At 66.2% G+C, this 55,537-nt stretch carries 47 protein-coding genes, 1 tRNA gene and 4 pseudogenes; 29 read left to right on the top strand and 23 right to left on the bottom strand.

The window, feature by feature from the left end; all coding sequences use genetic code 11:
* A pseudogene (locus ACH107_RS05145) lies at positions 1–266 on the bottom strand (hypothetical protein); the annotation flags it as partial.
* Between the two features lie 143 nt (positions 267–409).
* Entirely contained in the window at positions 410–826 is a 417-nt protein-coding gene (irrA, locus tag ACH107_RS05140; protein WP_412504926.1) for an iron response transcriptional regulator IrrA, read from the bottom strand.
* A gap of 166 nt (positions 827–992) precedes the next feature.
* Here irrA and fabA point away from each other — a divergent pair, with 166 nt between their 5' ends.
* From fabA to ACH107_RS05125, 3 genes are all read left to right on the top strand, one after another.
* Entirely contained in the window at positions 993–1,502 is a 510-nt protein-coding gene (gene fabA / locus ACH107_RS05135; RefSeq protein ID WP_412504925.1) for a bifunctional 3-hydroxydecanoyl-ACP dehydratase/trans-2-decenoyl-ACP isomerase, read from the top strand.
* A 98-nt stretch (positions 1,503–1,600) separates the two neighbouring features.
* A complete protein-coding gene (locus tag ACH107_RS05130) occupies positions 1,601–2,830 on the top strand; it encodes a beta-ketoacyl synthase N-terminal-like domain-containing protein (RefSeq protein ID WP_412504924.1) in 1,230 nt (409 codons plus the stop codon).
* A gap of 167 nt (positions 2,831–2,997) precedes the next feature.
* Positions 2,998–3,783: an enoyl-ACP reductase gene (locus ACH107_RS05125; RefSeq protein ID WP_310690772.1), complete on the top strand. Its 786-nt coding sequence runs from the start codon at positions 2,998–3,000 to the stop codon at positions 3,781–3,783.
* Between the two features lie 83 nt (positions 3,784–3,866).
* Here ACH107_RS05125 and ACH107_RS05120 read toward each other — a convergent pair whose 3' ends face one another.
* Positions 3,867–4,301, bottom strand: a complete 435-nt coding sequence (locus ACH107_RS05120) for a peptidylprolyl isomerase (protein ID WP_310690773.1) — start codon at positions 4,299–4,301, stop codon at positions 3,867–3,869.
* Between the two features lie 177 nt (positions 4,302–4,478).
* Here ACH107_RS05120 and ACH107_RS05115 point away from each other — a divergent pair, with 177 nt between their 5' ends.
* The 10 genes from ACH107_RS05115 to ACH107_RS05070 all read left to right on the top strand — a co-directional run bounded on the left by ACH107_RS05115 (position 4,479) and on the right by ACH107_RS05070 (position 15,612).
* Entirely contained in the window at positions 4,479–5,144 is a 666-nt protein-coding gene (locus ACH107_RS05115; protein ID WP_412504923.1) for a haloacid dehalogenase type II, read from the top strand.
* On the top strand, positions 5,144–5,962 hold the full coding sequence (locus ACH107_RS05110) for an alpha/beta fold hydrolase (RefSeq protein WP_412504922.1): 819 nt from the start codon (positions 5,144–5,146) through the stop codon (positions 5,960–5,962). Before ACH107_RS05115 ends, ACH107_RS05110 begins: the two co-directional genes overlap by 1 nt.
* The gene (locus tag ACH107_RS05105; protein ID WP_412504921.1) at positions 5,959–6,930 is read left to right on the top strand and encodes a threonine/serine dehydratase; all 972 of its coding nucleotides are present in this window, start codon (positions 5,959–5,961) and stop codon (positions 6,928–6,930) included. Before ACH107_RS05110 ends, ACH107_RS05105 begins: the two co-directional genes overlap by 4 nt.
* Positions 6,931–6,985: 55 nt before the next feature.
* Positions 6,986–7,771 (top strand): alpha/beta fold hydrolase, encoded by a 786-nt coding sequence (locus ACH107_RS05100; RefSeq protein ID WP_412504920.1) that lies wholly within the window; start codon positions 6,986–6,988, stop codon positions 7,769–7,771.
* Positions 7,764–8,474: an alpha/beta fold hydrolase gene (locus tag ACH107_RS05095; protein ID WP_412504919.1), complete on the top strand. Its 711-nt coding sequence runs from the start codon at positions 7,764–7,766 to the stop codon at positions 8,472–8,474. The genes ACH107_RS05100 and ACH107_RS05095 overlap by 8 nt, the downstream gene beginning before the upstream one ends.
* A 38-nt stretch (positions 8,475–8,512) precedes the next feature.
* On the top strand, positions 8,513–9,736 hold the full coding sequence (locus tag ACH107_RS05090) for a TCR/Tet family MFS transporter (protein ID WP_412504918.1): 1,224 nt from the start codon (positions 8,513–8,515) through the stop codon (positions 9,734–9,736).
* A 173-nt stretch (positions 9,737–9,909) separates the two neighbouring features.
* Positions 9,910–12,075, top strand: coding sequence for a malate synthase G (locus ACH107_RS05085; RefSeq protein WP_412504917.1), 2,166 nt, complete (start codon positions 9,910–9,912; stop codon positions 12,073–12,075).
* Between the two features lie 164 nt (positions 12,076–12,239).
* Complete coding sequence (locus ACH107_RS05080) at positions 12,240–13,058, top strand: bifunctional allantoicase/(S)-ureidoglycine aminohydrolase (protein WP_412504916.1); 819 nt, start codon at positions 12,240–12,242, stop codon at positions 13,056–13,058.
* An 82-nt stretch (positions 13,059–13,140) separates the two neighbouring features.
* Positions 13,141–14,304: a 3-hydroxy-D-aspartate aldolase BhcC gene (gene bhcC, locus ACH107_RS05075; RefSeq protein WP_412504915.1), complete on the top strand. Its 1,164-nt coding sequence runs from the start codon at positions 13,141–13,143 to the stop codon at positions 14,302–14,304.
* Positions 14,305–14,610: 306 nt separating this feature from the next.
* Complete coding sequence (locus tag ACH107_RS05070; RefSeq protein WP_412504914.1) at positions 14,611–15,612, top strand: type I glyceraldehyde-3-phosphate dehydrogenase; 1,002 nt, start codon at positions 14,611–14,613, stop codon at positions 15,610–15,612.
* A 39-nt stretch (positions 15,613–15,651) separates the two neighbouring features.
* Here ACH107_RS05070 and ACH107_RS05065 read toward each other — a convergent pair whose 3' ends face one another.
* Both ACH107_RS05065 and puuE read right to left on the bottom strand, forming a co-directional pair.
* On the bottom strand, positions 15,652–16,140 hold the full coding sequence (locus tag ACH107_RS05065; protein WP_310690783.1) for an ureidoglycolate lyase: 489 nt from the start codon (positions 16,138–16,140) through the stop codon (positions 15,652–15,654).
* Positions 16,137–17,549, bottom strand: coding sequence for an allantoinase PuuE (gene puuE, locus ACH107_RS05060; protein WP_310690784.1), 1,413 nt, complete (start codon positions 17,547–17,549; stop codon positions 16,137–16,139). Before puuE ends, ACH107_RS05065 begins: the two co-directional genes overlap by 4 nt.
* A 138-nt stretch (positions 17,550–17,687) precedes the next feature.
* On the opposite strand from puuE, the gene uraH reads away from it, so the two are divergent.
* Positions 17,688–18,038 carry a hydroxyisourate hydrolase gene (gene uraH, locus ACH107_RS05055; protein WP_412504928.1) on the top strand — a complete coding sequence of 117 codons (351 nt, stop codon included), beginning with the start codon at positions 17,688–17,690 and terminating at the stop codon, positions 18,036–18,038.
* Positions 18,039–18,125: 87 nt separating this feature from the next.
* Here uraH and ACH107_RS05050 read toward each other — a convergent pair whose 3' ends face one another.
* Complete coding sequence (locus ACH107_RS05050; RefSeq protein ID WP_310690785.1) at positions 18,126–19,034, bottom strand: LysR family transcriptional regulator; 909 nt, start codon at positions 19,032–19,034, stop codon at positions 18,126–18,128.
* A gap of 100 nt (positions 19,035–19,134) precedes the next feature.
* On the opposite strand from ACH107_RS05050, the gene ACH107_RS05045 reads away from it, so the two are divergent.
* Together ACH107_RS05045 and ACH107_RS05040 are read left to right on the top strand one after the other, a co-directional pair.
* Complete coding sequence (locus ACH107_RS05045) at positions 19,135–20,370, top strand: urate hydroxylase PuuD (RefSeq protein ID WP_412504913.1); 1,236 nt, start codon at positions 19,135–19,137, stop codon at positions 20,368–20,370.
* 170 nt (positions 20,371–20,540) lie between these two features.
* Positions 20,541–21,545 (top strand): GlxA family transcriptional regulator, encoded by a 1,005-nt coding sequence (locus ACH107_RS05040; RefSeq protein ID WP_310690787.1) that lies wholly within the window; start codon positions 20,541–20,543, stop codon positions 21,543–21,545.
* A 1-nt stretch (position 21,546) separates the two neighbouring features.
* On the opposite strand, the gene ACH107_RS05035 is transcribed toward ACH107_RS05040, so the two are convergent.
* The 8 genes and pseudogenes from ACH107_RS05035 to ACH107_RS05000 form a co-directional block, all read right to left on the bottom strand.
* A complete protein-coding gene (locus tag ACH107_RS05035) occupies positions 21,547–21,747 on the bottom strand; it encodes a hypothetical protein (RefSeq protein WP_310690788.1) in 201 nt (66 codons plus the stop codon).
* Positions 21,748–21,827: 80 nt separating this feature from the next.
* A complete protein-coding gene (gene phoB, locus ACH107_RS05030; RefSeq protein ID WP_310690789.1) occupies positions 21,828–22,520 on the bottom strand; it encodes a phosphate regulon transcriptional regulator PhoB in 693 nt (230 codons plus the stop codon).
* Positions 22,521–22,524: 4 nt separating this feature from the next.
* Positions 22,525–23,235 carry a phosphate signaling complex protein PhoU gene (gene phoU, locus ACH107_RS05025; protein ID WP_310690790.1) on the bottom strand — a complete coding sequence of 237 codons (711 nt, stop codon included), beginning with the start codon at positions 23,233–23,235 and terminating at the stop codon, positions 22,525–22,527.
* 4 nt (positions 23,236–23,239) lie between these two features.
* Positions 23,240–24,037, bottom strand: coding sequence for a phosphate ABC transporter ATP-binding protein PstB (gene pstB / locus ACH107_RS05020; protein ID WP_310690791.1), 798 nt, complete (start codon positions 24,035–24,037; stop codon positions 23,240–23,242).
* Between the two features lie 14 nt (positions 24,038–24,051).
* Positions 24,052–24,849: pseudogene (gene pstA / locus ACH107_RS05015) on the bottom strand (phosphate ABC transporter permease PstA); the annotation flags it as partial.
* 513 nt (positions 24,850–25,362) lie between these two features.
* Positions 25,363–25,848 (bottom strand): annotated as a pseudogene (locus tag ACH107_RS05010) (DUF3333 domain-containing protein); the annotation flags it as partial.
* 12 nt (positions 25,849–25,860) lie between these two features.
* Positions 25,861–27,237 (bottom strand): phosphate ABC transporter permease subunit PstC, encoded by a 1,377-nt coding sequence (gene pstC / locus ACH107_RS05005; protein WP_412504912.1) that lies wholly within the window; start codon positions 27,235–27,237, stop codon positions 25,861–25,863.
* 102 nt (positions 27,238–27,339) lie between these two features.
* On the bottom strand, positions 27,340–28,326 hold the full coding sequence (locus ACH107_RS05000) for a substrate-binding domain-containing protein (RefSeq protein ID WP_412504911.1): 987 nt from the start codon (positions 28,324–28,326) through the stop codon (positions 27,340–27,342).
* A gap of 20 nt (positions 28,327–28,346) precedes the next feature.
* Here ACH107_RS05000 and ACH107_RS04995 point away from each other — a divergent pair, with 20 nt between their 5' ends.
* Positions 28,347–28,508, top strand: coding sequence for a hypothetical protein (locus ACH107_RS04995; protein WP_412504910.1), 162 nt, complete (start codon positions 28,347–28,349; stop codon positions 28,506–28,508).
* Between the two features lie 138 nt (positions 28,509–28,646).
* Positions 28,647–29,801, top strand: coding sequence for an acetylornithine deacetylase (argE, locus tag ACH107_RS04990; protein WP_412504909.1), 1,155 nt, complete (start codon positions 28,647–28,649; stop codon positions 29,799–29,801).
* A 99-nt stretch (positions 29,802–29,900) separates the two neighbouring features.
* Here the strand turns inward: argE and cueR are convergent, their stop codons facing one another.
* Together cueR and ACH107_RS04980 are read right to left on the bottom strand one after the other, a co-directional pair.
* The gene (gene cueR / locus ACH107_RS04985; RefSeq protein WP_310690795.1) at positions 29,901–30,287 is read right to left on the bottom strand and encodes a Cu(I)-responsive transcriptional regulator; all 387 of its coding nucleotides are present in this window, start codon (positions 30,285–30,287) and stop codon (positions 29,901–29,903) included.
* Positions 30,284–32,719 (bottom strand): heavy metal translocating P-type ATPase, encoded by a 2,436-nt coding sequence (locus ACH107_RS04980; protein ID WP_412504908.1) that lies wholly within the window; start codon positions 32,717–32,719, stop codon positions 30,284–30,286. Before ACH107_RS04980 ends, cueR begins: the two co-directional genes overlap by 4 nt.
* Positions 32,720–32,956: 237 nt before the next feature.
* Between ACH107_RS04980 and ACH107_RS04975 the strand changes: the two genes are divergently transcribed.
* The 8 genes from ACH107_RS04975 (at position 32,957) to ACH107_RS04940 (ending at position 42,973) form a co-directional block, all read left to right on the top strand.
* Positions 32,957–34,348: an aspartate aminotransferase family protein gene (locus ACH107_RS04975; RefSeq protein WP_310702735.1), complete on the top strand. Its 1,392-nt coding sequence runs from the start codon at positions 32,957–32,959 to the stop codon at positions 34,346–34,348.
* Positions 34,349–34,522: 174 nt separating this feature from the next.
* A complete protein-coding gene (locus tag ACH107_RS04970) occupies positions 34,523–35,458 on the top strand; it encodes a phosphate acyltransferase (protein ID WP_412504907.1) in 936 nt (311 codons plus the stop codon).
* Positions 35,458–36,522 (top strand): acetate kinase, encoded by a 1,065-nt coding sequence (locus tag ACH107_RS04965; protein ID WP_310690799.1) that lies wholly within the window; start codon positions 35,458–35,460, stop codon positions 36,520–36,522. The genes ACH107_RS04970 and ACH107_RS04965 overlap by 1 nt, the downstream gene beginning before the upstream one ends.
* Before the next feature lie 103 nt (positions 36,523–36,625).
* Positions 36,626–39,448, top strand: coding sequence for a molybdopterin oxidoreductase family protein (locus tag ACH107_RS04960; protein WP_412504906.1), 2,823 nt, complete (start codon positions 36,626–36,628; stop codon positions 39,446–39,448).
* 82 nt (positions 39,449–39,530) lie between these two features.
* Entirely contained in the window at positions 39,531–40,274 is a 744-nt protein-coding gene (locus ACH107_RS04955; protein ID WP_310690801.1) for a 4Fe-4S dicluster domain-containing protein, read from the top strand.
* Positions 40,274–41,146 (top strand): dimethyl sulfoxide reductase anchor subunit family protein, encoded by an 873-nt coding sequence (locus tag ACH107_RS04950; RefSeq protein ID WP_412504905.1) that lies wholly within the window; start codon positions 40,274–40,276, stop codon positions 41,144–41,146. The genes ACH107_RS04955 and ACH107_RS04950 overlap by 1 nt, the downstream gene beginning before the upstream one ends.
* Before the next feature lie 34 nt (positions 41,147–41,180).
* Complete coding sequence (locus tag ACH107_RS04945) at positions 41,181–42,011, top strand: SMP-30/gluconolactonase/LRE family protein (RefSeq protein ID WP_412504904.1); 831 nt, start codon at positions 41,181–41,183, stop codon at positions 42,009–42,011.
* A gap of 11 nt (positions 42,012–42,022) precedes the next feature.
* A complete protein-coding gene (locus ACH107_RS04940; protein ID WP_412504903.1) occupies positions 42,023–42,973 on the top strand; it encodes an aldose epimerase family protein in 951 nt (316 codons plus the stop codon).
* Here the strand turns inward: ACH107_RS04940 and ACH107_RS04935 are convergent.
* A pseudogene (locus ACH107_RS04935) lies at positions 42,966–45,677 on the bottom strand (hydantoinase B/oxoprolinase family protein); the annotation flags it as partial. The gene ACH107_RS04940 and the pseudogene ACH107_RS04935 sit on opposite strands and share 8 nt — an antisense overlap.
* The gene (locus tag ACH107_RS04930) at positions 45,581–45,850 is read right to left on the bottom strand and encodes a hydantoinase/oxoprolinase N-terminal domain-containing protein (protein WP_412504927.1); all 270 of its coding nucleotides are present in this window, start codon (positions 45,848–45,850) and stop codon (positions 45,581–45,583) included. The pseudogene ACH107_RS04935 and the gene ACH107_RS04930, both read right to left, overlap by 97 nt.
* A 142-nt stretch (positions 45,851–45,992) precedes the next feature.
* On the opposite strand from ACH107_RS04930, the gene ACH107_RS04925 reads away from it, so the two are divergent.
* A tRNA-Met gene (locus tag ACH107_RS04925) sits at positions 45,993–46,069 on the top strand.
* 60 nt (positions 46,070–46,129) lie between these two features.
* Positions 46,130–47,539, top strand: a complete 1,410-nt coding sequence (locus tag ACH107_RS04920; protein ID WP_412504902.1) for an FAD-binding oxidoreductase — start codon at positions 46,130–46,132, stop codon at positions 47,537–47,539.
* Between the two features lie 43 nt (positions 47,540–47,582).
* Here the strand turns inward: ACH107_RS04920 and ACH107_RS04915 are convergent, their stop codons facing one another.
* The 5 genes from ACH107_RS04915 to ACH107_RS04895 form a co-directional block, all read right to left on the bottom strand.
* Entirely contained in the window at positions 47,583–50,354 is a 2,772-nt protein-coding gene (locus tag ACH107_RS04915; RefSeq protein ID WP_412504901.1) for an Ig-like domain-containing protein, read from the bottom strand.
* Between the two features lie 143 nt (positions 50,355–50,497).
* The gene (locus ACH107_RS04910; protein WP_412504900.1) at positions 50,498–51,178 is read right to left on the bottom strand and encodes a hypothetical protein; all 681 of its coding nucleotides are present in this window, start codon (positions 51,176–51,178) and stop codon (positions 50,498–50,500) included.
* Positions 51,175–51,792: a hypothetical protein gene (locus ACH107_RS04905; RefSeq protein WP_310690809.1), complete on the bottom strand. Its 618-nt coding sequence runs from the start codon at positions 51,790–51,792 to the stop codon at positions 51,175–51,177. The genes ACH107_RS04910 and ACH107_RS04905 overlap by 4 nt, the downstream gene beginning before the upstream one ends.
* On the bottom strand, positions 51,789–53,837 hold the full coding sequence (locus ACH107_RS04900; RefSeq protein ID WP_412504899.1) for a WG repeat-containing protein: 2,049 nt from the start codon (positions 53,835–53,837) through the stop codon (positions 51,789–51,791). Before ACH107_RS04900 ends, ACH107_RS04905 begins: the two co-directional genes overlap by 4 nt.
* Positions 53,837–55,153 carry a vWA domain-containing protein gene (locus ACH107_RS04895; protein ID WP_412504898.1) on the bottom strand — a complete coding sequence of 439 codons (1,317 nt, stop codon included), beginning with the start codon at positions 55,151–55,153 and terminating at the stop codon, positions 53,837–53,839. Before ACH107_RS04895 ends, ACH107_RS04900 begins: the two co-directional genes overlap by 1 nt.
* A gap of 100 nt (positions 55,154–55,253) precedes the next feature.
* Here ACH107_RS04895 and ACH107_RS04890 point away from each other — a divergent pair, with 100 nt between their 5' ends.
* Positions 55,254–55,400 carry a hypothetical protein gene (locus ACH107_RS04890; protein ID WP_412504897.1) on the top strand — a complete coding sequence of 49 codons (147 nt, stop codon included), beginning with the start codon at positions 55,254–55,256 and terminating at the stop codon, positions 55,398–55,400.
* Positions 55,401–55,537 lie beyond the last annotated feature (137 nt).

Raw genomic sequence — 55,537 nt, 5'->3', positions numbered from 1 at the left:
ACCGGGGCGGCCAGCAGGAAACGCCGCCGCGCGCCCAGGGCGGCGGCAGGCACCTCGGCAATGCTGAACGCGCTGTCCCAGACAGGGCCGTCTTGGCCCGCGTGGCGCGCGAAACCGGCCCGGATCACGCGCAGCGCAGGGCCCGGCTCCTCGCCCGGCAGCAGGCGGCAAAGCAGATGCATCTCGGCGGGAAGAACGGCGGCGGTGTCGATCTCGACACCGGAGCGGCGACGCGCCAGCGCAACACAATCACGCAGAAGCGACAAGCGCCGGACCAACAGATCCGATGCAGCGTCCGCAAGCGCCATGGTCACGGCGAAATGGGTGAAGAAGCGGGATCAGGCAGGCAGCTGTGTCATGCCGTCCAGCCTGCGCGAGCACGATTAACAGGTGATGAAAGGGCGCGCGGTCAACCCTTGCGCAGTCGAATCACGACATCGACCGAAGAAATTTCGGCCCCGTCGGGCGCATCGGGCAGGCTCGCAATGCTCAGCTCGTCCGAGGGGGCGTCGGACAGGTGCCCGTCCTCTTCCCAGTAGAAATGCGGGTGATCGCTCATGTTCGTGTCGAAATAGCTTTTCGAGCCATCGACGGTGATCTCGCGCAGCAGGCCTGCGTCGCAGAAGGCCTTGAGGGTGTTGTAGACCGTGGCGAGCGACACCCGTTCGGCAGAACGTTCGACGGCGGCGAACAGGCTTTCAGCCGTGACGTGACGGTTCTTTCCGTCGCCAACCAGAAGCTCGGCCAGGGCAAGCCGCTGACGGGTGGGGCGCAGGCCCGCCCCGGCCAACCAGGTGCTGGTGCGTTCGGATGTCGTCTCGGTCATCGGGCAACCCGCCTTTGTTTCATCGGCTAATATGGCCGATTGAGAACAGTTTTCAATAGCAAAGCATTGCTGCGCGGGCGGTCGGCGGGGCCGGCACCCGGACTTGCCCTTGCGCGGCTCGGGGTGCTAGGGGGCATCAAAGGTACCGATCAGGAGACCCCCGCACATGACCGACCTTCCGCGCAGCTTCGATCGCGATGACCTTCTCAATTGCGCGCGCGGCGAGTTGTTCGGCCCCGGCAACGCGCAACTGCCCGAGCCGCCCATGCTGATGATGGACCGCATCACCGACATCAGCGGCGACGCGGGCCTGCACGGCAAAGGCCATGTGGTGGCAGAGTTCGACATCACGCCCGACCTTTGGTTCTTCGAGTGCCACTTTCCCGGCAATCCGATCATGCCGGGCTGTCTGGGCCTGGACGGCCTTTGGCAGCTGACCGGTTTCAACCTCGGCTGGCGCGGCTGGCAGGGCCGCGGCTATGCCCTGGGCGTGGGCGAGGTCAAGCTCAAGGGCATGGTCCGCCCCGACCGCAAGATGCTGACCTACAAGGTGGATTTCACCAAGGCCGTGCAAAGCCGCCGCCTGACCATGGGCGTGGCCGACGGCATCGTCGAGGCCGACGGCGAGGTCATCTACGAGGTCAGCGACATGAAGGTCGCGCTGAGCGAGAGCTGATCCGCAGGCAGCCTCGCGCCCTGCAGGGGCCTAACCGCTTGCCCCTGGCCCCCGGCATCCCCTACACGGGACACCGGACAAGCTAAGGGAGGCCGCGCATGCGCCGCGTCGTCGTTACCGGGCTGGGGATCGTCTCGCCCGTCGGAAACAGCGCCCAGGAAGTCACCGCCGCCCTAAAGGCCGGCCGCTCGGGCATCGAGGCGGTGCCCGAAATGGCCGAGCACGGCTTTCGCAGCCAGATTGCCGGAACCCCCAAGATCGACCCGGTCGATCACGTGGACAAGCGCACCCTGCGCTTCATGGGGCCCGGCGCGGCCTATGCGCATATCGCCATGGGCCAGGCCATCGCCGACGCGGGGCTGGAAGACGGCGACGTGGTCAACCCGCGCACCGGGCTCGTGGCCGGGTCCGGCGGTCCCTCGACCAGCGCCATGCTGGCGGCGCACCAGACGGTTCTGAAATCCGGCTCGCCGAAACGGATCGGCCCCTTCGCGGTGCCCAAGTGCATGAGTTCGACCATCAGCGCGAACCTGTCCACGGCCTACAAGATCAAGGGCCTGAACTATTCGATCACCTCGGCCTGTTCGACCAGCCTGCACTGTATCGGCAACGCGGCCGAGCAGATCATGATGGGCAAGCAGGACGTGATGTTCGCAGGCGGGGGCGAGGAACTGGATTGGACGCTGTCCTGCCTTTTCGACGCCATGGGCGCGATGTCGTCGAAATACAACGACGACCCCACCCGCGCCAGTCGCGCCTTCGATGCCGACCGCGACGGGTTCGTCATCGCCGGGGGCGGTGCCATCGTGGTGCTGGAGGACCTGGGCCACGCCAAGGCCCGCGGCGCGAAAATCTACGCCGAGGTCACCGGTTATGCCGCCACCTCGGACGGGCACGACATGGTCGCCCCCACCGGCGAAGGCGGCGAACGGGCGATGCGGCTGGCGCTGGACAGCCTGCCCGAGGGCCGCGCGGTCAGCTATATCAACGCCCATGGCACCAGCACGCCGGTGGGCGACGTCGGCGAGGTCGAGGCGGTGCGCAGGGTCTTCGGCGAGGGCAGCACGCCGCCCATTTCCTCGACCAAGTCCATGACCGGCCACAGCCAGGGTGCGACCGGCGCGCAAGAGGCCGTCTATTGCCTGCTGATGCTCGAGCAGGATTTCATCACCCCGTCGATCAATGTCGAGATGCTGGACCCGGCCATCAGCCCCGGCGAGATCGCGACCGAACTGGTCGAGGGCGCCGGGCTGGACTCGGTGATGACCAATTCCTTCGGCTTTGGTGGCACGAACGGGTCGATGATCCTGTCGAAACACCGGGACTGACAACCGGGGCGGGCTGGGCTGGACAGGGACGGCGCAGGCGACCGGCGTATGGCGGGCCTGCCCCCCTGGGTCGGCGACGTGCTGCGCGCAGTGCTGCCGGCCAATCTCGAACTTGACGGCCACGGCCAAAAGTGAACAACCCTGCGGTATAATCGGAAGGACGGGCCATGAATTCATTATCGGGAAAGCGCGGACTCATCATGGGGGTCGCGAATGACCGCTCCATCGCCTGGGGGATCGCCAAGGCCTGTCACGCTGCAGGGGCCGACCTGGCCTTTTCCTACCAGGGCGAAGGGCTGAAGAAGCGGGTCGAACCGCTTGCCGCCGCGGCCGACAGCGACTTCCTGATCGAGGCGGACGTCAGCGACGACGCCTCGATGGATGCCTGCTTTACCACCCTGAAGGACCGCTGGGGCAGTCTGGATTTCGTGGTTCATGCCATCGCCTATTCCGACAAGAGCGAACTGACGGGGCGGTTCTCGGACACCAGCCGCGCCAATTTCACCAATTCCATGCTGATCAGCTGCTATTCCTTCGTCGATGTGGCGCGCCGTGCCGCCGACCTGATGCCCGAGGGCGGCTGCCTGCTGACCCTGACTTTCCAGGGCAGCCAGCGTGTGACGCCGAACTACAATGTCATGGGCGTGGCCAAGGCGGCGCTGGAAAGCGCCACGCGCTACCTTGCCGCCGACCTCGGCCCCCAGGGCATTCGCGTGAATGCCATTTCGCCGGGGCCGATGAAGACCCTCGCCGGGGCGGCCATTTCCGGTGCGCGGCGCACCTTCAAGCATGCCGAGCAGAACGCGCCCCTGCGGCATAACGCGACACTGGAAGCCGTGGGCGGCACCTCTGTCTACCTGGCCTCGGATGCCGGGAACTGCACCACCGGCGAGGTCATCCGCGTCGACAGCGGGTACCATGTCATGAACATGCCGGTGCTGGAAAACCTCTGACGGCCAAGAGCTGCTGCGGCGCGCCGCGGACCAAACGAAAAGAGGCGCCCGAAGGCGCCCCTTGATAGGACCAGACCGGCGGCTCAGGCGGCCTTGATCTCGACCAGCTCGATCTCGAAGTTCAGGTCCTTGCCCGCCAGCGGGTGGTTGGCGTCAAGTGTGACCTCTTCCTCGGATAGCTCGGCCACGGTGACCGGGATCGCCTGCCCGTCGGGCGACTGCATCTGCAGCTGCATGCCGATCTCCAGCGGGATCTCCGGCGGGACCTGATCACGCGGGACGGCCTGCTTGGCGTTCGGATCGGTTTCGCCATAGGCATCGGCGCAGGCCACCGCAACGGACTTCTTGTCGCCCACGGCCATGCCGGGGATCGCATTGTCGAGGCCGGGTATGATCTGGCCCGACCCCACGGTGAATTCCAGCGGCTCGCGGCCTTCGGAGCTGTCGAATGTTTCACCGTCAGCCAGCGTGCCGGTATAATGAATGGATACGGTGTCACCCGCTTTGACCTGGGTCATGAGTTTTCCTTTGTCGGGGATTGTGTCGGGGGGATTGCTTGCAGGGGCCGCGCCAACGCGCACGGGGTGCCCTTTTCGACTCATCTTGTAAATTACCGCCGGACGCCGGGAATTGCAAACCGACCCTTTGCACCCCGCGCGGGCGCGTGCCAGTCTGCCCGCAACAGGGAGAGAGAAATGACCATTACCACCTGCGTCTTCGATGCCTATGGCACGCTATTCGACGTCAATGCCGCTGCACGTCAGGTGGCCGAGGAGCCGGGCCAGGGGGCCCTGGCCGACCTGGCCGCGCTGTGGCGGCGCAAACAGCTGGAATACAGCTGGTTGCGGTCCGTCGGCGGGCGGCACCTGGATTTCTGGGAGATCACGCAGGACGGCCTTGACTACGCGATGGAGGCCCATGGCCTGCACGACAATGCCCTGCGCGCGCAGCTGCTGCGGTTCTACAAGGAACTGCCCGCCTACCCGGAGGTTCCCGCGATGCTGCGGGCGCTCAAGGCCAAGGGGATGACAACGGCGATCCTGACCAACGGCAGCCCGGAAATGGTGGTTGCGGCGGTGAAATCCGCCGGGATCGGCCCCTGGCTGGACGATGTCCTGACCGTCGAGGAGGTGCGCACCTACAAACCCGACCGCAGGGTCTACGATCTTGTCTACGACCATTTCGGCGCGGTTCAGCAAGAGGTGCTCTTCGCCTCGGCCAACGGCTGGGACGCGGCGGCAGCGGCGGGCTACGGCTTTGCCTCGGTCTGGATCAACCGCATGGAGGCCCCGCAAGACAGGCTCTGGGCCGCGCCGCACCGCGTCCTGCCCGATCTTTCCACGATCCCGGACCTCGTGTAATGCCGCACTTCACCGCCGCGGATGGCACAAGGCTGTTCTACACCGAAAGCGGCGACGGCGCGCCGGTGCTGGCTTTGGCCGGGCTGACCCGCAATTCCGGCGATTTCGACCATGTCGCGCCGCATCTGCCCTGCCGCTTGATCCGCATGGACTATCGCGGAAGGGGGCAATCGGACTGGGCCGATCCCGCGACCTACACCATCCCGCAGGAGGCCGCCGATGCCATGGCCCTGCTGGACCATCTGGGCCTGCCCAAGGCGGCGGTGCTGGGCACCTCGCGCGGGGGGCTGATCGCCATGATGCTGGCGGGCACCCACAAGGACCGCCTCAGCGGCGTCGCGCTCAATGACATCGGCCCCGAGATCGACCCGAAGGGCCTGAAGATCATAGAGTCCTACATCGGCCGCAACCCGGCGCAAAAGACCCATGAGGAGGCCGCGCTTTTCCGCGCCCGCACCTGGGTCCAGTTCAAGGGGGTGACACATGACCGCTGGCTGCATGAGGTGCGCAACCACTACGCCGAGACCCCCGAAGGCCTGGTGATCCGCTACGACCCGAATTTGCGCGAGGCAGTCTTCGACACTGCGCAGGTCCAGCCCGCCCCGGACCTCTGGCCGCTCTATGACGCCCTGCATGGCTTGCCGCTCTGCCTGATCCGGGGGGCGAATTCCGATCTGCTGTCGCCTGCGACCTGGGACAGGATGCGCGCCCTGCGCCGTGATGCCATCGCCGCAGAGGTGCCCGATCGCGGGCATGTGCCCTTTCTGGATGAACCGCAGGCCGTGCATGCCCTGCAAAGCTGGATCAAGACCCTATGAACATCGAGATGATCCGGACCGCCGCCGACCGGCTGGCCGGTCACGCGCGGCATACGCCGCTGCTGTCCTCGCCCTTTCTGGACGAGATCGCGGGCCGGCGTGTCCTGATCAAGCCCGAATGCCTGCAACATACTGGCAGTTTCAAGTTCCGGGGCGGCTGGTCGGCCCTCTCGGCGCTGGACCCGGAGACCCGGCGGCGCGGCGTCATCGCCTATTCCTCGGGCAACCACGCGCAGGGTGTGGCCCAGGCGGCAAGATTGCTTGGCGCCCCGGCGGTGATCGTCATGCCCGCAGACGCGCCTGCGCTCAAGATCGCCAACACCCGCGCGCTGGGGGCCGATGTGGTGCTTTACGACCGCGCCACCGAAAGCCGCGAGGCCATCGGCGACGGCATCGCCGCAGACCGCGGCCTGACCCTGATCCGGCCCTATGACGAGGCGCAGGTCATCGCCGGGCAGGGCACCTGCGGACTGGAAATCGCTGCCGATGCAAAAGCATGCGGAATTGACGAAGCCGACGTTTTGGTATGCTGCGGCGGTGGCGGATTGACATCCGGCATCGCCCTGGCCTGCGAGGCAGACCACCCCGGCCTGACCGTCCGCCCGGTCGAACCCGAGGGGTTCGACGACGTGAAACGCTCGCTGGAACAAGGCACGATCCAGACCAATGACCGGCGCGACGGGAGTATCTGCGACGCCATCGTCACCCCCGCGCCGGGCGAGCTGACCTTTCCGATCATGGCGCGCCTTTGCGGCCCCGGCCTGACCGTCTCCGAAGGTGACTGCCTGCGCGCCATGACGCTGGCCTTTCAACGGCTCAAGCTAGTGGCAGAACCCGGCGGGGCCGCCGCCCTGGCCAGCGCGCTGTTTCGGGGCGATCACCTCTCCGGCGACACGGTCATCGCCGTGGTCACCGGCGGCAATGTCGACAGCGCCATGTTCACCAAGGCCCTGGAGACCCTCTCATGACACAGCTTGCGAGCGGTCGTCTGTTGCCGGGCTCCGGTCTGCACAGGAGGCTGAGATGAAAACCGGATCGGTGGCGCGCGACGGCTACGACATCGCCTACGAGTCGAACGGCGAGGGGCCGGACGTGGTCTTTGCCCATGCGCTGGGGCTGGACCGGCATATCTGGGACGACGTGGCCCATCACCTGCCGGATCACCGCACGATCCGCATCGACATGCGCGGGCATGGCGGGTCGGGCGTGCCGGACGGCCCCTACACGATGGGCGGGCTGATCGCGGATACCGAGGCCGTCTGCGATGCGCTCGATGTGCGCGACGCGGTCTTCGTCGGGGCCTCGGTCGGGGGCATGATCGGCCAGGGGCTGGCCGTCAAGCGGCTGGATATGCTGCGCGGGCTGGTCCTGTCCAACAGCGCCGCCAAGTTCGGGCTGCCGGCACAATGGCACGAGCGCGCCGCGCTGGTGCGCGCCAAGGGCATGGCGGCCGTGGCCGGGATGACGCTGGAAAAATGGTTCGGCCCCAAGGACCGCGACAGTGCGGCCGCGACATGGGCGCGCGACAGGCTGCTTCTATGTGCGCCGGAAGGCTATGCCGGTTGTTGCGAGGCCATTGCCGGCACCGACTTCTACACCCCCACCAGCGGGCTGCGCCTGCCGACGCTGGGCATCGCCGGGGATCGCGACGGCTCTACCCCGCCGGATCTCGTGCGCGAGACAATCGAGCTGATTCCGGGGGCGGGCTTCACCCTGATGCGCGGGTCGGGCCACCTGCCCTGCCTTGATGCGCCTTCGGATTTCGCCAGACTGCTCTACCGGTTCTTCAAAGGCATCGGCCATGTCTGACGTATTGTTGGTTCACGGGTCCTGCCACGGGGCTTGGTGTTGGGATCATCTGATCCCCGAGCTCTTCGCACGGGGCCATACCGCGCGGGCCATTGACCTGCCCGGCCATGGGGCCGATCCGACCCCGCTGGAAGAGGTCACGCTGGACGCCTACGCCGATGCGATCCTTGCCGCGCTCGACGGTCCAACCGTTCTGGTCGGGCATTCGGCGGGCGGCTATGCCATCACCACCGCAGCGCAGAAACGGCCCGATCTTGTCTCGGCGTTGGTCTATGTTTGCGCCTATGTGCCCCTGCCCGGCAAGACGCTGGCCCAGATGCGCCGCATGGCGCCCAGCCAGCCCTTGATGGAGGCAGTGCGCCTCTCGCCCGGCCGGCTGAGCTTCACCATCGACCCGGACCTGGCACCCGAGAAGTTCTATCACGACCTGCCCCCGGCGCTTGCCGCATGGGCCACCGCCCGGCTTGGCCCGCAGCCCGTCGCCCCGCAGGAAACCGCGCTGCCCGACACGGCCCGCGCCGAGGCCCTGCCCCGGCATTACATCCGTTGCAGTCAGGACGGCGCGATCCCGCCCGTCTTCCAACGCCAGATGACCGAGGGGTGGCGGGGCGGCCGGATCATGGATCTGGACACGTCACATTCGCCGTTCCTGTCCGATCCGGCGAGGCTGGCCGATGCGATACAGGACCTTCTGACCGGCTAGGACTTTGCGAACCGACCGGTTCGGATTGGAGGACCTGCATGATCCCCGCCAAGCGCCGCCGCGCCTTCACCTTCATCCTGATCACGCTGGTGATAGATGCCATGGGCATCGGCCTGATCCTGCCCGTCCTGCCCGACCTGATCGCCGAATTGAACGGATCGGGCATCGGGGCGGCCGCGGTCTGGGGCGGCATCCTGACCACCAGCTTCGCGGTGATGCAGTTCCTCTTCGGCCCGATCCTCGGATCGCTCTCCGACCGGTTCGGACGCCGGCCCGTGATCCTGATCGCGCTCTTCGTGATGGCAGTGGACTACCTGATCATGGCCTCTGCCCAGACGATCTGGCTGCTGCTCTTCGGACGCGTGATCGCCGGGATCACCGCCGCAACCATGTCAACCGCCAGTGCGGCCATCGCCGACATGTCGGCGCCGGACCAGAAAAGCGCCAACTTCGGCCTGGTCGGCGCGGCCTTCGGCGTGGGCTTCGTGCTGGGCCCGATCATTGGCGGGCTGCTGGGCGAGCTTGGCGTACGCGCGCCCTTCTTCGCGGCCGCCGCACTGGCCGGGACGAATTTGCTTTTCGGGCTTTTCGTATTACCGGAGACCGTGACGGAAGTGATCCGCCGCCCGTTCGATCCGCGCCGCGCCAACCCGTTCGGGGCCTTTCGCAAGCTAGCCGAACTGGACGGTGTGCGGCGCCTGCTATTCCTTTTCTTCACCTATGAATTCGCCTTCATCGTCTACCCTGCGATCTGGGCCTATTTCACCAAGGCGCGATTCGACTGGACCCCGGGCATGGTGGGGCTGTCGCTGGCGCTGTTCGGGATCGGCATGGCCATCGTGCAGGGCGCACTGATAGGGCCGATCCTGCGCCGCTTCGGAGAACGGGCAACGATCACCTACGGGCTTGTCTTCAACCTGTCAGCCTTTGTCGTGCTGACACTGATCGGCAACGGCTGGCTGGCGTTGGCCTTCATCCCTCTGACCTCGCTCGGGGCGGTCGTTACCCCGGCGCTGCAGGGCCGGATGAGCCGGGTGGCCGCCGACAACCAGCAGGGCGAACTGCAGGGGGTCATCGCCTCGGCCAAGTCGCTGGCGCAGATCCTCTCGCCGCTGGTGATGACGCAGATCTTCTGGGCGGCAACCGACCGCGGCGCGCTGGACCTGCCAGGTGCACCCTTCCTGCTGTCGGCCGCGCTGATGCTGGTGTGCCTTGCGGTTTTCCTGGCACCCGGCAAGCGTGCCAAGACACCCGTGGCCTGAGGGGTGCCATTGCCGCGCCCGGCAAGAAGCACCCTTCGCCGTTCCCACAAGACCGGCAGCGCTTTTGCGGGTGTCGGCGGGGGCGTCCTCTGCTAGGCTCACGCAGGAAATCCAACCTTTGCACGACCCTGCACCGCGCGGCGGCCCGGTCGGCAGACGATACGGGAACGACCATGACAGAGACACCCCCCTCCGCCCAGATGACCGAAACCACCGGGCTTCAGATCGACCCGGCTCTCAAGCACTTCGTCGAGGCCGAGGTCCTGCCCGGCCTCGACATCGACGCCGAACGGCTTTGGTCAGGTCTCGCAACGCTGGTGCACGAGTTCGCCCCGAAAAACCGGGCCTTGCTGGAAAAGCGTGCCCTGCTCCAAAGCCAGATCGACGACTGGCACAAATCGCACCGGGGCACGCCCCAAGACCGCGCGGCCTACAAGGCCTTCCTCGAGGAAATCGGCTATCTCGTGCCCGAGGGCGCGGATTTGGAGATCGAGACCGAGAACACCGACGCGGAGATCGCGCATGTGCCCGGCCCGCAGCTGGTGGTGCCCGCGACCAATGCGCGCTTCGTGCTGAATGCGGCCAATGCCCGCTGGGGCAGCCTTTACGACGGCCTTTACGGCACCGATGCCATGGGCGGCCCGCCGCCGGCGGGTGGCTTTGACGACGGACGCGGCGCGCGGGTCGTGGCCCGCGCCGCCGTCTTCCTCGACGAAGTCTTCCCGGTAACCGGAACCAGCCACGCCAAGGCCGGGGCCTATCGCATCGAGAATGGCCGCCTCAAGGTCGACGGGATGGACCTGGTCGCGCCCGATGCCTTCGCGGGCCATACCGGCGCCGCCGAGGACCCCGCCACCGTGCTGCTGCGCAACAACGGGCTGCACGTGGAACTTGTCTTCGACCGCGACCACCCGATCGGCAAGACCACCCCCTCGGGGCTGGCCGACCTGCGGCTGGAATCGGCGATCTCGGCCATCGTCGACTGCGAGGATTCGGTGGCCTGCGTTGATGCCGAGGACAAGGTAAAGGCCTATCGTACCTGGCTGGGCCTGATGCGCGGCGACCTGGAAGAAACCTTCGAGAAGGGCGGCAAGACCATGACCCGCCGCCTGAACCCTGACCGGACATATACCGCACCGGACGGGTCGGACCTGACGCTCAAGGGCCGCGCGCTGCTGTTGGTGCGCAACGTCGGGCACCTGATGACCAACCCGGCGATCCTGGACAGCGGGGGCGACGAGGTCTTCGAAGGGCTGATGGATGCCATGCTCACCGTGCTGATCGCCATGCACGACCTGAAGAAGGCACAAGGCCCGCGCAATTCGACCTGCCAGTCGATCTATGTGGTCAAGCCCAAGATGCACGGGCCCGAAGAGGTCGCCTTTTCCGATGCCATCTTCAGCCACGTGGAAGAGGCCCTGGGCCTGCCGCGCCACACCGTCAAACTGGGCGTGATGGACGAGGAGCGGCGCACCTCGGTCAATCTCAAGGAATGCATCCGCGCGGCGAAACACCGTGTCTGCTTCATCAATACCGGGTTCCTGGACCGCACCGGCGACGAGATCCACACATCGATGGAGGCCGGCCCCTTCAGCCGCAAGGACTTCATCAAGCGCAAGGGCTGGATCACCGCCTATGAAAACCGGAACGTCGACATCGGGCTGGAATGCGGCCTGTCCGGCAAGGCCCAGATCGGCAAGGGCATGTGGGCCGCCCCCGACCGGATGGCCGCCATGATCGAACAGAAGATCGAGCATCCGCGCGCGGGGGCCAGTTGCGCCTGGGTGCCCTCGCCCACGGCCGCCACGCTGCACGCCATGCATTATCACAAGGTGGACGTGCACGCGGTGCAGGCGCAACTCGCCAAGGGCGGGCGGCGGGCCCATGTCGAGGCGCTGCTGGATATCCCGCTGGCCGCGTACCGCAAATGGACGACAGACCAGATCCGCCGCGAGGTCGAGAACAACGCCCAGGGCATCCTCGGCTATGTCGTGCGCTGGGTCGACCAGGGCGTGGGATGTTCCAAGGTGCCCGACATCAACGATGTCGGCCTGATGGAGGACCGCGCCACCTGCCGCATCTCGGCCCAGCACATTGCCAACTGGCTGCATCACGACGTGGTCAGCCAGGAAGAGGTGATGGAGATCCTGCAGAACATGGCCCGCGTGGTTGACCGGCAGAACGCGGGCGATCCGCACTATCAAGCCATGGCGCCGGGCTTTGACGGGGTCGCCTTTCAGGCGGCCTGCGACCTGGTCTTTCTCGGCCGTGAACAGCCCTCGGGCTATACCGAACCGGTGCTCCACCAGCGGCGTCTGGAGCTGAAGGCGCAATCTTGATGCGGAAACGGCGGGTCCTCCAACCTGCCGTTTTCTTCATGCAGACGCGAATGGTCCGTATTATCAAACCTTTTGAAAAAGTGTTGTCGGATGGCGGCCTGTGGCTTCTCCCCACCGGGCGGCGCATAGTCATCCGGTGATTTCCGCAGGCTGCAGGAGCCGCCATGACCAACACCTATTACGCGCCGCAGGGCGGGCACCCGGGGCAAGAGCAGCTTTTGACCGACCGCGCCGTTTTCACCGAGGCCTACGCGGTAATCCCGCGGGGTACGATGCGCGACATCGTCACCAGTTTCCTGCCCTTCTGGGACGCAACCCGCGCCTGGGTGCTGGCCCGCCCACTGTCCGGATTCGCCGAGACCTTCTCGCAGTATGTCATGGAGGTGCAGCCCGGTGGCGGGTCCGACCGGCCCGAAACCGACCCGCGCGCCGAGTCGGTGCTTTTCGTGCTCGAGGGGCAGGCGCAACTGACAGTAACGGGTCAGACCCACGATATGACACCGGGCGGATATGCCTATCTGCCGCCCGCAAGCGGCTGGACCCTTCACAACACAGGCGACGCACCGTTGCGCTTGCACTGGATCCGCAAGGCTTATGAGGCGGTCGACGGACTGGACGCGCCCGATGTGCTGGTCCTCAACGAAAACGACATCGCGCCCACCCCGATGCCCGGAACCGAGGGTAAATGGGCGACCACCCGCTTTGTGGACCCTACCGACATGCGCCACGACATGCATGTGACCGTGGTCACCTTCGAGCCGGGCGCGGTCATCCCGTTCCTGGAAACCCACGTCATGGAACACGGGCTTTACATTCTGGAAGGCAAGGCGGCCTATCGGCTGAACACCGACTGGGTCGAGGTCGAGGCGGGCGATTTCGTGTGGCTGCGCGCCTTCTGCCCGCAGGCCTGTTACGCGGGTGGCCCGGGCCGGTTCCGCTACCTGCTTTACAAGGACGTCAACCGGCAGATGCCGCTGGGCTAGTCCACCGCCCCGCCGAACGGCAGGCCGCACCCCCGGACCTGGATACCCTGCCCCGAGTGCAGGGCCGACAAGGAGACTTCCGATGACGGACGAAACCTGGCTGGACGCCTACGAGGTCGGCTTCGACATCCCCGCCAAGCCGGGCATGGCGGAGGCCGATATCCAGACCCCCGCGCTGGTGCTGGACCTCGACGCGCTGGAACGCAACATCACGAAGATGGGCAACTATGCCAGGCAGCATGGCATGCGCCTTCGTACCCATGGCAAGATGCACAAGTCCGTGGACGTGCAGAAGCTGCAACAAGATCTTGGCGGCGCCTGTGGGGTCTGTTGCCAGAAGGTATCCGAGGCGGAGGTCTTTGCCCGGGGCGGCATCACGGATATTCTCGTGTCCAACCAGGTGCGCGAACCGGCCAAGATCGACCGGCTGGCGCGGATACCCAAGCTGGGGGGGCGCGCAATCGTCTGTGTCGATGACATTGCCAACGTGGCCGAGTTGTCATCGGCGGCGATCACACAGGGCACACAGATCGAATGCCTCGTCGAGATCGACTGTGGCGCGGGCCGCTGCGGCGTGACAACCGCAGCGGAGGTTGTGGAGATCGCCAAGGCCACCGACGCGGCGCCGGGGCTGAAATTCGCCGGCCTGCAGGCCTATCAGGGCGCGATGCAGCACCTGGGCAGGTACGACGCCCGCAAGGCCAAGATCGACCTGGCCGTGGCACAGGTGCGCGCGGCGGTCGATGCGCTCAAGGCCGTAGGCCTGGACTGCGACATCGTCGGCGGTGGTGGCACCGGCTCTTATTATTTCGAGTCCAACTCGGGCGTCTACAACGAACTGCAGTGCGGCTCCTACGCCTTCATGGACGCCGACTATGGCCGTATCCGCGACAAGCACGGCAAACGCATCGACCAGGGCGAATGGGAAAACGCCCTTTACGTCCTGACCAGCGTCATGAGCCATGTGAGACCTGACAAGGCCATCGTCGATGCGGGGCTCAAGGCACAGTCGGTCGACAGCGGCCTGCCGGTGGTCTTTGGCCGCGACGACCTGGCCTATGTCGAAGGCTCGGACGAGCATGGCGTCCTGTCCGATCCGGACGGGGTGCTCGGGATCAACGATAAGCTGAGGCTGGTGCCCGGGCACTGCGACCCCACCGTCAATCTCCATGACTGGTTTGTCGGTGTGCGCGGCGGCAAGGTCGAATCCGTCTGGCCGGTCTCGGCCCGCGGGCGCGGCTACTGAACCCGCGCAGAGAAAGCGACATCCACGACTTTGGCGCGGCCATCAACGGCAGACACCCCGGGCGCAGCGCCGGTGAGGAAATCACCTTTTCGAGAGGGTCCGTTCGGGCCTACAGGACCTGGCCAGGGCCGCGGCGGTGGTGGACCTCGCCATCGAGGGTGATTTTTTCTGAGCCCGTGAGGAGAACGCCAATGCGCGCGACAGGCTCCAGGGCTTGGACCACCGCCACGCTTTCCGCTATGCACCACCTGCCGGTTGTGGCTCGGACACGGCCGGCTTTCGTGTCCCGTCAGGAGGGCCCTGCCCGTGTCTCGCCCCATCCGCGTCTTCATCAACGGCTTTGGCCGCATCGGGCGCAGCCTGTTTCGCCAGATCCTGACGACCCCGGCAGGGGCAGGTATCGAGATCGCGGGCGTCAACGACATCGCGCCGCTGGAAACATGCGCCTATCTGTTGCGCTACGACAGCGTCTATGGCCCCTTCCCGCAGCCAGTGGAGGCCGGACCGGGCTGGATACAGACGGGCGAAACGCGCCTGCCCTTCCACAATGAACCGGAGCTGCGCAAACTCGACCTGGCCGAGGTGGACGTGGTGCTGGAATGCACGGGCCGTGCCAAGGATCGTGACACGGCGCAGGCCGGGCTGCGGGCGGGCGCCACGCAGGTGTTGATCTCCGGGCCTTCGCCCGCCGCAGACTGTACCACCGTTCTGGGCGCGAACGAGGATGAGCCGGGCGAGGCCCGCATCGTATCCAATGCCTCTTGCACCACCAATGCCATCGCGCCGATGCTGCGGGCGCTGGACCAGGCCTTCGGGATCACCCGCGCCCATGTCACGACGGTGCATTGCTACACCGGCAGCCAGCCCACGGTGGACCAGCCCGGGGCCAACCTTGAGCGCAGCCGGGCGGCGGGTGTGTCCATGGTGCCCACGACCAGCAGCGCCATGGATCAGGTCACGGGGGTTCTGCCCCATTTCCGCGACCGGCTCAGCGTTGCCGCTGTCCGGGTTCCAACGATCTCGGTCTCGGCGTTGGATGCGGTGCTGCAACTGGATAGACCGCCCGAAGGCGACGCAAATATCGCCCTGACCGAGGCCCTGGCCGATCGGCGCCTCTTCGGAATGACCAACGACCCCTGCGTGTCCACCGATTTTCGAGGGCGGACGGAATCGCTGGTACTGGCCTTGCCGGAGACGCAGGTCATCGCCGGCGGACAGCTACGGCTGCTGGGCTGGTATGACAACGAATGGGGCTTTTCGGCGCGGATGCTGGACATGGCGCGCCGTATGGCCGCGCGCGAGATGTGACACCGGGCGCAATCCGGGCCGGTCGATCCGCGAAATTCGTCATGCGCGGATGACCTCGTATGCCTGATCGAACCAGTGCTCCTCGAGGTTTGGTCCGTCGCCGATGCGGTCGATCACCGCGAAAAGGCCCGGTGCAGCCAGCGGGGTCAGCACGCCGTGCCAGACCCCGCGGTGGTAATTCACGCCCTGGCCGGGCGCAGTTATGAAGGCCACCGGCGGGCCGGGATGGCCGCCCGCGTCTGGCGCGACGATCACCAGAAAGGCATCCATGCTCATCGGGATAAAGGACTGGCTGCCCTCGGGGTGACGCTCCATCATGTCGAGATGATAAGGCAGCGCGCGCGGCTGGGCCTTGAACAGGCTGATCCCCGCGCGACCCGCGCCAAAGTCCAGCCGGGCCCTGTCGTGATAGCGGCCGCAAAACCCTTGATTGATGATCTTGTCCGGCGCACCGGCCACGTCCAGCACATCGCCGAAGGGGGCGAAGGCCTCGGCTGTCAGCGGCTGGGGGCGGATGCGTTGGGTCATCCGCCCAGCTTCTCGATCAGGCGCAACTCGGCGATACGCTCGACCTGGCGGCAGGCTTCGGCAAACTCCGTCGCACGGTCGTTTTCCAGCCGCGCCCGGAAGGCCGCCATGATCGAGGCCTTGTCGTGATCCCGCACCGCGATGATGAAGGGAAAGCCGAACTTGGCAGTGTAGGCATCGTTAAGCCGCGTGAGGGTCTCGCGTTCGGCATCGGTCAGCGCATCCAGCCCGGCGCTGGCCTGCTCGGCCGTCGACTCGTCTGTCAGCCGCCGCGCCGCGGCCAGTTTGCCCGCAAGGTCCGGGTGCGCGGTCAGAACCCCAAGGCGCTTGTCCTCGGGGGCGGACCGGAACACGCGGGCCAGTGCATTGTGCACGCCCTGGGCGCTGTCGTGGGCGGGGCCAAGCTCCAGGTCCCAGGCGCCCTCGGCGATCCAGGGGCTGTGCTCGAAGACTCCACCGAACTGGGCCACGAAATCCGCCTTGTCCATCTGCGAGGGCCGTGGCAGGGCCTGCGGCGGATGCTGCCGCGCCCAGTGATCGGCGATCTGTTCGCGGGTGGCGAACCAGACACCGTCATGTTTGCGGATATGGTCCAGCACGCGGGCCAGTGCGGCAGCGCGGCCGGGGCGCCCGACAAGGCGGCAATGCAGCCCGATGGAAAGCATTTTGGGCGCACCCGCCTGCCCCTCGGCATAAAGATAGTCGAAACTGTCCTTGAGATAGCTTTCGAACTGCGCCCCGTTGGTGAACCCCGCCTGGATAGCAAAGCGCATGTCGTTGCAATCCATGGTGTAGGGCACGATCAGTTGGTCCTTGCCTCCGGCCTCTATCCAGTATGGCAGATCATCGGCATAGCTGTCGGCGATATAGGCAAAGTCGCCCTCTTGCGCGGCCAGGTCGATCGTGTGCATGGAACAGCGTCCGGTATACCAGCCGCGCGGGGCCTTGCCCGTCACCTCGCAATGCAGGCGGATCGCCTCGCGGATCTGGGCGCGCTCGTCGTCTGCATCCATGTCCTTGTGTTCGACCCATTTCAAGCCGTGGCTGGCGATTTCCCAGCCCGCCGCCTGCATCGCGGCCAGTTGCTGCGGCGCGCGGGCAAGGGCGGTGGCCACGCCGTAAACGGTGATCGGGGTCTGTCGCAGCAGGCGATGGATACGCCAGAACCCGGCCCGGCTGCCGTATTCATAGATCGATTCCATGTTCCAATGCCGCTGGCCCGGCCAGGGCTGGGCACCGGTGATCTCGGACAGGAAGGCCTCGGAGGCGGCATCGCCATGCAGGACGTTGTTCTCGCCGCCCTCCTCGAAATTCAGGACGATCTGAACGGCGATCTTCGCCCCGTCGGGCCAGTTCGGCTGCGGTGGCGTGGCCCCGTGGCCGGTCATGTCGCGTGGATAGCGTGCCAAGGCTGGCTCCCTTCTTTTGATCCCTCATATACGAGGAAATACCAGATGTTTTTCAAAAGCTCCAAGAAGGAGCTTCGGCTTGCCCTGCCCGCCCTGACGGGCGAGAAGCGGGACAGCCCAAAGGAAAAAGAGTGCGCCATGACCGGATACTTGACGACCCATGTCCTGGATACCGCCCGCGGCTGCCCGGCCGAAGGCCTGCGGATCGAGCTGTTTCGGCTGGACGGCGACCGCCGCCTGCTCAAGACACTGGTCACCAACGCGGACGGGCGCACGGATGAACAGATCCTGCCCGAAGAGGTCTTCAAGACAGGCGAATACGAACTGGTCTTTCAAGCGGGGGCATACCTGGATGCCATCGGCACGCCGCCCGAAAGCCCACGCTTCCTGGACGTGATCCCGATCCGCTTCGGCATGTCGGAGGCGGCGCATTACCACGTTCCACTGCTGCTCTCGCCGTTCGGGTATTCGACCTATCGGGGCAGTTAGCGGTCGGTTCGCTGCGCGCCCCCGGGCGGACATTGCGCCCAAGCCGCGCAATGCCCAGATTGGATGCCATCAGGACGGGCCGCCCACTTACGCGCCCGACACCGCCCTGGCGATGCGGTCGATCATGAATTCCATGAACAGCCGCGTCTTGGGGTCTTGCCGTCGCCGGTGGGTGAACAGGCAGGCCATCTGGATCGGCTCGGGCGGGGTCTGTTCCGCGACCGGCACCAGGCGACCGGCGGCAAGATGATCCGCGATCTCGAAGACGGGCTTCATGGCCACCCCCTGCCCGGCCAACGCCCAGTCGGTCAGCACGTCGCCATCATCGCATTCGTAGCGCCCCGAAACGCGAAACCGCTGCGGCCCCTCGGGCGTCGAAAGCCGCCACTGGAACTCCGTCGCGCCCGGAAACCGCAAGGACAGGCACTCGTGCCGTTCCTCGACCAGTTTGGTGCCGTTCGCGGGCTTGCCGCGCCGGGCGATATAGGCGGGCGCGGCGCAAAGCACACGAGCCACATCGGCGATCTTGCGGATGCGCAGGTTGCTGTCCTCGGGCTGGCCCAGGAAAAAGGCCAGGTCCAGCCCTTCGGTCGTCAGGTCCACCTTTCGGTCGGTCAGGCGCAGCCGCACGCTGACCTCGGGGTAGTCCGACAGGAAATCCGGCACCTGCGGCGCGATCAGCCGCCGCCCCACCCCCAGCGGCGCGGCGACATACAGAGACCCGCGCAGGTTCTCGGTGATATTGGCGATCTGCGCCTCGGCGCTTTCCACCGCCTCCAGGATCTCGGTCGCGCCACGATAGAAGGACTGCCCCTGTTCCGTTGGTGTCAGGCTGCGGGTCGTGCGCTGGAACAGACGCACGCCCAGGTGTTCCTCCAACTGCGAAATCCGCGAAGAGGTCACGGCAGGGGAGATCCGCAAATCCCGGCCCGCGGCGGACATGCTGCCCAACTCGTAGACACGGACAAATGTTCGGATATTGTCGAGATAGGACATTATTTTGTAATTTTTGATGCTGCTTGGGCTTTTCCGGCGATAGCAGAATAAATCAGGGGCGCCTAGACTTCGCTCGACGTCGAATCTTCAGGAGGCCCGCATGTACGACCTGGCAATCATCTGGGACTGGATCGCCTTTTCGGTACGCTGGCTGCATGTCATCACCGCGATGGCCTGGATCGGGGCCTCGTTCTATTTCATCGCGCTGGACCTGGCGCTCAGACCCGCCCCGGACATGCCCGAGGGCGCCGCGGGAGAGGAATGGGAGGTCCACGGCGGGGGCTTCTACCACACCACGAAATACATGGTGGCCCCGGCGCGGCTGCCCGAGCATCTGACCTGGCACAAATGGCAAAGCTACACGACCTGGCTGTCCGGTGCGGCGCTCCTGATGATCGTCTACTGGGTCGGCGGAGAACTCTACCTGCTGGACCCAACAAAGGCCGATCTGGCGCTCTGGCAGGGCATCGCCATCTCGGCGGCGTCGCTGACCATCGGCTGGATCGCCTACGATCAGCTGTGCAAGTCGCGGCTGGGCGAAAATCCGACGGTGCTGATGCTGATCCTCTTCGTGATCCTGGTGGTCATGTCCTGGGGCTATGACCAGATCTTTACCGGGCGCGCCGCACTGCTGCACCTGGGCGCCTTCACCGCCACGATCATGACCGCGAACGTCTTTTTCCAGATCATGCCGAACCAGCGCATCGTGGTTGCCGACCTCAAGGCCGGACGGACCCCGGATGCCAAGTACGGCAAGATCGCCAAGCTGCGTTCGACGCATAACAACTACCTGACGCTGCCGGTCATCTTCCTGATGCTGTCGAACCACTACCCGCTGGCCTTCGCCACCGAATTCAGCTGGCTGATCGCCAGCCTGATCTTTCTGACCGGCGTGACGATACGGCACTATTTCAACACCATGCACCGCACTGGCAAGGGGCCGCACTGGACCTGGTTCGTCACGGTGCTGTTGATGATCGTGATCGCCTGGCTGTCCACCTACCGCCCGGGCGAGACCCGGGAAGAGGCCGAGGCGCGGCCGCTGACAGAGCACGAGCAGCAATACGCCTCGGCCGAGGGCTTCGAGGAGGCCTATTTCGCGGTGGTGGGCAATTGCTCCATGTGCCATGCGCGCGATCCCGCCTGGGGCAACATGCACTGGGCGCCCAAGGGCGTTCACCTGGAAACGCGCGGAGACGTGGCGCGCCAGGCCGGGCAGATCTACCTGCAGGCCGGTATCAGCCACGCGATGCCCCCGTCCAATGCGATCCAGATGGATGATGCGGCGCGCCGCTCGATCGTCGCCTGGGTGCGCGAGGTGCGCGACGGCGGCTGAGGCAGGCCTTGTTTTGCCGGGGCTTTTCCGTGCTATGGCAGAACGTAGCGCAAACCCGGAGAAACCGCCGTGCCCCACCCACTGCTGACGCCAGACGACATCGCCCCCTGTCAGCGTGACGGCGCAATCGTCATGCGCGCGGACCAGCGCCGGTGGAAAGGGGATAGGCCATGACCATCCGACAGGCGCATGTGCCCGCGGGCGCCTTCACCTACCCGATCGAGACACCGCTGCCGACGCGCTGGTTCGGGTTCCTGTTGCTGCGCGAGTTCACGCTGCTGGCCTTCAGTTCCGCGCTGGACCCGCTGCGGGTGGCCAACCAGCTTGCCCAGCGGCCGCTTTACGGCTGGGTCGTGATGTCCGAAGACGGCAACCCGGTGCCTGCCTCATCGGGGGTCGAAATGGGTGTACATGGCGGGTTGGAGGCGCTGACCGACGACCTGGATCTATTCGTCTGTTCCGGCAACCGGGGCACCGAGGTCGCCTCGGAGGCCGTTCTTGCAGCGGTCCGGAAACATGCCCGTTTCGGTAGCCCGGTCGGCGGCATCTGCACCGGGGCCATGACCCTGGCGCGCGCCGGGCTGCTCGACAACAAGCGCTTTACCCTGCACTGGGAGAACCAGCCGGGGTTCCGCGAGGCCTATCCCGACCTCAGCCCCAGCCTGACCCGCTTCGAGGCGGACGGGCCTCTCCGCACCTGCAGCGGCGGTTCGGCCTCGACCGAGATGATGCTGTCCATCATCGCCGAGGACTACGGCGAGGCCTTCGCCGTCGCGGTGTCCGACATGTGCCTGAACGATCCCAACCAGAGGCCGGGGCGCGAGCAGCGCTCTTCGATCGCGCGGGCCATAGACAGCCGCAACCCCAAGCTGCTGCATGTTCTGCGCGCCATGTACGCCAATATCGAGGAGCCGCTCACGCTTGAAGAGCTTGCCGAGGGCGCGGGCGTGTCGCGCCGCCAGATGGAGCGGCAATTCACCCGGAGCCTGGGCGAGCCACCCGCCGCGATCTACCGCAACATCCGGCTGGACCGGGCGCATTCGCTGCTGGCCGAAACGGACATGAGCGTGATGGAGGTCGCGACAGCCGCCGGATTCAACTCGGTCTCGGTGCTGTCACGCCATTTCAAGCGGCGCTTTGGCATGACACCCTTTGGCAGACGCCGAAAGCCGTAGCTCAGCCCATGCGCCGCGGCGGGCGATCAAAGATGCCGCTGCGGTGCTCGGTGTCGTAGAACCAGCCACCCGGCCCGCAGATGTCATCGGGCAGCCAGGCTTCCATCCGCGGCAAAAGGCGGAACATCACCCACTCGAGGGCCAGCCAGGCAAGCAACGCAACGCCGGTGCCAAGCACGAAATTCCAGAAAAAGCCGGTCATCTGTCCCCCGGGACCACCACGATTCATCTTCACGAGCGAGTAAACCAGAGTTTCAAGACAACCGCGTGACAAAACCGGCGTCACCCCAGCGCATAGCCCGCCCCGCGCACCGTGCGCACGGGATCATCGCCACCGTGCTGGGTCAGGGCCTTGCGCAAGCGGCCGATGTGGACGTCAACGGTGCGGGTGTCGACATATATATCGCGGCCCCAGACCCGGTCCAGTAGCTGTTCGCGCGACCAGACACGACCCGGTTTCTCCATGAAGGTCGTCAAAAGACGGAACTCGGTCGGCCCCAGCTTGAGCAGCTTGTTGGACCGTTTGACGCGGTGAGTTTCACTGTCCAGCTCGATGTCGTCGAAGACAAGAATCTGCCCCACCGTGGCCGGGCGCACGCGCCGCAACTGCGTGCGGATCCGGGCCAGCAATTCGGACACGGAATAGGGCTTGACCACGTAGTCGTCCGCGCCCGTTTCCAGGCCGCGGACCTTGTCCACCTCCTCGGACCGGGCCGAAAGCATGATGATCGGCACGCCGCGCGTCTCTGGCCGGGTCTTGAGCTGCCGGCATACCTCTATCCCCGAGACATTGGGCAGCATCCAGTCCAGCACGATGACGTCCGGCATGTCCTCGTCCACCATAATGAGGGCCTGTTCCCCGTCCTCGGCCTTGGTGGTCCGGAACCCTTCGGCTTCAAGGTTGTAGCCAAGGACTTCGCGCTGTGCCAGTTCATCCTCGACCACAAGTACATGTGGCTGCGTGGAAGGGGACATGAGTCTATGTTTCGCCTGAAATGAAGGCCGTCTCGTCGCTCTTGGGGCGGTTGTCGTCGGGCATCTCGCCGGACACCATGTAGATCACCTGTTCGGCCATGTTGGTGACCAGATCGCCCATGCGTTCGACGTTCTTGGCGATGAAATGCAGGTGCATGCAGGCGGTGATGCTGCGCGGGTCCTCCATCATGAAGGTCAGGAACTCGCGGAACAGCGCGTTGTACATCTCGTCGACTTCCTCGTCACGCTGGCGCACGTCCTCGGCCAGTTCGGCGTCGCGGCGCACGTAGGCATCCAGCACGTCCTTGAGCATCCGCTGCACCTCCTTGGCCATGCGCTTGAGCGCCTTGTCCGGGCCGCTGATCGGGCGTTGATCGGCCAGGACCTCGGTGCGCTTGGCCAGATTGCGGGCATAGTCGCCGATGCGTTCGAGGCTGGCGGCGAGCTTGAGCACCGACAGCACGATCCGCAGGTCGCTGGACACCGGCGCGCGCAGCGCGATGGTGCGGGCCGCTTCCTCGTTGATGCGTTCTTCGAGATCGTCGATGGCCTTGTCGCCCTGGCGGATCTGTTCGGCCAGGTCGTTGTCCCGCGTCGTCACGGCCTTGGCCCCGTCGAGGATGGCCGCCTCGACAAGGCCGCCCATTTTGACCATCAGGGCCTGGATTGCCTCGAGATCGCGATCGAAGGCAGAGGAAATATGTTCCTGGTTCATTGTATCACCCGATACGCCCGGTGATGTAGCTTTCCGTGCGCTCATCCTGGGGATTGGTAAAGATTTTCCCGGTCTCGTCGTATTCCACGAGATCACCGAGGTGGAAGAAGGCGGTCTTCTGGCTGACCCGCGCGGCCTGTTGCATCGAGTGGGTCACGATGACCACGCAGTAGTTCTGGCGCAATTCGTCGATCAGTTCCTCGACCTGCGCCGTCGCGATGGGATCGAGCGCCGAACAGGGCTCGTCCATCAGCAGGACCTCGGGCTCGGTCGCGACGGCGCGGGCGATGCAAAGGCGCTGCTGCTGGCCGCCCGAAAGGCCGGTGCCGGGCGCGTCCAGGCGATCCTTGACCTCGTCCCAGATCGCACCGCGGCGCAGGGCCTTCTCGACGATTTCGTCAAGTTCGGCCTTGTTGCCGGCCATGCCGTGGATCTTGGGGCCATAAGCCACGTTGTCATAGATCGACTTCGGGAAGGGGTTCGGCTTCTGGAACACCATGCCGACCTTGGCGCGCAACTGGACAGGGTCCACCCGCCGGTCGTTGATGTCCTCGCCGTCCAGGCGGATATCGCCCTCGACGCGGCAGACCTCGATCGTGTCGTTCATACGGTTCAGACAGCGCAGGAAGGTCGACTTGCCGCAGCCCGACGGGCCGATGAAGGCGGTCACCGTCTTGTCCTCGATGTCGACACGCACGTCCTTGATGGCGTGATTGTCCCCGTAGTAGACCTGCACGTCGCGGGCCGAGATCTTGATGTCGTCCATATCAACCGCTCTCTCAATCAGTCTCATATCATTCATGGTCCGGGTCCCCTTTACCAGCGGCGTTCGAAGCGCTTGCGCAGGAAGATGGCAAGTGCGTTCATAACAACAAGGAAGGTGAGCAGCACGCAAATTGCCGCCGCGGTCTTGGCCTCGAAAGCCCGTTCCGGGAAATCGGACCAGCGGAAGACCTGCACCGGCAGGACCGTCGCGTTGTCCATAATGCCCGAAGGCACCTCGACGATGAAGGCCACCATGCCGATCAGCAGCAGCGGCGCGGTTTCGCCAAGCGCCGCGGCCATTCCGATGATCGTGCCGGTCAGGATGCCGGGCATCGCCAGCGGCAGCACATGGTGGAACACCGCCTGCACCTTCGAGGCCCCGACGCCTAGCGCGGCCTCGCGGATCGAAGGCGGCACGGCCCGCAGGGCGGCCCGCGAAGCGATGATGATCGTCGGCAGCGTCATCAAGGCCAGCACGATCCCGCCCACCAGCGGAGCCGACCGCGGCATCCCGAAGAAGCTGAGGAAGACCGCCAGCCCGAGCAGGCCGAAGACGATCGACGGAACCGCGGCAAGGTTGTTGATGTTCACCTCAATGAAGTCGGTGAAGCGATTCCGCGGCGCGAATTCCTGCAAGTAGATCGCGCCGAGCACCCCGACCGGGAAGGCCAGGCTGAAGGTGACGATCATGGTCCAGAACGAGCCCACGACCGCGCCCCAGATGCCCGCCAGTTCCGGCGCGCGACTGTCGGCGGCCGTGAAGAAGCGGGTGTTGAAGACCCGCTCGATCAGCCCTGCTTCATCGAGCGTTTCGGCCCAGGCGATCTGATGGTCGCTGAACGGGCGATTGCCCTCGGGCATCGCCAGGATATGGAACGACCAGGCTTCGCTGTCCTCGATCGGCAGGTCGACCTGGGTGAGCATCTCGCCCGTGCCGTCCGCCCTATTCACCTCGGTCAGACGCATCCATCCGCCGCCGGCCTTAATCAAGAGCGAGACGTTCTCGTCGTCGGCCTCTTCGGCGCCGCCGGCGCCGTTGGCGCGCGCCTCAAGCCCCTCAGCCTCGGCGATCAGGGCGTCGCGCCGCTCGCGTGCGAGGTCCTGATCGGCCAAATGCTCGCTGCGCTCTTCGTCGGTCTCGGCCGCCTCGGCCCGTTCACCGTAGACCCGGATCGCGTTTTCCTGGCGGCTGGCTTGCCGGCGCAGCCGGTCTGCATCTATGTAAAGCTGGGCCTTGACCTGGCGCAGGGCCTCGCTGAAGTCATTGGCGCTCGATGAAATGTCGAGGCTGCCGTCTTCACGTTCCGAAACCGAAAGCAGGCCGTTGATCGGCTGCCGGTCGAGCTGCCCATAGGCGCCCTGCTTGTAGAGGTCCAGCGTGTCGGACCCGATCAGCGGGAAGTTGATGCTCTGCCCAAGCAGATCCGGGTTGGCGGCAACATGTTCGGCCAGCTCGAAGTTGGCCCCGCCGGAGACGAGGTCGTGCAGCTCGCGCCGTTCCTGCCGCCCGGTGGCCAGGGGGAAGCGCTCTTCCAGGCCCCGTTCGATCAGGGCGTCGAAGTCGGCGCGGCGGATGACATCCGGGTCCGAACTTGCCGTGACCCCGAGAAACTCGGTGTCAAGCTGGATTTCCTTGTCGAAATAAGTGGAGAAGAGGGCGCCGCCGGCCTGGAACACGACGGTGGACAGCAGCGCGATCAGCGCCGCCGCCGCGATGCCGATGGCGGAAAGTCCGTAGATCTTCAACCGCAATTCGGCGCGGCGCCGCTTGCGCAGACGGTCCGACCCGGCGGCAAGGCTGCCGGGGCGGGGCGCGGCGTCGGGGCTATTGGAAGCGAGGTCAGCCATGTTCGGGTCCCGTCAGTCGTAGGCTTCGCGGAAGCGGGCAACCAGCCGCTGGGCGAGCATGTTCATCAGAAGTGTCATCACGAAGAGCGTGAAACCGAGCGTGAAGGCCGGGCCCGCGGCCGTCTTGGCATCCGTATCACCGGTGATCAGCGCGACGATTTGTACCGTCACGGTCGTCATAGCCTCCAGCGGGTTGCCGGTCAGGTTGGGCCCCTGGCCGGCGGCCATGACCACGATCATTGTTTCACCGATGGCCTTGCTGACGCCCAGCACGATCGCCGAGACGATCCCGGGCAAGGCGGCGGGCAGGACGACCTGCCGGATCGTTTCGGCCTTGGTCGCGCCAAGGCTGAGCGAGCCGTCGCGCAGGCTTTGGGGGACGGAGTTGATGACGTCGTCGCTCAGCGACGAGATGAAGGGAATGATCATGATCCCCATCACCATGCCGGCCGCAAGCGCGGATTCCGACGCGATCGGGACACCAATCGCCGCGCCGGCATCGCGCAGCAAGGGGGCAACGGTGATCACCGCGAAAAACCCGTAAACGACCGTCGGGATCCCGGCGAGCAGTTCCATCACCGGCTTGACCACGGCCCGCACCCGATGGTTGGCAAAATCCGACAGGTAGATCGCCGCGAACAAGCCAACCGGCACCGCGACGAGCATGGCGATCAGGGTAATCATCAGCGTGCCCGCGAAGAGCGGCACGATCCCGACCTTGTCGGCGTCCATCTCGCCCTCGAAGACACCTGACAGCGGGCTCCAGGTGGTCCCGAAGAGGAACTTGTGAAGCTGCCAGTCGATGGCGCCGAAAAACCGGACCGTCTCGAAGATCAGCGACAGCACGATCCCGATGGTGGTGAGAACGGCAACCGTTGCCATCACGGCCAGACCACGGCGAATAATGGTTTCCGCCCGGACCCGGGCGCGGGTCTCGATCGCGATGGCCCGGTAGGTCAACCAGGCCGCGGCGATTGCACCGCCGAGCGTTGCCAGGGTGACGACCCAAAGGAGTGTCCCATTCATCCAGGAAAACGCGGCGGCAATCTGCTCGCGCAGCGCATCGGTGCTCGACACGACGGCGCCCTGCGCAAGGCTTCTTGCGTCCGACAGGACCAGGTTCCAATCCAGGGGGCGATCGTTGGGCAACGCGTCACTGATCCGGCCCAGGAGGATTCTGTGGATCAGGGATTCGCCAACAACGGTCAGAATGATCAGCGCGCCCCAGCCTGCCAGCAAAACCCACATGGCGCTGTGCAACCCGTGGTGCTGCGGCCGGGAGTGCAGGCGCTGACCGGCTGCTGCCGAAAGCGCCATGGCGCGCTGGCGCGACGCGACATAGGCGACCGCGGCCGCGACTGGAACAAAGAGAAATAGGGCAAGGAACATGCGAGGACCCCAGTGTGACCCGCTCCGGCTGAGGATCGGGTCGCGCGTGATTGAAAATGCCGGGGGCGGCACACCGCCCCCGGCCTTGTCCGATCAATCGGATCAGTAGTTTTCGGTCGTCAGAGTCGGCAGTTCCTCGATGGCTTCGAGGTTTGCCTGCTGGGCATCCTCGGAAACCGGGATCAGGCCGACGTCAGCCAGGTAGCCGCCCGGGCCCTGTGCGCTGACGAATTCACGGGCGTATTCCTTGATGCCCGGGATGACGTCGACGTGGGCGTGCTTGATGTAGAAGAACATCGAGCGCGACACCGGATACTCGTCGGACGCGATGGCTTCGAAGGTCGGCTCGACACCGTCGATCACGACACCCTGCAGCGAGTCACGGTTCTGATCGAGGTTCGAGAAGCCGAAGATGCCAAGCGCATTTTCGTTGGCTTCGAGCTTGGAGACGATCAGGTTGTCGTTCTCACCAGCTTCGACGAAGGGGCCATCCTCACGGAGTTCCATGCCGGCACCGCCGCAGTCTTCGCCACCGGCTTCTTCACAGCCGACTTCCATGACCAGCTCTTCGAAGGAGTCACGGGTGCCGGAGGTCGGCGGGGGACCCTGAACTTCGATCTCGATGGCGGGAAGGGCCGGATCGATGTCGGACCACATGGCCGGCATCGGACCTTCGGCGGCCAGGGCTTCCCAGACCTGGGCCTTGGACAGGTCGAACTTCGGGCCGTCGGCGGAGTTGGCCATCACGAGACCGTCGTAGCCGACCAGAATCTCGGTGAACTCAACGCCGTTCTCGGCGCAGGTCTCGACCTCGGACAGCTTCACGCGACGCGAAGCGTTGGTGAGGTCGGGGTGCTCGACGCCAACGCCTTCGCAAAACAGCTTGAGGCCGCCGCCCGAACCGGTCGATTCGATGACCGGGGTGTCAAATTCGGTGGAGTTGCCGAACTCCTCGACGACGGCAGTGGCGAAGGGGAAAACGGTGGACGAGCCGACGATGCGGATCGTGCTGCGGTCTTGGGCAGCAACCGCAGTGGCCGAAACGGCAGCGATCGCCAAGGCAGAGGCGGTCATTTTTGCAAGCGACATGGGATACTCCTGATATTGTCTTGCAGACGATCAGCCGCGAGCCGACTGACCTTGGGGCGCAGGGCTACGGATTGCCGATGATGCTTATGCAACATTTATATGACGGTTTTGTAACAGATGCCGTGCCGCTGCCCCTGCGCCGAAGTTTTCCGGCGCGGCGCAACGGCGCATCACGGGGTTGACGCGATAGACATCGCCTAAAATTGTCGACCCGAGGGGCATCGACGGTCCGGCGTGGCCTCGCTCCGGCACAGCGCGCGAATCGTTGCCGGGCGCAGGCGGGATTGACGCGCCGCTCGTCCCGGTCCAACGCTTGTGACATGACCGATCTGACCACCTGTATCGACGAGTTGCGCAGGCTTGTCGGCTTTCCCACCGTTTCCGCGGACAGCAACCTCAGACTCATCCACCATGTTGCCGGTGTTCTGGAACACCATGGCGCGCGGGTGGAGGTGCAGCATGACGCCAGCGGGCAGAAGGCCAATCTGTTGGCCAGTTTCGGCCCCGACCGCGATGGTGGCATCGTCCTGTCCGGGCATACAGACGTCGTGCCGGTGGCCGACCAGCCCTGGACGACCGACCCCTTCGTACTGACCGAGGCCGAGGGGCGGCTTCACGGCCGGGGCACCTGCGACATGAAGGGCTTCATCGCCGCCTGCATCGCGCTGGCGCCACGATTCGCCGAGGCAGCGACGACCCGCCCGCTGCACATGGCCTTCACCTATGACGAGGAGGTGGGCTGCCTGGGCGGGCAGGCGCTCGTCGATCACCTGCGCGAAAAGGGCCTGCGCCCGGCCCTCGCCATCATCGGCGAGCCGACCGAGATGCGCGTGATCGAGGGGCACAAGGGCTGCTATGAATACACCACGCGTTTCACCGGGCTGGAGGGGCACGGATCATCGCCCGATCTGGGCGTCAACGCGGTGGACTACGCAGTGCGCTACGTCACCCGTCTGATCGAACTGTCCGACCGCCTGCGCGAGCGGGCGCCCGAAGGATCGAAGTTCGACCCGCCCTGGTCCACGATCAACACAGGGGCCCTGCATGGCGGCATCGCCCATAACGTGATCCCCGGCACGGCCGAAGTGGAATGGGAAATGCGCCCGGTTCAGCAATCCGACGCGGCTTTCGTGAAAGCTGACCTGGCCGCCTATGTCGCGGAAACGCTCTTGCCCGCCATGCGGAAGGTGGACCCGCGCGCGCGGATCGAGACCGAGACAATCGCCGAGGTCGACGGCCTTGAGCCCATGGACGACAACGCGGCGCGCGATCTGTGCATGGAACTTACCGGGGCCAACGGCTGCGGGCTGGTTCCCTTCGGCACCGAGGCGGGATTGTTCCAGAAGCTGGGCTGTTCGGCGGTGGTCTGCGGGCCGGGGTCCATCGCCCAGGCGCACAAGCCTGACGAATATGTCGCGGTGGACCAGTTGGAAGCCTGCCTCGGGATGCTGACCCGGCTGACGCGCAAGCTGTGAGGGCGGTTGGGGGCTCTGCCCCCGTCGGTCTGCGGCCGCCCCCCGCGGTATTTCAAACCCGAAGACTCCGAAGCGGATAAACTTGAATTTTCGGCAAGATCAGCCTGCTTCCAACCGGTTCAGGATCGGGCAATCGGGGCGGTCGTCGCCGTGGCAGGCGGCGACGAGGTCCGACAGGGTGGCGCGCATTTCCTCCAGCCCGGCAATCTTTTCCTCGATCTCGGCCAGGTGGGCCTTGGCGATGGCCCGGACATCGCCGCTGGCGCGGTCGCGATCCTCCCACAGGGCCAGCAGCCCGCGGCAGTCCTCGATGGAAAACCCAAGGCCCCGGGCCTGCGCGAGAAAGGCCAGCTTGTGCACATGGGTGCGCTCGAAGATGCGATAGCCATTCTCGGCCCGGTCCGCGGTGACCAGGCCGATGTCCTCGTAGTAGCGGATCGTCTTCGCGGGCAGGCCGGTGCGGGTGGCAACCTCCTTGATGTTCATGACTGGGCCTCGATCCTGACGCGGCGCAGACGCAGGGCATTGGTGACGACCAGTACCGAAGACAGCGCCATGGCCCCGGCGGCCAGTTGCGGCGACAGCAGCGGCCCGCCGAAAATGTAGAGCAGGCCCGCCGCAACGGGGATCAGCAACACGTTGTAGCCAAAGGCCCAGCCGAGGTTCTGCCAGATGTTGCGCAGGGTGCGGCGGCTGATCTCGACCGCCTCGGCCACGCCGCCCGGGTTGCCCGAGACAAGCACGACATCGGCGCTTTCCACGGCCACATCTGTGCCCGAGCCCATGGCGATGCCGATATCGGCGGCCGCCAGCGCGGGTGCATCGTTGATCCCGTCACCGACGAAGGCCAGCTTGCGGCCCCCGTCCTGCAGGGCGCGGACGGCCTCGACCTTGCCGTCGGGCAGGACACCGGCAACGACATGGTCGATGCCCAGTTCGCGGGCGATGGCATTGGCGGCCGCCTCGCTGTCACCCGAGATCAGGGCGATTTGTACGCCCCGGGCATGAAGCGCGTCAATGGTGGCCTTGGCCGTCGGCTTGAGCGTATCGGCCAGGCCGAGCACTCCGGCGGGCGCACCGTCGATGGCGACCATGACCACGGTGCGGCCCTGATCGGCCAGGGCCGCGGCCTGCGCGGTCAGATCGCTGGCGTCCACGCCGGCCTGCTCCAGCATCCGGGCATTGCCGATGGCGACGGACCGGCCCTCCACCGTGCCGGACAGCCCGAGCCCCGGCACCGCCTGCACGTCACTGGCCTGGGGCAGCGTCAATCCGCGCGCCTTGGCCGCGGCCACGATGGCCCCGGCGAGCGGGTGGTCCGAGGCGGATTCGATGGCTGCGACCATGGCAAGGAAATCGTCCTCGTCCCCCTGGCTGGCAACATCGGTCACCTGCGGCGCGCCCTTGGTCAGGGTGCCCGTCTTGTCGAAGGCCACCACCTCCACCGATTGGAGCGATTGCAGAGCGTCACCGCGCCGGAAGAGCACGCCCAGATCGGCCGCACGCCCGGTGCCGACCATGATCGACATGGGCGTGGCCAGCCCCATGGCGCAGGGGCAGGCGATGATCAGGACCGAGACACCCGATACCAGCGCGAAGGGCAAGGCCGGCGCCGGGCCGAAAGCCAGCCAGAGCGCGATGGTCACAAGCGCCACACCCATGACGGCCGGTACGAACCACGCCGTGACGCGGTTGACCAGGTCCTGCACCGGCAGGCGGGTGCCCTGAGCCTCTTCCACCATCTCGATGATTCGGGCCAGCATGGTGTCAGCGCCAACGGCGGTCGCGCGCATCACCAGCGCGCCGTTGCCGTTGACGGTGCCGGCGACGAGCGCGGTGCCCGCGGTCTTTTCCACCGCGACGGGCTCGCCCGTCACCATGCTTTCGTCGACGAAGGAGTCGCCGTCGAGGACCTCGCCATCGACGGGGATGCGATCCCCGGGGCGCAGGTGCACGCGGTCGCCGCGCACGATCTCGTCGACGGGCACCTCGCGGACCGCGCCGTCGCGGTCGACGCGGGCGGTGTCGGGGCGCAGCCCCACCAGCCGTTTGATCGCCGCGCCGGTGCGGCCCTTCGCACGCGCCTCGAGCCAGCGGCCCAGCAGGATCAGCGTGACGATCACCGCGGCGGCCTCGAAATAGACGGCCACCGTACCCTCGGGCAGCCACTGGGGCCGGAAGGTTGCAACGCTCGAGAAAGCCCAGGCCGCGCCCGTGCCGAGGGCCACGAGCGAATTCATGTCCGGCGCCGCGCGCCTGAGCGCGGGAATGCCCTTGGCAAAGAACATCCGCCCCGGACCCGCCAGAACCAGCGTGGCCAGCACGAACTGGATCATCCAACTGCCCTGCATCCCTACGGTATTGGCGATGACCTGATGAAACGACGGGACGGCATGGCCCCCCATCTCGACGACAAAGATCGGCAGGGTCAGCAGCGCCGACAGCAGGAGGGACCGGCGCAGGTGCCGGATCTCGGTGCCGACGGTGTCTTCCGCGGTGGTACCGGTCTGCACCGGACGCGCCTCGTAGCCGACAGACTTGACCGCCTCGATCAGCGGGCCGGTATCTTTGTCCAGCGTCGTGACCGAGGCCACACCGTCGGCCAGGTTCACGGTCACCGCCGTGACCCCGGGCACCTTTTCCAGCGCGGATTCAACGCGCGCCACGCAAGAGGCGCAGGTCATCCCGGCGATCTCCAGCCGCTGCCGGTGCGGTACCGCTGGATAGCCCGCGGCGTTGAGCGCACTGCTGATGCTGCGGGCGTCGCCGCCCTCCAGCGCCACGCGCGCCGATTTGGTGGCCAGGTTGATCTCGGCCCCCGAAACCCCCGAGACCGAATTGATGGCCTTCTCGGCCCGGCCCACGCAGCCTGCGCAGCTCAGCCCGTCGATCTCGAAATCCAGTCGTTGAACGGTCATGTTTGTCCCCTTTTGCCAGCGGACATAAGGGTTCCAGCTATAGGAAGGTCAAGCCCCCGATAGCAGAAACATTGCCTGTCGCCCGCTGCCGCGTCGGGCGAGGGTCCCCAGGTCGCGCCCCGATACCCCCTGACCACCTTGACCCGCCCCCCGCGCGGCGCGCAGATTGCGCGGAATGCCCCAGGCCGCCGCGCACCCGCGGGATGGCCCCGCACAGACCCTGAAAGGCACCAGATCATGGACGGTACGCTCAGCCCCAACGACATCTCCCGCGTGGTCGAGGCCGACCGCGCCAACGTCTGGCACCACCTGGTGCAGCACAAACCTTTCGAGACCGGCGCGCCACGCATCATCATCGAAGGCAAGGGCATGCGCGTCTGGGACCAGGCCGGCAAGGAACATATCGACGGTGTCTCGGGCGGGGTCTGGACGGTGAACGTGGGCTATGGGCGGGAACGGATCGCCAATGCGGTGCGCGACCAGCTGATCCAGCTGCCCTATTTCGCGGGGGCCGCCGGATCGGTGCCCGGTGCGCTGTTCGCGGAGAAACTGATCGAGAAGATGCCGGGCTTGAGCCGGGTCTACTACACGAACTCCGGATCGGAGGCGAACGAGAAGGCCTTCAAGATGGTTCGCCAGATCGCCCACAAGCGCCACGGCGGGCGCAAGCACAAGATCCTCTATCGCGACCGCGATTATCACGGCACCACGATCGGCTGCCTCTCGGCCGGTGGACAGGACGAACGCAACGCGCAGTACGGCCCCTTCGCGCCGGGCTTCGTGCGGGTGCCGCATTGCTTGGAATACCGCAAGCACGAACAGGAGGGCGCGCCACAGGAGAACTACGGCGAATGGGCCGCCGACCAGATCGAGCAGGTGATCCTGCGCGAAGGCCCGGACACCATCGGCGCGCTCTGCCTCGAACCGGTCACGGCCGGGGGCGGCGTGATCGTCCCGCCCGAGGGCTATTGGCCGCGTGTGCAGGAGATCTGCCGCAAGTACGATATCCTGCTGCATATCGACGAGGTCGTCTGCGGCGTGGGCCGCACCGGCACCTGGTTCGGCTACCAGCATTACGGGATCGAACCGGATTTCGTCACCATGGCCAAGGGCGTAGCCTCGGGCTATGCCGCCATCGCCTGCTGCGTGACCTCGGAACGGGTCTTCGAGATGTTCAAGGACGATGAAAGCGATCCGATGAACTATTTCCGCGACATCTCGACCTTCGGCGGCTGCACCGCCGGCCCGGCGGCCGCGATGGAGAACATGGCCATCATCGAGGACGAGGACCTGCTGGCGAACACCACCGAAATGGGTGACTACATGCTGGATCAGCTGCGGGCCCTGGCCGAGCGCCACGCGGTCATTGGCGAGGTGCGCGGCAAGGGGCTGTTTCTGGGCGCGGAACTGGTGGCCGACCGCGACAGCCGCGATCCGGTGGACGAACGGCAGGCCGCTCAGGTCGTCGGTGCGTGCAACGCGCAGGGCGTCATTATCGGCGTCACCAACCGCTCGATCCCCGGGCGCAACAACACGCTGTGCTTCTCGCCCGCACTGATTGCCACGCGCGACGACATCGACCGGATCGTCGCGGCCACCGATGCCGCGCTAACGCGCGTTTTCGGATAAGAGGTCCGGTGCGCTCATGATGAAAGATACAACCCGATGCCCAAGGGGGGCGCGTGGTCCGCGCGTCAACCTGCAAGAAAATCACCTGACGCCCCGTGGGCCATGATCCCTGTCATTGACCGGTGATCCGGCAGCGCGAAAGTGGCACCTGGTACATTTCACGACGGAGCCACCATGACTGCCCCTTACCCCTTCCTGTCCACGGCCAAACCGCGGACGCCGCGGCGTCTGCTGGATCAAGCCCGGGGTCTGCCCCGCCCCCGGGTGGCGCTGGTCAACGCCGGCGCGGCCCACCCGCTGGGCGGGATACGCGAGGCCGCCGACGCCGGGCTGGCCGAGCCGATCCTTGTCGGCGACCGCCCCAAGATTGAGGCCGCCGCCAAGGAAATCGGCTATGACATAAGCGGCTTGCGCCTGATCCATGCCCCCCACGCCGAGGCCAGCACACGCGCCGCAGACCTGGCGCGCAATGGCGAGGTTGATGCCATCATGAAGGGGCAGGTCCATACCTCGACCTTTCTCAAGGGCCTTTTGCCCGCTGCGGCCGGGCTGCGCGCGCCGGGCAGCCGCTGCGGTCATGTGTTCCACATCACCGCGCCGCACAGCGACCGGCCGCTGCTGCTGACCGATGCGGCCCTGAACGTGGACCCGGACCTGGAGACGCGCCAGGCCTGCCTGTCGCACGCCGTCCGCCTGTCGCAACTGCTGGGGGTGGCCCGGCCCCATGCCGCGCTTCTGGCCCCGACCGAGGATCCGATCCCGTCGGTCGCCAACACCATGGAAAGCGCGGCCATCGCCACCTGGGCGCGCGATCACCTGCCCCTGGCGGATGTGGCCGGGCCGATGGCGATGGACCTGATCCTGTCGAAAGAGGCCGCGCGGATCAAAGGCTATGACAGCCCCGTGGTAGGCGATGCAGATATTATATTGACGCCCAACATCACGACCGGCAACGCCGTCTTCAAGCTGATGGTGCTGGGCATGGGCTGCTGCGCGGGTGGACTTGTGATGGGGGCCAGGGTCCCGATCCTGCTGACCTCGCGCAGCCAGTCGGCCCCGGCACGGCTGGCCTCGGCGGCGCTTGGAATGATCGTGGCAGGGGCGGCGTGATGCTGCTGGTACTCAATACCGGGTCATCCTCGATCAAGCTGTCTCTGTTCCGCTCGGACCTGACAGAGGTGCTTGAGGGGGCCGTGTCGGGCATCGGCGGGGCGGCGCAGCTCGCCCTTGGCGACGTCAGACAGCAGCGGCGCATCGCGACCCATGCCGAAGGGATCACGGCCATTCTCGAGGCCCTTGCGGACCACGGCATCGCCGCCGCCGACCTGACCGCCGCGGCGCACCGGGTTGTCCATGGCGGCACCGCGCTTACCGCGCCAGCCCGGCTGGACGCGGCCGCCATCGCCGCGATCGAGGCCAATATCCCGCTTGCCCCGCTACACAACCCGCCGGCGCTGGCAGGCTTCCACGCCGTTTCCCAGGCCCTACCCGATTTGCCGCAATACGCCAGTTTCGACACGGCCTTTCACGCGGACCAGCCGGCGCTGGCAACGGCCTATGCTATCCCCGAGCATTGGCGCGGCGAGGGGCTGCGCCGCTACGGGTTCCACGGCCTGTCCTATGCGGGGATGGTGGCGCAATTCGGCGACGCCTTGCCGCATCGCCTTCTAGCCCTGCACCTTGGCGCGGGTGTCAGCCTGTGCGCCATCCGCGACGGCAAATCCCTCGCCACCTCGATGGGCTATTCCCCGCTGTCTGGCCCCACCATGGCGACCCGGTCCGGCGATATCGACGGCATGGCCGTGCTGCGGATGGCCGAGGAAATCGGGATCGACGCGACCGGCCACCTGCTCAACAAGCACAGCGGTCTTGCAGCGCTTGGCGGCACCTCCGACATGCGCCAGCTGCTGTCCGAGGACAGTGACCGCGCGCGTTTCGCAGTGGACCACTTCACCTGGACCGTCACACACCAGGCGGGTGCGCTGATCGCAAACATGGGCGGGGTCGATGCCGTGGCCTTCACCGGCGGGATCGGCGAGAATTCGAAGGAGATTCGCCAGCGGATCATGGACCGCCTCGCCTGGCTCGGCCCCCTGCCCGTCCATGTGATCCTCGCCGAGGAAGAGCGCCAGATCGCCCGCGATGCGCTGGCCCTGATCCAGAAGGAGACATGAAATCGCAGGCAACGTCCCGCATCCCGAGGGTGAATTTGAAGGCCCGCACCTCTGGTCATCGCGGCCAATTGATATACTATTGATGCAGGGAGGAACCTGACGGATGGCCAAGGATCAGCCACAGCTGGACACGTCGCCGCACGTCTCGGACGAGGTGCGCAAGACCACCTGCTACATGTGCGCCTGCCGCTGCGGGATCAACGTGCACATGAAAGAGGGCAAGGTCGCCTATATCGAGGGCAACCGCGACCATCCGGTCAACCGCGGCGTGCTCTGCGCCAAGGGCAGCGCCGGGATCATGCAGGTCAACGCGCCCTCGCGGTTGCGCGCACCGCTGAAACGGGTCGGCCCGCGCGGGTCGGGCGAGTTTGAGGAAATCAGCTGGGACGAGGCCCTGGAGATCGCCACCGGCTGGCTGAAACCCCTGCGCGAGACCGCCCCCGAAAAGCTGGCCTTCTTCACCGGGCGCGATCAGTCACAAAGCTTTACCGGGCTTTGGGCGCAGTCCTTCGGCACGCCCAATTATGCGGCCCATGGCGGGTTCTGTTCCGTCAACATGGCGGCGGCGGGCATCTACACCATGGGCGGGGCCTTCTGGGAGTTTGGTCAGCCCGATTGGGACCATACCAAGCTGTTCCTGCTGTTCGGCGTGGCCGAGGACCACGACAGCAACCCCATCAAGATGGGCATCGGCAAGATTAAGGAACGCGGCGCGCGAATGATCGGCGTCAACCCGATCCGGTCGGGCTATAACGCCGTGGCCGATGACTGGTTCGGGATCACGCCGGGCACCGACGGTCTGCTGATCATGGCGCTGATCCACGAGCTGATGAAGGCCGGCAAAGTCGATCTGGACTACCTGGCGCAGTTCACCAATGCAGCCTGCCTGATCGACAGCGACCCCAATTCCGATAGCCACGGCCTGTTGCTTAAGGACAGCGAGGGCCAGCCGCAGGTGATCGACCGCCGCACCGGGCAGGTCGCGCCGTGGAACGGAGAAGGCGTGCAGCCGGACCTGTCCGCCACCGACCGACATGCCGGCATAACCCATCGCCCCGTTTTCCATGCCATGGCCGAGCGGTTCCTCGATCCGCAATGGGCGCCCGATGCCGTTGCAGGCAAGACGGGCATCAGCGCCGACCGCATCCGCGCCCTGGCCGCCGAGCTTGCGCGCGTGGCCTTTGACGAGGCCATCGAGCTTGACCGGGCGTGGACCGATTTCCGGGGCGTCACCCATCCCAAGATGATCGGGCGGCCCGTGTCGATGCACGCGATGCGCGGCATCTCGGCCCATTCCAACGGCTTTCAGACCGCCCGCGCCCTGCATACGCTGCAAATCCTGCTGGGGTCCGTCGAAACCCCCGGCGGCATGCGCTTCAAACCGCCCTATCCCAAGCCGCACACCGCGCACCCGAAACCGCATTGCAAGGTCACGCCGGGCGCGGCACTGGACGGCCCGCACCTGGGCTATCCGCAGGGCCCCGAGGACCTGTGCCTGACAGAGACCGGCGGCCCGGCCCGCATCGACAAGGCCTTTTCCTGGGACAACCCGCTCTCGGCGCACGGGATGATGCACATGGTCATCTCCAACGCCCATGCCGGCGATCCCTACAGGATCGACACGCTGTTCCTCTACATGGCGAACATGTCGTGGAATTCCTCCATGAACACCCGTCAGACCATGCACATGCTGACGGACACCGACGAGAACGGCGACTATGTCATTCCCCGGATCATCTACTCCGATGCCTATTCCTCGGAAATGGTGGCCTATGCGGACCTCGTGCTGCCCGACACCACCTACCTGGAACGGCACGACTGCATTTCGTTGCTGGACCGGCCGATTTGCGAGGCTGACGCGGTGGCCGACGCGATCCGCTGGCCGGTGGTGGACCCTGACCGCGACGTCCGCGCCTTCCAGTCGGTTCTGTGCGATCTTGGGGCGCGGCTGAACCTGCCCGGTTTCGTCACCGAGGATGGCAGCCAGTTATACGCCGATTACGCGGACTACATGACCAACCATATCCGCCGCCCCGGAATCGGGCCGCTGGCGGGCTGGCGCGTGGGCGAGCACGGCCTCCAGCACGGGCGGGGCGCGCCGAACGCGGGGCAGATCGACAGCTATATCCGCAACGGCGGCTTCTGGATGGAGCATATTCCCGAGGGCGCGGCCTATTACAAGCCCTTCAACAGCGCCTACCAGGACTGGGCGGTTCAGATGGGGTTCTATGACAGCCCGCAACCCTATATCTTTTCGCTTTATTCCGAGCCGCTGCGGCGCCTGCAACTGGCCGCCGAGGGCACGGGCGCGCACCAGCCGCCCGAACATCTGCGCGCGCGGCTGCAAACCCACATGGACCCGCTGCCCTTCTGGTTCGAACCGCTCGGGGATGAAACCGCCGAGGGATATCCCCTTCACGCCCTGACCCAGCGGCCCATGGCGATGTATCATAGCTGGGGCTCGCAAAACGCGTGGCTGCGCCAGATTCACGGGGTGAATCCGCTCTACGTGCCGACGAAAATCTGGAAGGCGCAGGGCTTTGCCGAGGGCGACTGGGCCGTCGTCATCTCGCCCGCCGGGTCCATCACCGTGCCGGTGGCCCATATGGCCGCGCTGAACGAGAACACCGTCTGGACATGGAACGCCATCGGCAAGCGCAAGGGCGCCTGGGCGCTGGACGCCGACGCGCCCGAGGCGACCAAGGGCTACCTGCTCAACCACCTGATCCACGAATTGCTGCCCGAGAAGGGCGACGGGATGCGTTGGTCCAACTCCGACCCGGTGACGGGCCAGGCGGCGTGGTTCGACCTGCGTGTGAAAATCGCCAAGTCCCCGGCCCCACAAGAGGCGCAGCCCGCATTCGGCTCAGTCGGATCACCGGTGCCGGACGCAACGGAAACTCTCGCGTGGAAGGTGGGAAAATGACTGTGTTTCTTCTGGCCAAAAATATCCCGGGGTCTGGGGCAGAGCCCCAGTCCATCGGTCACAAGCTTTAAAAGGAGCGATCATGACCGCCCTGCCCGAAACGACCGACCGAAAGCTCGGCCTTGTCATCGACCTGGACACCTGCGTGGGCTGCCATGCCTGCGTGATTTCCTGCAAGGGCTGGAACACCGAGAACTACGGCGCGCCCCTGGCCGATACCGACCCATATGGCGCCGATCCCTCGGGCACCTATCTCAACCGTGTCCACAGCTACGAGATCCAGCCCAACGACGGCCCCGCCCAGCTGGTGCATTTTCCCAAGTCCTGCCTGCACTGCGAGGACGCGCCCTGCGTGACCGTCTGCCCGACCGGGGCCAGCTACAAGCGCAGCGAGGACGGAATCGTGCTGGTCAACGAACAGGACTGCATCGGCTGCGGTCTCTGCGCCTGGGCCTGTCCCTATGGCGCGCGGGAAATGGACCCGGCGGCGGGGGTGATGAAGAAATGCACCCTCTGCGTCGATCGCATCTACAACGAGAACCTGCCCGAGGAAGACCGCGAACCCGCCTGCGTGCGCACCTGCCCGGCCGGGGCGCGGCATTTCGGCGATTTCGCCGATCCCGACAGTCACGTCAGCAAACTGACGGCCGATCGCGGCGGCATGGACCTGATGCCGGAACAGGGCACCAAGCCGGTCAACCAGTACCTGCCGCCGCGCGCGCGTGACGCGCAGATGCAGCCCCCGGCGCTGAAACCCGTGGCCGAGGATGCCAAGGGGTTCGTCGGCTGGCTGGACAAGGCGCTGTCCCGGGTCGGGGGCGGCTGATGCATCCCGCGCCGTCGGTCATCCTGTTCACCTCGCTCTCGGGCCTCGGGTTCGGGCTGCTGGTCTGGCTCGGGCTGGGCGTTCTGGCGCCCACGGGTTGGGTCGCTTTCGTCTTTTTCACCATCGCCTATCTGCTGGCCGTGGGCGGGCTCATGGCTTCGACGTTTCACCTCGGCCACCCGGAACGGGCGCTCAAGGCCTTTACGCAATGGCGCACCAGCTGGCTGAGCCGCGAGGCCTGGGCCTCGGTCACGGCGCTTGTTTTGATGGCGCTCTATGGTGCCGGGCTGGTGTTCTTCGCCAGCCGCTGGGCGGTGCTGGGCTATCTCGGCGCCGCGCTGAGCCTGCTCACTGTGATCACCACCTCGATGATCTACGCGCAGATGCGCACGGTGCCACGCTGGAACAACCCGACGACACCGGCCATGTTCCTGTCCTACAGTCTGGCGGGCGGGGCCCTGTTGGCAGGCGAGGTCACCATCGCGATCTGGCTTCTGACCATCGCCGTCGTGGCGCAGGTGGCGCATTGGGTGGTGGGCGACAGGGCGCTTGCCGGGTCGGGCACGACGATAGCCAGCGCCACAGGGCTGGGCGACCGGGGCGCGGTGCGCAGCTTCGAGCCGCCCCATACAGGCACCAACTACCTGATGGACGAATTCATCCATGTCGTGGGCCGCAAGCATCGCGTGACCCTGCGCGCAATCGCGCTGATCTCGGGGCTCCTGATGCCATCGCTGATCCTGCTGGCGGGCGTCGGGCATCTGCTGGCGGCGGTCTCGGTGCTGCTGCACCTCGTGGGGGTTTTCGCCTCGCGCTGGCTCTTCTTCGCAGAGGCCGAACACGTGGTTGGCCTCTACTACGGAAAGCGTTAACGCTAGCGCCAACAGTCCTGCGCCCGGAGACCGGATGATATACGACGCCACCCCATGCACGCTTGGTGAAGGCCCGCTGTGGCACCCCGAGCGGCAAGAGCTGTTCTGGTTCGACATCATTGGCAAGCGCCTGCACCGCAAGGGCTGGCAGTGGCAATTCGACAACTTCACCTCGGCCGCGGGCTGGGTGGACGCGCGAACGCTGCTGATCGCCGATGCCAAGGGGCTGTTCCGCTTCGATCTGGAAAGCGGCACGCGCGAGGCGGTGGCGGCCCTGGAGGCCGACAGACCCGCGACGCGCTCCAACGACGGACGCGCCGACCCCTACGGCGGGTTCTGGATCGGCACGATGGGGATCAAGGCCGACCCCGGTGCAGGGGCGATCTACCGATACTACCGGGGCGAGCTGCGCCAGCTTTTCGCCGGGATCACCATTCCGAACGCGATCTGCTTCAGCCCCGATGGCACCCAAGCCTTCTTCACCGACACGCCGACACGCCGGATCATGCGCCAGCCTCTGTCGGACCTGGACGGCTGGCCCCAGGGCGATGCGGTGCCCTGGCTGGACCTAGGCGCGGAAGGTCTGAACCCGGACGGCGCGGTGATAGACGCCCAGGGCAATTTCTGGAACGCCCAGTGGGGCGCCGGGCGCGTGGCCTGTTACGCGCCGGACGGCACCTTCCTAATGGCAGTGGATTTCCCCGCTATACAGACGAGCTGCCCGGCCTTCGGGGGCACGGACCTGCGGACATTGTTCTGCACCTCCGCCGCCGAGGGACTGTCCGACGACAACCCGGACCAAGGCAAGACATGCGCCACACAGGTCGATGCCACGGGCCAAAAAGAACACCAGGTCATTCTCTGAGGGAGGGCGCGATGCGCGAGTTCGGAATCACAAGGGCGGGCGAGACGGTCCAGGCTGTTGATCTGAGGGCCCAGGGGGTCTCGGCCACAGTGCTGACCCGGGGTGGCATCCTGCAAGACCTGCGGCTGGATGGCCTTGATCATAGCCTTGTCCTGGGGCGCAACAGCCTTGCGGACTACGAAGGCGCCCAGGCCTATTTCGGCGCGCTGGTGGGTCCCGTGGCCAACCGGCTGCGCGATGCGACGGCGCGGATCGGTGTACGGGACCATCATTTCGAGAAGAACGAGAACGGCAAGACGCTGCTGCACGGCGGCGCAACCGGACTCCATGCCAAGATATGGCATGTTGATGAAGCGTCGGAAAATGTGGTCACTCTATCCGTCATTTTGCCTGACGGCGAGGGCGGCATGCCGGGCAACCGCCACATCCGGGCGCGCTACGAGATCACCGCGCCGGGCACGCTGCGCCTGACGGTGACGTCCCAAACGGATGCCGAGACGCTGATCAACGTGGCGCATCACGGTTACTGGAACATGGACGGCAGCGACAGCGTGGCCGGGCATCACCTGCGCATCGCCGCCGATCATTACCTGCCCGTGGACGGTGACACCCTGCCCACCGGGGTGATCCGGCCCGTGGCGGGCATCGACTTCGACTTTCGCGCCGGCAAGCCTGTCACGCCGGGTGCGCCCGATCTGGATCACAACTTCTGCCTGTCCCGCGCGCGGACCGAGCTGCGCGATGTCCTCTGGCTGACAGGGAAATCCGGCCTGCAGATGACCCTGGCCACGACCGAACCGGGCCTGCAGGTCTTTGACCACCGCGACATGGACCCGCGTTATCACGGGCTGGCGATCGAGGCGCAGGGCTGGCCCGATGCGCCCAATTGCCCGGGCTTTCCGGACATCACCCTGCGGCCGGGCGACCCCACGACCCAGATCACCGAGTGGCGCTTCAGCTGACGCCCCAACCGCCGCCGCCCGGGGTTTCCATGGCGAAGGCCGATCTCGTCATCGCCTTCAAGGTCCACGCGGCTGCCATCGGGCAATTCCGCCCTGTTGCGCCCGGTCCGGCCCGGATCGCCGCCTCGCGCCCCGAAGGGCGGGATGCGGCGATGAGAGCAGAGCGTCGTGACAGTCACATCCGTCAGGAATCGCATCCGGCGCAGCACACCATGGCCCCCACGGTACTGCCCCGCCCCGCCTGACGCGGGCCGGATCGCGAAATCCTCCTGCCGCACCGGAAAGCGTTTTTCCAGCACCTCCGGGTCGGTCATCCGGGTGTTGGTCATATGGCTCTGCACAGCGTCGCAGCTCTCAAAGCCCGGCCCCGCCCCGGTGCCACCCGCAATGGTCTCGTAGTTCTGGAAGTCGTCGTTGCCCCAGACGAAATTGTTCCTGGTCGCCAGGCTGTCCGCGATCATGCCCAGCGCGCCGTAAAGCGCGTTGCAGGCCGCCTGCGACACCTCAGTGTTGCCCGCGATCAACGCCGCCGGGTAACGCGGGTTCAGCATGCAGCCCTCGGGCGCGATGATGTTCAGCGGCTTCAAGCAGCCCTCGTTGAGCGGAATGTCCGACCCGACGAGCGTTCGAAACACATATAGCACCACCGCCCGGCAGACCGCGAAGGGCGCATTGTAGTTGCCCGCATGCTGCGCGCTGGTGCCGGTGAAATCCACCTTGGCCGCACGCGCCACGTGATCCACCGAGACGGCCACCTCGATCTGCTGGCCATTGTCCATCGGGTAGCTGAAGCGCCCGTCGCACAGACGGTCGATGACACGGCGGACACTTTCCTCGGCGTTGCTCTGGACGTGGCCCATGTAGGCGGTCACCATCTCGGCGCCCTGTTCGGCGCAGACCCGCAGCAATTCGCGGCGCCCGGTCGCATTGGCAGCCACCTGCGCCTTGAGGTCGGCGATGTTCTGGTCCGGGTTGCGGCAGGGATAACGGCCCAAGGCCAGAACACGGCGCGCGTCGTCTTCCAGGAACTGGCCCCGGCTGACCAGTTTGACATTGTCGATCAGCACGCCCTCTTCGTCGATACGGGTGCTGTCGGGCGGGGCCGAACCGGGGGTGCGCCCACCGATATCGGCATGGTGACTCCGGCTGCCCAGCCAGAAGGCCGGTTGCCCTGCGACAAAGACCGGCGTGACCACCGTGACATCAGGCAGATGCGTGCCGCCGCGATAGGGCGAATTGAGCATGAAGGAATCCCCATCGGCCAGATCCGGGTTCAACCGCATCACTGTCTTGATGCTGTCGGACATGGAGCCGAGGTGAACAGGCACATGCGGGGCGTTGGCCACGAGATCGCCCGCCGCATAGAAGATCGCACAGGAGAAATCGTAGCGTTCCTTGATATTGACCGACCATGACGTATTGGCCAGCGTCGCGCCCATCTGATCGGCTACATTCATGAAGAGGTTCGACATGATCTCCAGCACCACAGGGTCGGCCTCGGTTCCCGCGGCCAGCGCCCGGTCAGCGGCGGCGTCACGGGTCATGATCAGGTTTCCCAGCCTGTCGACGGCTGCCGACCACCCGGTTCCACCATGTTGGTGCCGGTCGGCTCCAGTATGATCGCGGGGCCTCGCACGACCTGCCCTTCGGCAAGCTCCGCGCGCTGGTATATCGGGGCCTCCCGTCGGGTGCCGCCGGTTCGGACCGTTCCGATGGCGATCGGCCGGGCGGGGCCGTCCGCGGCGGCCCCGATGCACTCGGGCATCTCGCCGGCACCGCCGATGGCCTCGGCACTGAGCATCTCGAAGAGGATCTCCCGCTCCGGGCTGATGAAACCAAAGCGGGCCGCATGCGCCGCCTCGAAATCGGCCTGCATGCTCTCGGGCGACCCGAAGTCCACCGGCAGCGGTTGGTGCGATCCGTCATAGCGCAGGTGTGCCTGCGCCCGGGTCTCGATGCCGTCCTGACTACCCTGCGCCTGCAAGGCGTCGCGGGCCTGCGCGGTCTGCGCGTCGATGCGCCGCGCCGCGCCCGCATGCTCGGCCAGTGGGGCGTCATGTCGCTCCTCGACCATCTCGCGCAACTCGGCCAGCCCCATGCCGAAGGCCGAAAGCACCCCGGCGAAAGGATGGATCAGCACCCGCCCCATGCCCAGCGCATCAGCGACAAGGCAGGCATGCTGTCCGCCGGCCCCGCCGAAGCATTGCAGGGTGTAGCCGGTCACATCATGGCCGCGCTGGACGCTGATCTTCTTGATGGCGTTGGCCATGTTGTCGACGGCGATGCGCAGAAACCCCTCGGCCAGCGCCTCGGGGGTGCGGGAAGCTTCGCCCGTCGCCTGCGCGACATCGTCGGCCAGCCGCAGGAACTGCTGTCGTACCGCCTCGATATCAAGTGGCTGATCGCCCTGCGGTCCGAAGACATGCGGGAAATGCGCCGGGTCCAGCTTGCCCAGCATGACGTTGCAATCGGTCACGGTGAGCGGCCCGCCGCGCCGATAACAGGCCGGGCCGGGATCGGCCCCGGCGCTGTCGGGCCCAACCTGAAAGCGGCCATCACGGTAGGTGCCGATCGACCCGCCCCCGGCAGCCACGGTGTGAATGTCCATCATGGGCGCGCGCATCCGCACGCCCGCGACCTCGGTTTCGAAGCTGCGCTCGAAACCGTCGTCCCCATCTTGACCGACCGGATCGTTCTGGGTGCCGGGGCGGATGTGCCCATCAATTCGCGGATGCCGTCGACGGCGGCATCGCGGTAGCGCTCGGGGGTCTCGGACGGCAGCTTGTGCGAGACCAGCCCGCCATCGGGCCTGCGGGCCACGATATCGGTAAACGTCCCGCCACGGTCGATCCAGAATTCCCAGGCGCCGTCTGCCATCGCGCATCCCCTGTCCGTGCCGCGCCAGCATCGTCAAGAACGCGCACCGGAACAAGGAGGCCGACAGGCGGCAAACCGCGCTATGTGCCCGAAGAATCGATTTGACAGCCCCGGACCCCGCGCGTATGCGAACGCGCGTGATGGCGTGGTAGCTCAGCCGGTTAGAGCACAGCACTCATAATGCTGGGGTCGGCGGTTCAAGTCCGCCCCACGCTACCATCACTTTTCCTTTCCACATCGGCCTCTTTGCGGCACTCTCGGCATCAATGGGGGGATCAGATGACATCGTTGCGCGCGTTCACGGATATCATCGGGCCGGACTACGCCCTGACCGGTCACGCGACCGCCCCTTGGGCGCAGGACTGGACCGGTGCCTATACCGGCGCGCCCGGTGTGGTCCTGCGGCCGGCGGATACCGCGCAGGTCGCGGCCGTGATGCGAAAGGCCTCGGAACTGCGGCTCTCGGTCACGCCGGTTTCGGGCAACACCGGGCTGGTGGGTGGGGCACATGCCCCCGGCGGCGTGCTGCTGTCCCTGGACCGGTTGAACGAGATCCATGAGATCAACCCGCGCGCCCGCACCGCCCGGGTCGAGGCCGGGGTGATCCTGTCCAGCCTGCACGCGGCCGCCGAGGCGCAGGGCCTGATCTTTCCGCTGACCTTCGGCGCGCGGGGATCGGCCATGATCGGCGGGGTTCTGTCGACCAACGCGGGCGGCTCCAACGTGCTGCGCTACGGCAATGCCCGCGACCTGTGCCTCGGGCTCGAGACGGTTCTGGCAGATGGCCGCGTGGTCGATCTGATGAGCGCGGTGCACAAGAACAATTCCGGGCTCGACCTGCGCAACCTGCTGATCGGGGCCGAAGGCCAGTTGGGTGTCATCACGGCCGCCGTGCTCAAGCTTTTCCCCAAGCCCCGCGCCCATGCGACGGCCATGGTCGCCGTGCCCGGGCTGGCGGATGCGCTGGACCTGCTGAACAGGCTCAACGATGCCTCGGGCGGCGCCGTGGAGGCCTTTGAGTACATGCCGCGCGCCTACATCGAAGCGCACCTGGGCCATGTCGCAGGCGCCCGGCCACCGTTCGAGGCGATGCACGACGTCAACATCCTGGTCGAGTTGGGCGCGACCTCCGAGCACGACGCCACCCCAGGCCCGGATGGCAAGGCCCCGATCACCGCCCTGCTGGAGCAGGAACTGGAGCGGATGCTGGAGGCCGGGCACCTTCTGGATGCAACCGTCGCCCAGTCCGAGGCCCAGCGCGCCGAAATCTGGGCGCGCCGAGAGGCCGCGGCCGAGCTCACCTTTTCGCGCAGGCCCGTCATCGACACGGACGTGGCCGTGCCGCTCGACCTCGTTCCGCGGTTCCTGGAAATGGCCGATGCCCGCGTGACGGAGCAAGACCCCGGCGCCACCCCCTTTTACATCGCCCACCTGGGCGACGGGAACATTCACTACTGTGTCTACCCGAGTAACGACTCGCCCACCCTGAAGGACGCACTCGTGACATGCGTCGAGGACGTGGCGACCGAGCTTGGCGGGTCCGTCTCGGCGGAACACGGGGTGGGCCAGTCCAAACTGGCCACCATGGGCCGCCGAAAGGATCCGAACGCGCTGGTCATGATGCGGCGCATCAAGCAGGCGCTGGATCCTCAGGGCATCCTGAACCCGGGCAAGACGATCCCGGACTAGCGGGTGACGCGCAAAGGCGGCTGCCGTTTTGACACGGCCCGCGTCAGGGTGTCCCGGGCAGCGGCACCTGGAAGGCGCCCGGGCGAAGCGTTTCGAGCAGTTTCGCGTAGTGGTCCTGCGTGATGAACAGGCGCGGCTTTGCCCTCGCGCAGGGGAACATGAGCGGCAAGAGCTCGCCTTTCATTTCGGCGTTTCCATCCTCGGAGGATTTGACGGCACCACTGTCACCGTCTGGCGCGATGCGCATACCCTCGATACCGTTCATGCGCGTGCCTTCGAGCGCGTCGCACATACGGCGACGTTCGGCGGCGGTCGTGACTGCGGGGCGATGTTCCAGCCCGAAGAGATGTCCGACCTCATGGGTTATGACCCCGAGGGAGGGAATCCCGGGCTTGCCGCTGCGGGGGCCGGTCAGGCTCATGCCGATCACCGGCCTCGTGAAGGTGATCGGCTGATCCGCTTCGAGCCACATGAAGCGCGGCCCGATGTCCCAGTTCGCCACGCCGAGCAATTGCAGCCAGTCGTAGGGCATGAACACGATGACGGCGTCGTAATCGCCATAGGCACCGGCGGCGTCCAGCGAGTCGTGCACGTGGCTCAGGATCGTGCGCCGGATGTCGTTGCGCTTGTACAGCGCGTCGGCAAGGCCAAGGTTTGCGAAAGACTTCTTCGTTTCCCGTAGAAGGGGCATGGTATCGCCGGTATAGGCATCTAGCTGATCCAGCCAGTCTTCGGGCACGTCGTCGTCGATCGTACTTGCAACAGACTCGGCCAGGGCGATTTCGCGTATGGCGGCTGCAAGGTCTTCGGCGAAGTCGGGCGAAAAGCGGACAGGCGGGCCCGATTCGATCCGCGCTTCGCCGACCGGGAACAATTGTTCAATGAACGACTCGGCCGATTGCGCGGCCTGCGCGCCCTCTTGGCGCCGTCCCGGCGGCACGCCGTCGGCCCAGGGGCCGACCTCGGCGAAGACATACCCGAGCGACAGATCGCGATCGAGGGGATCCCATTCCAACGGCTCCACCCCGGAAAAGACCCTGGGTGCCTCCTCGCACTCACGGACCGGTTCGATCTCTGCACGCAGGGCCGCGATCTCTTCGAAGTCAGGGACCCAGCCGAACAGCGTCACGCTGCTCTCGCCCTTGCGGCGTTCCGCTTCGGTGAACATGTCCGGGCGTCGAAGGCGCACCTCGCGGCGCTCGGGCACGAGCAGCGGCGCCTGCGGGTCGAAGGCCGGGCGGGCGCGAACATGGGCCTCGAACGCGGTCACCTGCCAGCCCGGCGCGATCTGCGGATCGGCCCGCCACTTGGGGTAGATGCGAATGGCGGCGGGTTTGTCACGCACGAGCGGCGCGTTTGTCGCCACTTGTATCGTGTCGCTTTCAACGCCTTCGTGCCAGTCGAGGTGCCGTGTGAGCCCCGCCTTCATGAATTCGTTGTCGTCGAGATCGACCATGGTGTCGAAGCCCCAGACCTGATCGACGGCCAGCTGTTCGCCTGCTGCGCCACGAATCCCACCGGGCCCGGCCCGAACCGTGACGCGATAACGAACCCCGTCGCGCAGCGGCTCTTGCGGAGTCACGGCCAAGGTTTCCGCGTTCGCAAGGCGGGTCCGGACATGGACCGGTGCCATGACGGCGCCCCCCTGGCCATCGGCCAGGCCAGTCTCCAGGTGCACCACCGCGGGCGTGACAGAGGCCGGATCGAGCGGGCGGTCGAACCTCAGCCGGATCCCTGGATCCTCCCAGGGCAGGTTCTTCTCGTCGCGGGCAGGACGGTGGGAAACAAGCCGCAGCGCGTCAGCCAGGGCCGTACCGCCCGAGGGGGCTTGTGCGGTTTCAAGGGTGGAAATGGCATAGCCCATGTTGCGCATGTTGGGCGCGGCAAAGCGGCCGCTCACCTCGAGCGGCTTGTCGCCCGCCTCGCGGTCGATATCGACGCGCCCGGGACCCTGCCCATTCCAGGTGCGGTGCTCCCGCTCCACCATCGCGGTGCCGGAAAGCGCGAAACGCCCGATGACTTTCGTGTCGGTGATGCGTTCGATATGCACCATCCCCGTGAGTTGGCCGGTGGGGATGCGCGTGCGCGTGCCGGCTTGGCCCACCCCATCCATGTCGCAATCGTATTCCGTGACATCGCGGCCCACGCCCGCCTCGCGCGGCAAGACGTCGAGCTGATCCATCATCTTGAGGTAACCCGTACGGGCCATGTGGCACATGCGCTTCTGGAAGTCCTGTTCACGCCGTTGCCTTTCCGTCTTCGGCGGCAGGAACGGGCGCGGGCGGATCTCGCCCGTCCAGGCGGAGTAGAGCGTCATGGGATCGCCGTCCCCGCCGCCACCCACCGCGCAGGCATGATAGCTTCCGCCTGCGCGCAGGTCGCCGGGTCCGGCATCGGTGAGCGCGATGGTCAATTGCGCGCCGCTGTTGCGCGGCCAGCCGCCGATCCCGCTGTGTTTGTAGCTCAGCGGCTTGCCCAGACTGCTGCCCTCGAACGACGTTATATTCGGGCTGAACATGTCGAAGACCGCACGCCGCACGCCCCCGCTGGCCGTGGGAGCGTCGAGGGTTTCACCCGACATCTGTTCGATGAAATCGATTGTCCCCTCGTCCAGCCCCGGCACCCCATCTGTGCCGCCGACGCGCTTTGCCGCGAGGTGACGCGAACAGGCCGCGCCGCCGGCGTTCACACCCCCCGAGATGGAGAGACTGGCCTGGCCCGGCAGCAGGTCGGAATTGGCCCCGCCGGCAAGGGCGCGCGGGTTCAGATTGCCCAGGCCTTCGATGGTATGCGCCGGGTTGGCCGTTGCAAGCATGCCGCCGACCGAACACAAGGCAACAGGCGCAGGCTCATCAAGGCGACATTTTCCGCTGGCCTGCAGGGGCAGGATGGCAAGGCACACCGCCGACGCGACGGCACAAATGCGGCCCAGTGCGCCCGCACCCCTGCGATCATACTTCATTGTTGGCCCATACCCATCATACCGCCAAGGTCCGACGGTTCGGCAGGCAATTCGAAATCACCAGCGGGGCCTGCGGCACCGGTCACTTCGGTGACAAGATATCGGTCGCCGAAGGACAAGGCCGCGAGGCCGCGCGCGTCGAGTTCGACCAATAGCGGGTTGGGCGGCTCGCCGCTCACGGCCTCTATCAGGCGCATCTTGTGGGATTGATTTTCCAATAGCCGGGCGTCGTCGGTCAGCACGGCGGTATCCGTCTGCACCTGCCCGGTGTTGTCGATCCACTCGACGTCGTGGACCTCCCCCTCGATTCCCGCGATCTCGCGGGTTTGGCCGACCGCTCGCATCTCCTCTATGGTTTCGGGAAACACGACCCCCGCCTGCGGCTGAGGCGGGGCTTGTCCCGTGCCCGCGCCGGGCACGTCCTGCAATTGGCCAAGGTCCATGACGGTGTTTCTCCCGCCCATGGCGATGATGGAATAGACCGTGCCATCCCGCATCAGCATATAGGCATCCATCCCCTCGATGTCGGCCCGCAGGGCGTTGCCCGTCCATCGTTCCGTCATCTTCATGCGGCCGGCGTCTCCGGCCTGGGCGGTATAGCTGAGGCGGCCTTCAGCATGGCCGGTCGCGGCGGTGACAAAGGCAACGATCAGGGCGGCGGTCAGGGGACGGATCATGGGCGATCTCCTGTCTGTGCGTTTTCACGAGGACTGACGCGGCGCGGCACCGGCGTCTCGACGCCGACATAGCCGAAGCCTCGCGCCCGCGCGTTTCCGCAAACGAAACCGCGCGCATACCTGTCGGCCACCGCGCGGGCCAGCGCATTGGCGTCGGGCGTGGCCGTGGCGTCGATATAGCCCACCATGCAGCTTTCCTCCGAGGGCGCGTTGGCCACGGTGCTGATGATCAGGAACGCGCGGTCATCGTTACTGGGCCCGACGAACCACCGGTGAATCGTGGCAAAGGGCTGCATTTCGCCGTTCAGCGGCTGGCGCCGCCATTCGATGGTGTCGTGCACCGTGCTGAAGGACGCGAAACTTTCCCACGGGCCGAACTCGGGCGTGCTGGCGTAATCCATCGAGATGCGCACATCCCCGTCGGTCAGCATCACATGCATCCCGTCCGGGCCCGGGCAAATCATTTGAAACCCCATGCCCGCCTCTTCGGGCGGCACGTCCTGATCGAGGGTCTGGCAATCCTCGGCCCAGTCATAGCTTGTGTAAACGCTGTCCAGCGACTGGGCCTGGACAGCAACGGGAAACGCCAGAGCGAGCACGACCAGCCGAATCATTGTCCGCCCTCCACGGGAATTTCGGCGAAGCGAACGGTCATGCGTCCCGCGCCGTCGATCTGATCCACACCGGCGATGGCAGCGGTAATCTCGCCTGACAGGCGCCCGTCGTCCCGCACCACGCGTCCCTCTCCGGTGACGGGAAAGCCGGCGAAACGCAGGGTGGCCGGCGTGTCAGGGCCAGCAGCGAGGGGGCCGGCGTGATCGGCCGGAAGCTCCAGTTCGATGTTCGGACCGAATTCACCCAGACTGAGCGTCAGCCTCTCGCCCTCCACGGTGGCGCTGACCGGGGACAGGAAATTGACCAGCGGATCGTCGGGCATTTCCTCCTGCAGCGCGGCCACGGCGCCCGTCGCCTCCACCACCACCACCTCGGGACCGCGCGTGTAGGGAATGGCGTTGAAGTGAGCGGTGATTTGCGCCGTGTCCTCGGGTTCATCCGACGACACCATCGTCGCCGTGAATGTTCCGCTCAGCACCTCGCCGCGCGCCGAGAGGGTCAATTCCCCGTCGCCGGTCGAGTAGAAGCTGGGGACCCGCGGACTGTCCGGTCCGGGCTGGATCAGGCTGTTCCACTGGAGCGCGGTGACACTGCCGTCCTCGGGAAATTCCGCGACAGGGTGCGTGCCGACGCCCGTGCCAGCAGGCAGGTTGATCGACAGGGTGAAACGGATCGGCATGTCCCGCCACCGTCCGCTGCCGGAAAGCGATAGCGACCATGGCCCCCCGGCATTGGTGGCACCGCTCCCGTCCATCTCGAATTCCGACCTATTGCAGGGGGAATCGGCGCGGAGCGGGCCCAACGTGCCCGTGATCTCGCCCGACATCGACAGGCTGTAGGCCCCCGCGGCGAGGCCGCCGTCGTCAGCCCGAACGCGGAGCGGGACAGCGCCCGGGTCCCGCCGACAGCCGCCAGAGTCGATCTGCACTTTGCCAGCCCGGTCGAGCCAGACCAGCTTGTCGCGCTCTTGCGGCAGCGCCCAGAGCATCTTGTCCGGCCCGCTGCGCGAATCACCAGGGCCTTCATGGACCACCTCGACGGGATTGCCGCAGATATTGCTGCCGTCTCCGACAACCAGCGGAAGCAACCCGTCGTAAAACCGGGGCATGCGGGACGAACAGGGTGAAATCCGCCTGTTCCACGACGGGTCGACGGCCACCTTGCCGGTGGTGTCGATCCAGACAGGGCCGGGCTTGACCGCCGCGCGGCCATCGTGAAACGGGCGGGCGGCGCGGAAGTCGCGCTGCGATCCCTCACCGGCGGTGAGGCCGCGCAAAGCCCAGTCGCTGTCGTCCATGAAGCCGACGTCGTCGCCCAGCCGCACCGGAGCGAGATCGTCGCCATACCGCCCTGCCGACTCCAGGACGAACTTGCGCGGGAAGACCAGCTCGCCAGACCTGTCGATATAACCCCAGAAGCCATCATTGATCGCGGCTGGGGCGCGCCCATCGACAAAATCGCCGCCGTGGGCATACTCCGGGGCGATAACCATGTCGCCGGTTGTGTCGATCCACCCCACCTTCGGGCCCCCTTCCGTCGCGACACGAACCCAGGCCAACCCCTCGGAAAAGCTGCCGAGATCCAGAACCTCCTCGTCCGACAGCGCCGGCGGTGTCCACGCGTCGCCGGCCGCGCTGACATAGTGCGGCTTACCATCGGCCGGCGTCGCGGCGCTGCAGCCTTGTGACATCGGCTTGTAGGGCGAGAGCGCGTGGTCCTGCCCCGCGATCACGACGCGATCCGCATCCTGCGCGCCCGGCTCAACGATATAATCGCCGCTCCGGTCGATCAGGCCCCAACCCGCGCCGGTTTCGACCGCCGCGGCACCTTCCGAAAAGGGCCGGACCTGCCGCCACTCGGGGGCAAGCCGCCATTCGCCGTCACGCCCGACGAAACCCCATTCGGCCCCCTCCGGCAACGGGTAAAGCCCTGCCGCGTCCGCATCGCCGGACGACCCGCAGGGCTGCGCCGCCGCGCCGAGGCCTGTGGCGACGAAGACGGCGCAGGCGCAGGCGAAAACCCTGGAAAAACGCGCGACCGGCATCATTGCACCTCTACGATCTCGATGCGGTCAAACTCGGCGACGGTCTGTTCCGACCCCAGCGTTCCGGCGAAAAGCGCCGGGTCGCCGGTGGGGCGCAGGATCTGGATCGGCTGGGTCTCGATGACCTCGGGGCCACCGTCCTGCATGGTCCAGCCGTTCATCGTCAGCCGGCCGACGTAGTCGCGCCCGCGTTTTGAGATTGTCAGACGGGCTCCCTTTTCCTCGAAATCCTGCAGGATCTGCGCCAAGTCGTAATCGCGCGGACAGCACGCATCGTTCGCTATCTCGACCTCGGCGCGGCTCTCGGTGCCGCCGGACACGGCCCGCAGCCGCAGCCACAGGTCGTCGGTGGAGTTCCCCTGCCGGTAGACGTAGGCCGAGAGCGTGTTGTCCACATCCGCGTGGCGGCCCACCTGGACAATGGCGCGGCGACCGCCAAGCGACTGGACCTCGCCCATGCGGGCGGTGAAATCGGCGCTCAGATCCCAGTCGCCCTCCGGAAACTCTGCCCCCGTCCAGCGAAAGACATTCGGCTGATCTTCGGCATCGCCCATGTAGCCGGGCGCGACGGTCATCGTGACCAAAGCACCATCGTCGAGGACAAAGCCGGACGGGTCGGGATGGTCGACCGTCCAGTCCGGGCCGAGGTCTGCGCGCTCGAAGTCATCGACAAAAAGTGGCCCTGCCGGTTCCGGTTCGGGCTCGGGCGCGCTGACCTGCTCAAGCGCACCGCTCAAAGACGCCGCGTCAGAGGCCGACATGTACCGCCCGCCTGTCGCCTCGGCAAGGCAGGCAAGCTGGCCGTCCGCGTCATCGACGTCAAACCCGATGACATGCGCGGTAAAGCCCGCATCGGACCTGGCCAGGTCCTCCCCGAGGGCACAAAGGTCGGCCCCGCAATTCTCCAGCCCGTCCGTCACGACAACGGCCGACCCGTTGGACCCGACTGCCCCGGCCGCAGTGCGCACCGACGCGCCCACGGGGGTTTTGCCGCGCGGCGTCACCCCGTCAAGCGCGGCCTCCAAGGACTCGCGGTCAAGCGGACCGAGGCTCAGCAGCGTCTCGATATCCTCGCAATCGCCCTCGCGCCGGTGCCCGTAGGCCATCAGGCCGAACCCGCGGTCATCGGGCCAATCCGCGAGCATCCGCCCGATCGCGCCACGGGCAATCTCGATCTTGGCAGTCCCCTCGATCTGCCCCCACATACTGCCGGACCCGTCAAGGACGATCATCGTCCTACCGTCGTCCTGTGCCACGGCGCCGCCCGCGAGGGCGGCACACCCGATCAATCCCGATATCAAACGATGTGCGAACACGCGCGCCTCCTTCGTGTCTGTCGACAAGTAGCCTGTCAGGGTGCGGTCCCCGGGGCATGGTGCATTTGCCCTATATCTGCAGCATGTTTAGACTTTCATCATGCGAGTGGACGTTGAACGCGCCAGAACGCTCGCCGGTCTGCAACGACGGATTCTGACACTCGACGCGGACCCGGGGGTGATCGCGGATATTCTCGGCGACGTCGCGACGCTGGTTGCGGCGGACTGTACCGGGGCACGGTTCTGAGACAGCGCGTTGCGCTGGTTAGGCCGCCATTTTAACCCCCGTGACGGCTTCGGGTTCAAGGGCTTTTTGCTCGGCCCTGATCTGATCGGGTGTTTTGTACCCGTGACGCTGCCGTAGCCATGAGGCATTGTATTCGG

It is taken from the genome of Roseovarius halophilus (ex Wu et al. 2025) (assembly GCF_047086965.1).
This window is presented reverse-complemented; position numbering and strand designations above follow the sequence as displayed.

Bases quoted from the DNA above. Each gene is read 5' to 3' on its own strand.
- ACH107_RS04890 (WP_412504897.1), top strand. From the start codon at position 55,254: ATGCGAGTGGACGTTGAACGCGCCAGAACGCTCGCCGGTCTGCAACGA.
- ACH107_RS05035 (WP_310690788.1), bottom strand. From the start codon at position 21,747: ATGACCGGCTTTTTCTGGAATTTCGTGCTTGGCACCGGCGTTGCGTTG.
- ACH107_RS04940 (WP_412504903.1), top strand. From the start codon at position 42,023: ATGCGCGAGTTCGGAATCACAAGGGCGGGCGAGACGGTCCAGGCTGTT.
- ACH107_RS04950 (WP_412504905.1), top strand. From the start codon at position 40,274: ATGCATCCCGCGCCGTCGGTCATCCTGTTCACCTCGCTCTCGGGCCTC.
- ACH107_RS05115 (WP_412504923.1), top strand. From the start codon at position 4,479: ATGACCATTACCACCTGCGTCTTCGATGCCTATGGCACGCTATTCGAC.
- ACH107_RS04915 (WP_412504901.1), bottom strand. From the start codon at position 50,354: ATGCTTGCAACGGCCAACCCGGCGCATACCATCGAAGGCCTGGGCAAT.
- fabA (WP_412504925.1), top strand. From the start codon at position 993: ATGACCGACCTTCCGCGCAGCTTCGATCGCGATGACCTTCTCAATTGC.
- ACH107_RS04905 (WP_310690809.1), bottom strand. From the start codon at position 51,792: ATGATTCGGCTGGTCGTGCTCGCTCTGGCGTTTCCCGTTGCTGTCCAG.
- phoB (WP_310690789.1), bottom strand. From the start codon at position 22,520: ATGTCCCCTTCCACGCAGCCACATGTACTTGTGGTCGAGGATGAACTG.
- ACH107_RS05095 (WP_412504919.1), top strand. From the start codon at position 7,764: ATGTCTGACGTATTGTTGGTTCACGGGTCCTGCCACGGGGCTTGGTGT.
- uraH (WP_412504928.1), top strand. From the start codon at position 17,688: ATGACCGGATACTTGACGACCCATGTCCTGGATACCGCCCGCGGCTGC.
- ACH107_RS05050 (WP_310690785.1), bottom strand. From the start codon at position 19,034: ATGTCCTATCTCGACAATATCCGAACATTTGTCCGTGTCTACGAGTTG.
- ACH107_RS04965 (WP_310690799.1), top strand. From the start codon at position 35,458: ATGCTGCTGGTACTCAATACCGGGTCATCCTCGATCAAGCTGTCTCTG.
- irrA (WP_412504926.1), bottom strand. From the start codon at position 826: ATGACCGAGACGACATCCGAACGCACCAGCACCTGGTTGGCCGGGGCG.
- ACH107_RS05045 (WP_412504913.1), top strand. From the start codon at position 19,135: ATGTACGACCTGGCAATCATCTGGGACTGGATCGCCTTTTCGGTACGC.
- ACH107_RS05110 (WP_412504922.1), top strand. From the start codon at position 5,144: ATGCCGCACTTCACCGCCGCGGATGGCACAAGGCTGTTCTACACCGAA.
- ACH107_RS04975 (WP_310702735.1), top strand. From the start codon at position 32,957: ATGGACGGTACGCTCAGCCCCAACGACATCTCCCGCGTGGTCGAGGCC.
- ACH107_RS05105 (WP_412504921.1), top strand. From the start codon at position 5,959: ATGAACATCGAGATGATCCGGACCGCCGCCGACCGGCTGGCCGGTCAC.
- ACH107_RS04910 (WP_412504900.1), bottom strand. From the start codon at position 51,178: ATGATCCGTCCCCTGACCGCCGCCCTGATCGTTGCCTTTGTCACCGCC.
- ACH107_RS05080 (WP_412504916.1), top strand. From the start codon at position 12,240: ATGACCAACACCTATTACGCGCCGCAGGGCGGGCACCCGGGGCAAGAG.
- ACH107_RS04960 (WP_412504906.1), top strand. From the start codon at position 36,626: ATGGCCAAGGATCAGCCACAGCTGGACACGTCGCCGCACGTCTCGGAC.
- ACH107_RS04955 (WP_310690801.1), top strand. From the start codon at position 39,531: ATGACCGCCCTGCCCGAAACGACCGACCGAAAGCTCGGCCTTGTCATC.
- bhcC (WP_412504915.1), top strand. From the start codon at position 13,141: ATGACGGACGAAACCTGGCTGGACGCCTACGAGGTCGGCTTCGACATC.
- ACH107_RS05130 (WP_412504924.1), top strand. From the start codon at position 1,601: ATGCGCCGCGTCGTCGTTACCGGGCTGGGGATCGTCTCGCCCGTCGGA.
- ACH107_RS05065 (WP_310690783.1), bottom strand. From the start codon at position 16,140: ATGACCCAACGCATCCGCCCCCAGCCGCTGACAGCCGAGGCCTTCGCC.
- cueR (WP_310690795.1), bottom strand. From the start codon at position 30,287: ATGAACATCAAGGAGGTTGCCACCCGCACCGGCCTGCCCGCGAAGACG.
- ACH107_RS04980 (WP_412504908.1), bottom strand. From the start codon at position 32,719: ATGACCGTTCAACGACTGGATTTCGAGATCGACGGGCTGAGCTGCGCA.
- ACH107_RS05040 (WP_310690787.1), top strand. From the start codon at position 20,541: ATGACCATCCGACAGGCGCATGTGCCCGCGGGCGCCTTCACCTACCCG.
- phoU (WP_310690790.1), bottom strand. From the start codon at position 23,235: ATGAACCAGGAACATATTTCCTCTGCCTTCGATCGCGATCTCGAGGCA.
- ACH107_RS05100 (WP_412504920.1), top strand. From the start codon at position 6,986: ATGAAAACCGGATCGGTGGCGCGCGACGGCTACGACATCGCCTACGAG.
- ACH107_RS05085 (WP_412504917.1), top strand. From the start codon at position 9,910: ATGACAGAGACACCCCCCTCCGCCCAGATGACCGAAACCACCGGGCTT.
- ACH107_RS05090 (WP_412504918.1), top strand. From the start codon at position 8,513: ATGATCCCCGCCAAGCGCCGCCGCGCCTTCACCTTCATCCTGATCACG.
- ACH107_RS04900 (WP_412504899.1), bottom strand. From the start codon at position 53,837: ATGCCGGTCGCGCGTTTTTCCAGGGTTTTCGCCTGCGCCTGCGCCGTC.
- ACH107_RS05120 (WP_310690773.1), bottom strand. From the start codon at position 4,301: ATGACCCAGGTCAAAGCGGGTGACACCGTATCCATTCATTATACCGGC.
- pstB (WP_310690791.1), bottom strand. From the start codon at position 24,037: ATGAATGATATGAGACTGATTGAGAGAGCGGTTGATATGGACGACATC.
- ACH107_RS04930 (WP_412504927.1), bottom strand. From the start codon at position 45,850: ATGGCAGACGGCGCCTGGGAATTCTGGATCGACCGTGGCGGGACGTTT.
- ACH107_RS05000 (WP_412504911.1), bottom strand. From the start codon at position 28,326: ATGTCGCTTGCAAAAATGACCGCCTCTGCCTTGGCGATCGCTGCCGTT.
- ACH107_RS04970 (WP_412504907.1), top strand. From the start codon at position 34,523: ATGACTGCCCCTTACCCCTTCCTGTCCACGGCCAAACCGCGGACGCCG.
- argE (WP_412504909.1), top strand. From the start codon at position 28,647: ATGACCGATCTGACCACCTGTATCGACGAGTTGCGCAGGCTTGTCGGC.
- ACH107_RS05125 (WP_310690772.1), top strand. From the start codon at position 2,998: ATGAATTCATTATCGGGAAAGCGCGGACTCATCATGGGGGTCGCGAAT.
- pstC (WP_412504912.1), bottom strand. From the start codon at position 27,237: ATGTTCCTTGCCCTATTTCTCTTTGTTCCAGTCGCGGCCGCGGTCGCC.
- ACH107_RS04945 (WP_412504904.1), top strand. From the start codon at position 41,181: ATGATATACGACGCCACCCCATGCACGCTTGGTGAAGGCCCGCTGTGG.
- ACH107_RS04920 (WP_412504902.1), top strand. From the start codon at position 46,130: ATGACATCGTTGCGCGCGTTCACGGATATCATCGGGCCGGACTACGCC.